At 64.9% G+C, this 51,018-nt stretch carries 50 protein-coding genes, 2 tRNA genes, 1 other RNA gene and 1 pseudogene (1 of these 54 cut by a window edge); 21 read left to right on the forward strand and 33 right to left on the reverse strand.

Annotated features, from left to right (window positions below; all coding sequences use genetic code 11):
• Nucleotides 1–220 carry the 3' portion of an MFS transporter gene (locus A3K89_RS06845; RefSeq protein WP_068423565.1) on the forward strand. Its footprint begins 1,301 nt before the window's first position, so 220 of the gene's 1,521 nt are visible here — the last part of the coding sequence; its start codon lies off the left edge, out of view; it ends in the stop codon at nt 218–220.
• 43 nt (nt 221–263) lie between these two features.
• Here the strand turns inward: A3K89_RS06845 and A3K89_RS06850 are convergent, their stop codons facing one another.
• Both A3K89_RS06850 and ffs read right to left on the reverse strand, forming a co-directional pair.
• Nucleotides 264–1,553 carry an aminotransferase class I/II-fold pyridoxal phosphate-dependent enzyme gene (locus A3K89_RS06850; protein WP_068423566.1) on the reverse strand — a complete coding sequence of 430 codons (1,290 nt, stop codon included), beginning with the start codon at nt 1,551–1,553 and terminating at the stop codon, nt 264–266.
• A 34-nt stretch (nt 1,554–1,587) separates the two neighbouring features.
• An RNA gene (gene ffs, locus A3K89_RS06855) (signal recognition particle sRNA small type) lies at nt 1,588–1,682 on the reverse strand.
• 84 nt (nt 1,683–1,766) lie between these two features.
• Between ffs and A3K89_RS06860 the strand changes: the two genes are divergently transcribed.
• A tRNA-Ser gene (locus A3K89_RS06860) sits at nt 1,767–1,854 on the forward strand.
• Nucleotides 1,855–1,899: 45 nt separating this feature from the next.
• Here A3K89_RS06860 and A3K89_RS06865 read toward each other — a convergent pair.
• Nucleotides 1,900–3,630 (reverse strand): hypothetical protein, encoded by a 1,731-nt coding sequence (locus A3K89_RS06865; RefSeq protein ID WP_068423568.1) that lies wholly within the window; start codon nt 3,628–3,630, stop codon nt 1,900–1,902.
• A gap of 124 nt (nt 3,631–3,754) precedes the next feature.
• On the opposite strand from A3K89_RS06865, the gene A3K89_RS06870 reads away from it, so the two are divergent.
• Entirely contained in the window at nt 3,755–4,315 is a 561-nt protein-coding gene (locus A3K89_RS06870) for a TIGR03086 family metal-binding protein (protein ID WP_068423571.1), read from the forward strand.
• Nucleotides 4,316–4,376: 61 nt separating this feature from the next.
• Here A3K89_RS06870 and A3K89_RS06875 read toward each other — a convergent pair whose 3' ends face one another.
• The gene (locus tag A3K89_RS06875) at nt 4,377–5,123 is read right to left on the reverse strand and encodes a 3-hydroxybutyrate dehydrogenase (RefSeq protein ID WP_068423572.1); all 747 of its coding nucleotides are present in this window, start codon (nt 5,121–5,123) and stop codon (nt 4,377–4,379) included.
• Complete coding sequence (locus tag A3K89_RS06880; RefSeq protein ID WP_068423573.1) at nt 5,120–6,514, reverse strand: MFS transporter; 1,395 nt, start codon at nt 6,512–6,514, stop codon at nt 5,120–5,122. Before A3K89_RS06880 ends, A3K89_RS06875 begins: the two co-directional genes overlap by 4 nt.
• Nucleotides 6,515–6,616: 102 nt before the next feature.
• Between A3K89_RS06880 and A3K89_RS06885 the strand changes: the two genes are divergently transcribed.
• On the forward strand, nt 6,617–7,570 hold the full coding sequence (locus A3K89_RS06885; protein WP_114330393.1) for a LysR family transcriptional regulator: 954 nt from the start codon (nt 6,617–6,619) through the stop codon (nt 7,568–7,570).
• A 1-nt stretch (nt 7,571) separates the two neighbouring features.
• On the opposite strand, the gene A3K89_RS06890 is transcribed toward A3K89_RS06885, so the two are convergent.
• The 8 genes from A3K89_RS06890 to A3K89_RS06920 all read right to left on the reverse strand — a co-directional run bounded on the left by A3K89_RS06890 (nt 7,572) and on the right by A3K89_RS06920 (nt 14,373).
• Nucleotides 7,572–8,366: a DNA-formamidopyrimidine glycosylase family protein gene (locus A3K89_RS06890; RefSeq protein WP_068423579.1), complete on the reverse strand. Its 795-nt coding sequence runs from the start codon at nt 8,364–8,366 to the stop codon at nt 7,572–7,574.
• Nucleotide 8,367: 1 nt separating this feature from the next.
• Nucleotides 8,368–9,450: a spore photoproduct lyase family protein gene (locus tag A3K89_RS06895; protein WP_068423581.1), complete on the reverse strand. Its 1,083-nt coding sequence runs from the start codon at nt 9,448–9,450 to the stop codon at nt 8,368–8,370.
• A 29-nt stretch (nt 9,451–9,479) separates the two neighbouring features.
• Nucleotides 9,480–9,836 carry an STAS domain-containing protein gene (locus A3K89_RS06900; protein ID WP_068423582.1) on the reverse strand — a complete coding sequence of 119 codons (357 nt, stop codon included), beginning with the start codon at nt 9,834–9,836 and terminating at the stop codon, nt 9,480–9,482.
• 215 nt (nt 9,837–10,051) lie between these two features.
• On the reverse strand, nt 10,052–10,435 hold the full coding sequence (locus A3K89_RS26685; protein WP_367946701.1) for a WhiB family transcriptional regulator: 384 nt from the start codon (nt 10,433–10,435) through the stop codon (nt 10,052–10,054).
• On the reverse strand, nt 10,353–11,678 hold the full coding sequence (locus tag A3K89_RS06905) for an MFS transporter (protein WP_084423634.1): 1,326 nt from the start codon (nt 11,676–11,678) through the stop codon (nt 10,353–10,355). The genes A3K89_RS26685 and A3K89_RS06905 overlap by 83 nt, the downstream gene beginning before the upstream one ends.
• Nucleotides 11,675–12,556 (reverse strand): fumarylacetoacetate hydrolase family protein, encoded by an 882-nt coding sequence (locus A3K89_RS06910; RefSeq protein WP_068423584.1) that lies wholly within the window; start codon nt 12,554–12,556, stop codon nt 11,675–11,677. The genes A3K89_RS06905 and A3K89_RS06910 overlap by 4 nt, the downstream gene beginning before the upstream one ends.
• Before the next feature lie 6 nt (nt 12,557–12,562).
• Nucleotides 12,563–13,318, reverse strand: coding sequence for a hypothetical protein (locus A3K89_RS06915; RefSeq protein ID WP_068423587.1), 756 nt, complete (start codon nt 13,316–13,318; stop codon nt 12,563–12,565).
• Entirely contained in the window at nt 13,318–14,373 is a 1,056-nt protein-coding gene (locus tag A3K89_RS06920) for an NAD-dependent epimerase/dehydratase family protein (protein WP_206031217.1), read from the reverse strand. Before A3K89_RS06920 ends, A3K89_RS06915 begins: the two co-directional genes overlap by 1 nt.
• Before the next feature lie 122 nt (nt 14,374–14,495).
• On the opposite strand from A3K89_RS06920, the gene A3K89_RS06925 reads away from it, so the two are divergent.
• Nucleotides 14,496–15,638, forward strand: a complete 1,143-nt coding sequence (locus A3K89_RS06925) for a PucR family transcriptional regulator (RefSeq protein WP_068423588.1) — start codon at nt 14,496–14,498, stop codon at nt 15,636–15,638.
• Nucleotides 15,639–15,640: 2 nt separating this feature from the next.
• Here the strand turns inward: A3K89_RS06925 and A3K89_RS06930 are convergent.
• Nucleotides 15,641–16,455: pseudogene (locus tag A3K89_RS06930) on the reverse strand (LysR family transcriptional regulator).
• 133 nt (nt 16,456–16,588) lie between these two features.
• Here A3K89_RS06930 and A3K89_RS06935 point away from each other — a divergent pair.
• From A3K89_RS06935 to A3K89_RS06955, 5 genes are all read left to right on the forward strand, one after another.
• A complete protein-coding gene (locus A3K89_RS06935) occupies nt 16,589–18,082 on the forward strand; it encodes a class I adenylate-forming enzyme family protein (protein ID WP_068423589.1) in 1,494 nt (497 codons plus the stop codon).
• A 10-nt stretch (nt 18,083–18,092) separates the two neighbouring features.
• Nucleotides 18,093–18,836, forward strand: coding sequence for an SDR family NAD(P)-dependent oxidoreductase (locus A3K89_RS06940; RefSeq protein ID WP_068423592.1), 744 nt, complete (start codon nt 18,093–18,095; stop codon nt 18,834–18,836).
• A gap of 65 nt (nt 18,837–18,901) precedes the next feature.
• Complete coding sequence (gene gluQRS / locus A3K89_RS06945; RefSeq protein WP_068423593.1) at nt 18,902–19,789, forward strand: tRNA glutamyl-Q(34) synthetase GluQRS; 888 nt, start codon at nt 18,902–18,904, stop codon at nt 19,787–19,789.
• Nucleotides 19,790–19,827: 38 nt separating this feature from the next.
• Nucleotides 19,828–20,577 carry a queuosine precursor transporter gene (locus A3K89_RS06950; protein ID WP_206031216.1) on the forward strand — a complete coding sequence of 250 codons (750 nt, stop codon included), beginning with the start codon at nt 19,828–19,830 and terminating at the stop codon, nt 20,575–20,577.
• Nucleotides 20,578–20,675: 98 nt separating this feature from the next.
• Entirely contained in the window at nt 20,676–21,899 is a 1,224-nt protein-coding gene (locus A3K89_RS06955; RefSeq protein WP_068423595.1) for a hypothetical protein, read from the forward strand.
• On the opposite strand, the gene tgt is transcribed toward A3K89_RS06955, so the two are convergent.
• The 6 genes from tgt to A3K89_RS06985 form a co-directional block, all read right to left on the reverse strand.
• Nucleotides 21,896–23,149, reverse strand: a complete 1,254-nt coding sequence (tgt, locus tag A3K89_RS06960; protein WP_068423597.1) for a tRNA guanosine(34) transglycosylase Tgt — start codon at nt 23,147–23,149, stop codon at nt 21,896–21,898. The genes A3K89_RS06955 and tgt overlap by 4 nt on opposite strands.
• Before the next feature lie 55 nt (nt 23,150–23,204).
• A complete protein-coding gene (locus A3K89_RS06965; RefSeq protein WP_068423600.1) occupies nt 23,205–25,154 on the reverse strand; it encodes an ABC transporter ATP-binding protein in 1,950 nt (649 codons plus the stop codon).
• Nucleotides 25,151–26,881: an ABC transporter ATP-binding protein gene (locus A3K89_RS06970; protein WP_068423601.1), complete on the reverse strand. Its 1,731-nt coding sequence runs from the start codon at nt 26,879–26,881 to the stop codon at nt 25,151–25,153. Before A3K89_RS06970 ends, A3K89_RS06965 begins: the two co-directional genes overlap by 4 nt.
• A gap of 81 nt (nt 26,882–26,962) precedes the next feature.
• On the reverse strand, nt 26,963–29,281 hold the full coding sequence (locus A3K89_RS06975) for an MMPL family transporter (protein ID WP_068423603.1): 2,319 nt from the start codon (nt 29,279–29,281) through the stop codon (nt 26,963–26,965).
• An 11-nt stretch (nt 29,282–29,292) separates the two neighbouring features.
• Nucleotides 29,293–29,916, reverse strand: coding sequence for a TetR/AcrR family transcriptional regulator (locus A3K89_RS06980; RefSeq protein WP_167678554.1), 624 nt, complete (start codon nt 29,914–29,916; stop codon nt 29,293–29,295).
• Between the two features lie 96 nt (nt 29,917–30,012).
• Nucleotides 30,013–30,468 (reverse strand): RrF2 family transcriptional regulator, encoded by a 456-nt coding sequence (locus tag A3K89_RS06985; protein ID WP_068423607.1) that lies wholly within the window; start codon nt 30,466–30,468, stop codon nt 30,013–30,015.
• A gap of 261 nt (nt 30,469–30,729) precedes the next feature.
• Here A3K89_RS06985 and A3K89_RS06990 point away from each other — a divergent pair, with 261 nt between their 5' ends.
• Nucleotides 30,730–31,638 (forward strand): sterol desaturase family protein, encoded by a 909-nt coding sequence (locus tag A3K89_RS06990; protein ID WP_068423608.1) that lies wholly within the window; start codon nt 30,730–30,732, stop codon nt 31,636–31,638.
• Here A3K89_RS06990 and A3K89_RS06995 read toward each other — a convergent pair.
• Nucleotides 31,619–32,305, reverse strand: a complete 687-nt coding sequence (locus A3K89_RS06995; protein WP_068423610.1) for a YceI family protein — start codon at nt 32,303–32,305, stop codon at nt 31,619–31,621. The two genes, A3K89_RS06990 and A3K89_RS06995, sit on opposite strands and share 20 nt — an antisense overlap.
• Nucleotides 32,306–32,410: 105 nt before the next feature.
• Here A3K89_RS06995 and A3K89_RS07000 point away from each other — a divergent pair, with 105 nt between their 5' ends.
• The 5 genes from A3K89_RS07000 to A3K89_RS07020 are packed head-to-tail and all read left to right on the forward strand — an operon-like array spanning nt 32,411 to nt 35,935.
• Nucleotides 32,411–33,049 carry a hypothetical protein gene (locus A3K89_RS07000; protein WP_068423611.1) on the forward strand — a complete coding sequence of 213 codons (639 nt, stop codon included), beginning with the start codon at nt 32,411–32,413 and terminating at the stop codon, nt 33,047–33,049.
• A gap of 20 nt (nt 33,050–33,069) precedes the next feature.
• Nucleotides 33,070–33,528 (forward strand): RDD family protein, encoded by a 459-nt coding sequence (locus A3K89_RS07005; RefSeq protein WP_068423669.1) that lies wholly within the window; start codon nt 33,070–33,072, stop codon nt 33,526–33,528.
• 4 nt (nt 33,529–33,532) lie between these two features.
• Nucleotides 33,533–34,540 carry a PHP domain-containing protein gene (locus A3K89_RS07010; protein ID WP_068423612.1) on the forward strand — a complete coding sequence of 336 codons (1,008 nt, stop codon included), beginning with the start codon at nt 33,533–33,535 and terminating at the stop codon, nt 34,538–34,540.
• Nucleotides 34,537–35,436: an alpha/beta hydrolase family protein gene (locus A3K89_RS07015; RefSeq protein ID WP_068423613.1), complete on the forward strand. Its 900-nt coding sequence runs from the start codon at nt 34,537–34,539 to the stop codon at nt 35,434–35,436. The genes A3K89_RS07010 and A3K89_RS07015 overlap by 4 nt, the downstream gene beginning before the upstream one ends.
• Before the next feature lie 22 nt (nt 35,437–35,458).
• Complete coding sequence (locus tag A3K89_RS07020; RefSeq protein WP_068423615.1) at nt 35,459–35,935, forward strand: hypothetical protein; 477 nt, start codon at nt 35,459–35,461, stop codon at nt 35,933–35,935.
• A 3-nt stretch (nt 35,936–35,938) separates the two neighbouring features.
• Here A3K89_RS07020 and A3K89_RS07025 read toward each other — a convergent pair whose 3' ends face one another.
• The 8 genes from A3K89_RS07025 to A3K89_RS07060 form a co-directional block, all read right to left on the reverse strand.
• Entirely contained in the window at nt 35,939–36,427 is a 489-nt protein-coding gene (locus A3K89_RS07025) for an FBP domain-containing protein (RefSeq protein ID WP_068423616.1), read from the reverse strand.
• Nucleotides 36,428–36,438: 11 nt separating this feature from the next.
• Nucleotides 36,439–37,011: a TetR/AcrR family transcriptional regulator gene (locus tag A3K89_RS07030; RefSeq protein ID WP_068423618.1), complete on the reverse strand. Its 573-nt coding sequence runs from the start codon at nt 37,009–37,011 to the stop codon at nt 36,439–36,441.
• A gap of 188 nt (nt 37,012–37,199) precedes the next feature.
• Nucleotides 37,200–37,916 carry a siderophore-interacting protein gene (locus tag A3K89_RS07035; protein WP_068423620.1) on the reverse strand — a complete coding sequence of 239 codons (717 nt, stop codon included), beginning with the start codon at nt 37,914–37,916 and terminating at the stop codon, nt 37,200–37,202.
• 14 nt (nt 37,917–37,930) lie between these two features.
• On the reverse strand, nt 37,931–38,377 hold the full coding sequence (locus A3K89_RS07040; RefSeq protein ID WP_068423622.1) for a GNAT family N-acetyltransferase: 447 nt from the start codon (nt 38,375–38,377) through the stop codon (nt 37,931–37,933).
• A gap of 225 nt (nt 38,378–38,602) precedes the next feature.
• Nucleotides 38,603–38,693 (reverse strand) — tRNA-Ser (locus A3K89_RS07045).
• Nucleotides 38,694–38,750: 57 nt separating this feature from the next.
• Nucleotides 38,751–38,948, reverse strand: a complete 198-nt coding sequence (locus A3K89_RS07050; RefSeq protein ID WP_068423671.1) for a CsbD family protein — start codon at nt 38,946–38,948, stop codon at nt 38,751–38,753.
• A gap of 89 nt (nt 38,949–39,037) precedes the next feature.
• Entirely contained in the window at nt 39,038–39,490 is a 453-nt protein-coding gene (locus A3K89_RS07055) for a nucleoside deaminase (RefSeq protein ID WP_068423624.1), read from the reverse strand.
• Complete coding sequence (locus A3K89_RS07060) at nt 39,487–40,047, reverse strand: tRNA adenosine deaminase-associated protein (protein ID WP_068423627.1); 561 nt, start codon at nt 40,045–40,047, stop codon at nt 39,487–39,489. The genes A3K89_RS07055 and A3K89_RS07060 overlap by 4 nt, the downstream gene beginning before the upstream one ends.
• An 83-nt stretch (nt 40,048–40,130) precedes the next feature.
• On the opposite strand from A3K89_RS07060, the gene A3K89_RS07065 reads away from it, so the two are divergent.
• On the forward strand, nt 40,131–41,087 hold the full coding sequence (locus A3K89_RS07065) for a prephenate dehydrogenase (RefSeq protein WP_068423628.1): 957 nt from the start codon (nt 40,131–40,133) through the stop codon (nt 41,085–41,087).
• Here the strand turns inward: A3K89_RS07065 and A3K89_RS07070 are convergent.
• Nucleotides 41,060–41,575, reverse strand: a complete 516-nt coding sequence (locus A3K89_RS07070; RefSeq protein ID WP_068423632.1) for a putative glycolipid-binding domain-containing protein — start codon at nt 41,573–41,575, stop codon at nt 41,060–41,062. The two genes, A3K89_RS07065 and A3K89_RS07070, sit on opposite strands and share 28 nt — an antisense overlap.
• Before the next feature lie 192 nt (nt 41,576–41,767).
• Between A3K89_RS07070 and A3K89_RS07075 the strand changes: the two genes are divergently transcribed.
• Entirely contained in the window at nt 41,768–42,091 is a 324-nt protein-coding gene (locus tag A3K89_RS07075; RefSeq protein WP_068423672.1) for a hypothetical protein, read from the forward strand.
• 80 nt (nt 42,092–42,171) lie between these two features.
• Here A3K89_RS07075 and A3K89_RS07080 read toward each other — a convergent pair whose 3' ends face one another.
• From A3K89_RS07080 to A3K89_RS07090, 3 genes are all read right to left on the reverse strand, one after another.
• The gene (locus A3K89_RS07080; RefSeq protein ID WP_367946702.1) at nt 42,172–44,274 is read right to left on the reverse strand and encodes an MMPL family transporter; all 2,103 of its coding nucleotides are present in this window, start codon (nt 44,272–44,274) and stop codon (nt 42,172–42,174) included.
• A gap of 88 nt (nt 44,275–44,362) precedes the next feature.
• Complete coding sequence (locus tag A3K89_RS07085) at nt 44,363–46,192, reverse strand: ABC transporter ATP-binding protein (RefSeq protein ID WP_068423634.1); 1,830 nt, start codon at nt 46,190–46,192, stop codon at nt 44,363–44,365.
• Nucleotides 46,185–47,975, reverse strand: a complete 1,791-nt coding sequence (locus A3K89_RS07090) for an ABC transporter ATP-binding protein (RefSeq protein WP_068423636.1) — start codon at nt 47,973–47,975, stop codon at nt 46,185–46,187. The genes A3K89_RS07085 and A3K89_RS07090 overlap by 8 nt, the downstream gene beginning before the upstream one ends.
• Nucleotides 47,976–48,190: 215 nt before the next feature.
• Between A3K89_RS07090 and A3K89_RS07095 the strand changes: the two genes are divergently transcribed.
• The 3 genes from A3K89_RS07095 (at nt 48,191) to A3K89_RS07105 (ending at nt 50,672) form a co-directional block, all read left to right on the forward strand.
• Entirely contained in the window at nt 48,191–49,339 is a 1,149-nt protein-coding gene (locus A3K89_RS07095; RefSeq protein WP_068423676.1) for a DNA cytosine methyltransferase, read from the forward strand.
• On the forward strand, nt 49,336–50,175 hold the full coding sequence (locus tag A3K89_RS07100; RefSeq protein WP_068423637.1) for a hypothetical protein: 840 nt from the start codon (nt 49,336–49,338) through the stop codon (nt 50,173–50,175). Before A3K89_RS07095 ends, A3K89_RS07100 begins: the two co-directional genes overlap by 4 nt.
• A gap of 80 nt (nt 50,176–50,255) precedes the next feature.
• Nucleotides 50,256–50,672 (forward strand): very short patch repair endonuclease, encoded by a 417-nt coding sequence (locus A3K89_RS07105; RefSeq protein ID WP_068423639.1) that lies wholly within the window; start codon nt 50,256–50,258, stop codon nt 50,670–50,672.
• Nucleotides 50,673–51,018: the final 346 nt, after the last annotated feature.

The following is a 51,018-nucleotide window of genomic DNA, read 5'->3' on the forward strand; positions in this document are numbered from 1 at the left end:
CACCATCGCAGCCAGCGCGGCGACCGCATACGTCACCGACAACATGGCAACCGCGACGGATCCGCTCGCGCTGCAGGCACACGCGGAGATCGCCAGCTACACCACGACGTTCTGGTGGGCCACCGGCATTTTCCTGCTCGGCGCGGTCATCTCGGCGATCGTCGTCAAGCCGGGCCTGCTACCCGCCGCGCCCGAGGGTGCGGTCGTCGTAGGCCACTGACCGGCCCGTGAGTGCGAATACGTAGCGGGCTATGTATTCGCACTCACGAGGTGTGCAGCAGCTTCTCGGCCGCAGCCAACAGAACACAGGTCGCGACGCCGTCCATGGCCTTCTCGAGTTCGTCCAACGACGGGAAACTCGGGGCGAGACGGATGTTGCGGTCCTCGGGATCCTTCTTGTACGGGAACGCGGAGCCGGCCGCGGTCAACGCGATACCGGCGTCCTTCGCCAGTGCGATCGCCCGAGCAGCCGTTCCTTCCAGCACGTCGAGCGAGATGAAGTACCCGCCCTTCGGCTCGGTCCAGGACGCGATCTTCGACGCACCGAGACGGTCCTCGAGAATCCGAAGAACGAGCGCGAACTTCGGCGCCAGGATGTCGCGATGCTTGGCCATGTGCGCCTTGACGCCCTCGGCGTCACCGAAGAAGCGCAGATGGCGCAGCTGATTCAGCTTGTCCGGTCCGATGCTCTTGATGCCGAGATACTTCTGGTACCAGGCGAGGTTCTCGTCGGAGCTGCCGAAGAAGCTGACGCCTGCCCCGGCGAACGTGATCTTCGACGTCGACGCGAACACGAACGGCCGATTCGGGTTGCCGGCGTCCGCTGCCCAGCCGAGGACGTCGTACGCAGGCGCGAATTCTTCCGCGATCGGGTGGACGGCGTACGCGTTGTCCCAGAACAACCGAAAGTCGGGTGCGGCCGTCGGCATCGACGCCAGCGTCCGGACGACTTCCTCGGAGTAGACCGCACCGGTCGGGTTGGCGTAGTTCGGAACGACCCACATGCCCTTGATCTGCGGGTCCGACGCGACCAGCCGTGAGATCTCGGCGACGTCCGGGCCGTCGTGCAGCATCGGAATCGGAATCATGTCGATGCCGAGCGATTCGGTGATCGCGAAATGGCGGTCGTAGCCCGGAGCCGGGCACAGGAACCGGATGTTCGGCTCGGCGGACCAGGGCCGCGGCGAATCGGGAAGACCGTGCAGCAGGGACCACACGACGAGGTCCTGCATGATTTCCAAGCTGGCGTTGTTGCCGGCCAGGAGGTTCCCGACGGGAATGTTCAGCAGTTCACCGAAGATCGCACGCAGCTCGGGCAGTCCGGTGAGGCCGCCGTAGTTGCGGCAGTCGGTTCCGTTGCCGTCACGAAAGTCGTCTCCGGGAAGCGTCAGCAATTCCGCGGACAGATCCAGCTGCTCGGGCGACGGCTTCCCGCGTGTCAGATCCAGGACGAGCTTCTCTGCCTTCAGCTGCTCGTACCTGGCGCTCTGCCGGTCGTGCTCGGAAACGAGCTCCTCATGGTTCATCAACCCGTACTGGGTCTGCGCTGACATGCGGAGCGGCCTTTCGCAGAAGCTGGTCCTCGAACAAAGGGGACCCCGCGCACCCGGCAGAGCCCGTTGACCCTTGCTGCCTTCCGGCCCTGGGGGAGTTCACAGGATGCGCGCCGCGCGGGATCCACCAGAGAGTGTAGCTGTCCCCGTCGCGGGGACACATCACCGCCCCGATTTGGGATCTGGAGGGGGTGACCCGGTATGCTTCCCCACGGAGGATTCGCCTAGTGGCCTATGGCGCTCGCCTGGAACGCGGGTTGGGTTAACGCCCTCAGGGGTTCAAATCCCCTATCCTCCGCCAACGGGCAAAGCCCCCTTGCATCACGCAAGGGGGCTTTTCTCGTCTTCAGCTGTTCGCCAGCATCACCACTCCGAGTGGGCCGCTTCCGATGCACACCTCACCGGTGGTCGATGCCGTCACCGCACTTCCGGCGCCGGTCAGCCGCACGTACACGGTGTTCAACCCGCTTCGCAGCGGCACCGACACCGCGTCCCCGGTATCAAGTTCGAGGTCGACGACGCTGTCACCGTCGGAGAAATAGTTGAGCTGTACCGTCCAGTCCCAGTTCGGAACTGCCGCGTCGAGCGGCATCCGGGTCCGGTCCCCGACGCGGTAGCCGCACCCCGCTTCCGGACCCTGAGTGATGCTGCGCGACGGGCTCACGACGGCGGGCACGACGTGACCGGAGTCGTCGAGGTACTGCAGCACGGGCGTCGACGACGCGAAGTTCGGGTCGAGACTGCCGAAGATCCTCGCAGCGGAGTTCTCGGGATACGCCAGTGGCGTCAGCACCCACGGTGACACGGCCTGGTCCAGCAAAGGAATGTCTCGATGGTCCGCGAGCGAGTGCTTCGCGGTGGCCAGGTAGTCGCCTGCGGGATCGTCCTGCCACGTCGACACGAAGGTGTACGACGACACGAGACTGCTGATCACGAAAACTGCGGCGCCGACGATCCATCCGCGGTGCACCGGCCCGCCGGCTCGCGACCTGAGCATCAACGCGGCGCCGACGGTGATGACGACGGAACTGTCGGCGACGTATCTAAGTGTCTGCGCCAGTTCGTTCGCGGTGTCGGGGCCGGAGCGCGACAGCACCATCACCGCGACGGACACGGCGACATAACCCACCACGGCCGCCCAGACCGACCAATGACGTCGAAGCGAAAAGACCACTGCGACAACGACTGCCACCCACGCCGCCACGACGAGCACGAGCGGCGGCGACGCCCACGGCCCCGCGGGTGGCCAGCGCTCCCACATCCAGGGCCCACCCACCAGTGTCGGCACCAATCCGAGCGATGTTCCGTGATGCACGAGTTCGGCTGTCGTTCGCCACCCGTGGAACGCGAGGCCGGCCCGGACGACGATCAGAAACAGAACGGCCCACACGGCCACGACGACACCGCACGAACACCACAGCGGTGCAGCACGTTTCCACGCCGCCCTGACTCCGAACACGAACGCGACGACACCGAACGCGAACAGCGGCACCACGACCGACTTCTCGAAGAACAGCAGCGATACGGCCGTGACGACCGCGCCCGTCACCACATATCGCCGACGCCTCGTCCTCACGTAGTCGAGCGCGTCACCTGCGACCCAGGCCAGCGCGAACTGCAGAGGGAGCGCGTTGAGCGCCGCGGCCCACCACGCGAACGACGGTAGCGTCAGCGGGGAGAACAGGTAGAACGTCAACGGCAACAACAGAATAGGAGTATCACCGAGGATCTTGCGCAGCAATCGAAGAACCGCGTACGACGCGGCCGCCTGCATGATCAGCGTCGTCGCGGCGGGCAGGAACCAGTCGAGCGGAGCGATTCTCGCCTGCAGGCCGGCGACGACGAATGCCGCAGGCATGAAGTGTCCGTCGTGGTCGTACAGCAGCAGGTCCGTCGAGAAGAGAGAGAAGGCGCTCCCGCGTCCGGTCAGGATCAGGTCGTCCCAGTAAAAATTCCCCGACGCCACCACGTACGCCCGGACGACCAGTTGAGCGGCGATCAGCACCAGCGCGATCGTCACCACCCGGTGCGTCGTCGTACGGACGGGCGCCTCGCGCGCCGCCGTGCTCACGGTCATGGTGGCCCTCCCCCGCCGGACAGTACGACGCCCGAGCGTAGACGACGAGCCGTTCTCGAACCCGATCACTCGATGTCGGGAATTTCCAATCCGTCGGCAACCTCGATGTCGGAGAATCGGCACCATGACTTCCACCGAAACGGTTGCCGACCGCTACCGTCGCCTCGCCGACATCCTCACCCGCCGCATCGACGCCGTGCCGTCGGAGAAGTGGGACACGCCGTCGACCTGCGAGGGGTGGACGGTCCGCGACGTCGTCCAGCACATCGTCGACACCGAGAAGGGTGCGCTCGAACCCGTCGGCCTGTCCATTGCCGACGGCCCGTCCGCCGCCGACGATCCCGTCGCGGCCTGGGTTCACACGCGTGACGCCATGCAGGAGATTCTCGACGACCCGTCCCGCGCGAACCGAGAGTACGAGGGCCACTTCGGCAAGACCGACCTCGCGTCGTCGATCGGGTCGTTCTACAGCTTCGACCTGATCGTGCATGCGTGGGACATCGCGCATTCCGTCGGCGTCGAGGACTCCATCGCCGACGAGGATCTCGATTTCGTCGAGGCGTTCATCGCGCAGATGGGCGACAACATCCGTATGGACGGGGTGTGCGGGCCTGCTGTGGACGTGCCGGAGTCGGCCGATCGACAGACGAAGGTGCTCGGGCAGCTCGGTCGCGACGTGCGCTGACGCACCCGTGCGTGCGTGGTTGCCCTATGGTCCGACCATGCACGCACGGGCGCGGAGCGCATTACCGCGCCGACCACCCACCATCCATCGTGTAGGACGCACCGGTGACCATGCCTGCGTCCTCGGACGCCAGCCACCCGACGAGCGATCCGACCTCCGCAGGTTCGACGAGCCGCTTGATCGCGCTCTCGGTCAACATGACCTTCTCGAGCACCTCGTCCTCGGCGATTCCGTGCGCTGCCGCCTGGTCCGCGATCTGCTTCTCCACCAACGGGGTTCGCACGTAACCGGGGTTCACGCAGTTGCTCGTGACGCCGTGCGCACCGCCCTCGAGTGCCGTCACCTTCGACATGCCTTCGAGTGCATGCTTGGCGGTGACGTAGGCGACCTTGTACTCCGATGCCCGCAAACCGTGCACCGACGAGACGTTCACGATACGACCGAACTCGCGAGAGTACATGCCGGGCAACGCAGCTCGAATCAGCAGGAACGGCGCCTCCACCATCAGCGTCTGAATCCCCCGGAACGCAGCGGGGTCGAACTCGACGATGGGAGCGACGGTTTGGATTCCCGCGTTGTTGACGAGGATGTCGACGTCGAGCTTCAGGGTCTCGAGCGCGGCGACGTCGAGCAGATCGACGGTCCACGCGTCGCCCTGCAGTTCCGACGCCAACTCCTTCGCAGCGACCTCGTCGACGTCGGCGATCGTGACTTTTGCACCGCGCGTTGCCAATTCACGCGCACACGCGGCGCCGATCCCGGACGCACCACCCGTGACGAGGGCGGTGCGACCGGTCAAGTCAATCACTTCAGACCCGCCTTGGAAAGCTCCGCCTCCGTCGCGAGGTTCTTCGCGTCGGCGATGTCGATGGACTCGAGAGCGAGGCCCTTCGTCTCGCGAGCCGCGATGACGGCGACGAGCGTCACGGCACAGGCCGCGGCGAGGTACCACGCGATCGGGACACCGGAGCCGAAGCGGTCCAGCAGCGCGACGGCGATGATCGGCGCGAGCGAGCCGGCGACGATCGACGTGACCTGGTAGCCGAGCGACACACCGGAGTAGCGCATACGCGTCGGGAACATCTCTGCCATGATCGCCGGCTGCGTCGCGTACATGAAGGCGTGGAACACGAGACCGATGATGATCGCCAACATGATCACGGCGTTGTGGCCGCTGTTGAACATCGGGAAGGCGAAGAAGCCCCATGTGCCCGCGGTGACGGCGCCGATCAGGTAGACCGGTCGACGGCCGATGCGGTCGGCGAGCTTGCCCACCAGCGGGATGACGCAGAAGTGCACGGCGTGCGCTGCGAGCATCCACCACAGGATGGTCTGAGTGTCTGTGCCGACCTCGACCTTGAGGTACGTGATGGTGAACGTGACGACGAGGTAGTACATGACGTTCTCACCGAAGCGCAGGCCCATGGCGGTGAAGACGCCACGCGGGTAGCGCTTGAGGACCTCGAAGACACCGTACGACGCGGCCTTGATGACCTCGGCCTGCTTCTGCGCCTCGACGAAGATCGGGGCGTCGGTGACCTTGGTACGGATGTAGTAGCCGACGAACACGATCACGGCGGAGAGCCAGAAGGCGACACGCCAGCCCCAGCTCAGGAACGCATCCTCGGACAGGACGGTCGTCAGGATCAGCAACACGACGGTCGCGAGGAGGTTACCGGCGGGCACACCCGCCTGCGGCCAGCTGGCCCAGAAGCCGCGGCTCTTGTTGGGGCTGTGTTCTGCGACGAGCAGAACCGCGCCTCCCCATTCGCCACCGACGGCGAAGCCCTGGATGAAGCGCAGCGTGACGAGCAGCGCTGGAGCCCAGTACCCGATCTGGTCGAACGTCGGCAGGCAGCCCATCAGGAACGTCGCGCCGCCGACGAGCACGAGGCTGAACTGCAGCAGCTTCTTACGTCCGTACTTGTCACCGAAGTGGCCGAACACGATGCCGCCGAGCGGGCGTGCGACGAAGCCGACGGCGTAGGTGACGAACGCGGCGAGGATGGCGTCGAGCTCGCTCGTTCCCGCGGCGAAGAAGATCTTCGAGAACACCAGTGTCGCGGCGGTTCCGTAGAGGAAGAACTCGTACCACTCGACGATGGTGCCTGCCATCGACGCGCCGACGACCTTTTTGAGGCCGCTCGGGGTGGCGTCCGGGTCCTTCCCGGACGGGTCTATGCGTTCTTCGACGCTCATTGCAACTCCTCATGTGAGACGGCATGCGAGGAAGCGGCAATTGTGACCGCTCCCACACATACTGGGTACGGCTGAGTATCGATGCAGAAAGTTGCGCCCGCAATGACCAAGCGTGCAACTGCGATCTGCAAGAATGCACATGTGCCACTCGGTCATCCCGATCACGGTCGGCTGCCCAGCGCGGACGACCTTCTGATCCTTCTCGCAGTCGGCCGGACCGGCAGATACAACACCGCAGCCGACGATCTGGGCGTCAACCACACCACCATCTCGAGGCGAATCGCCGCGCTGGAGGCGACGCTCGGAGGTCGCGTCCTGACCAAGTCGGGCAGCGGGTGGGAGCTCACCGCACGCGGCAGGGACGCGCTGGCCGCCGCCGAGAACATCGAGGCCGCAGTACGGTCCCTGATCGGACCCGACGACGAAGCGGAAGGCGTCGTCCGAATCTCCGCCACCGACGGGTTCAGCGCTTACGTCATCGCACCTGCAGTCGCGCAGGTGAGGCGTCGGCACCCGGGCATTGCCGTCGAGATCGTTGCGACCACGCGCCGGGCGTCGCAGCAGCGGTCGGGCATGGACGTCGAAATCGTCGTCGGCAAACCGCAGGTGCATCGCGCCGAGGCGATCAAACTCAGCGACTACCACCTCGGCCTGTACGCCTCACGCTCCTACCTGCACGAACACGGAGAACCGACCACTGTCGCCGATCTGCAGGCCCATCCGCTCGTCTACTTCATCGACTCGATGCTGCAGGTCGACGACCTGGACATCGCAGCTGGCTTCGCACCACTGATGCGCGAGTCCGTGACGTCGACCAACGTGTTCGTGCACGTCGAAGCCACCCGCGCCCACGCAGGCATCGGACTGCTGCCGTGCTTCATGGCCGACCGTCACGACGACCTGGTCCGCCTCCTGCCCGACGACGTCTCGATCCGACTCGACTACTGGCTGGTCTCCCGCGCCGAAACGTTGCGACGCCCCGAGGTGGCGCGTCTCGTCGACGCCCTCCGCACGTGCGTCACAGAACAACGGGATGCGCTTCTCGGCAAACGGTGAATCACTCGGGCTGGCACGACGGACACCACCACGTTCGACGACGGGCCGGGTCTCCCGAGACCTCGGCCACCACCTTCACGACGGTTCCGCAGCGCAGGCACGGTTTGCCCGCCCGCCCGGCGACCCAGTGCTGCCGACCGCGACGGGTGTCCCCGGTGGTGACCTGCATGGCTCCCCGAACGGTCGCCGAATGCGTCATCGCGCGATGCAACAGCGCAACCAGTGATGGCGCGTCGACCTCTCCCGCCGGTCGCCACGGCCACAGACCCCTGAGGAAGCACAGTTCGTTGGCCCAGAGATTGCCCGGACCGGCCACGACCCGCTGATCGAGCAGCGCGGAGATGATCGGCGTCCGGCCTTGCGCGACGATGTTGGTCGCGGCGAGGGTGGCGTCGAAGTCGGGGCGCAACGGATCCGGTCCGAGATGGGCGACGAGCTGGTCCATGTCACGGGTGGTGCCGTAGTCCACGACCGGCAGTGTCAGACCGTACGCGGTGGGACCGTCACGAACCCCCAGTTCGACGCGTACATCCGGCCGGACCCGGGCGGGCAGGTATCTGCCGGGACGTGTCACGGTCCACGAGCCGGTCATCAACAGGTGCGTGTGCAGCGTCGAACCGTCGTCGAAGTCGGTCAAGAGGTGCTTGCCGTGGGTCCGATGCCCCAGCACGGTTCGACCTGCCAAGTTCTCGGTCGCGTGCTTCGGGACGTTCAGCCGTCCTCTGCGTAACTGCGTGCCGTCGAGTGCCGCGCGCAGTCTGATCGCGAGACGGTAGACGGTGTCGCCTTCGGGCACGTCAGAACGCGTATCGGACGGTGAGCCAGGGCGTTTTCCGACCGATGAGGTCGGTCAGCTCGGCGACGGCCCGCGCTTTGACGGCATTGCGGTAGCGCACGTTCATACCGCCGCTCTGCGACCGCTTGGGCTGTTGGATTTCCGGCGTCCACAACACGCGTTCGGCGCGAGGATGCCAGCCGAGGTTGGTCTCGTGCAGGCCTTCGTTGTGGGTCAGCATGATGACCTCGACGGCAGCTTGCCGTTTGAAGGCGTCGCCGGTGGCGTCGTCGAGCAGGCCCAGGAGTTCGCTCCACCGGTCCTGCCATCCATCGGAGATGACGACGGGTGAGAAGTTGAGGTGCACTTCGTAGCCGGCGTCGACGAAGTCGTCTATCGCCGCGAGCCGTTCGTCGATCGACGACGTTCGGATGTCCAGCAACCGGGCCTCGGGTTTGGGCATGAGCGAGAACCGGATTCGTGTACCGCCGCGCGGATTCAGTTCGAGCAGTTCACGGTTGACGTACTTCGTCGCGAACGACGCCTTCGCGCCGTCCCACCCCGCGAAGGCATTGATCAGGTCGGCGACGTTGTCGCTGACGGTGGCGTCGACACTGCAGTCGCTGTTCTCGCCGATGTCGTACACCCAGTCGACCGGATCGCATTGATTGGCTTCGGGTTTGGGGCCCTGCCGCCGAATGTGACGACCGAGGTAGCCGACGATCTGGTCGATGTTGGTGAACACGGTGATGGGATTGGCGTACCCCTTACGCCGGGGAACGTAGCAATACGCGCACGCCATGGCGCATCCGTTCGCCGTGGACGGCCCGATCCAGTCGGCCGATCTGCCGTTCGGCCTGGCCGAGAGCGACTTCTTGACGCCCAGGACCAGATCCTCGGTCTTCACGCGCACCCAGCGGTCGATGTTGCCCTCGTTGCCGTGCAGCTCCGGAATCTGCCAATGCGACGCGACCTCGATGACCTCGGCGTCGGGAAACCGGGCGAGGACTTGCTGACCGCGCAGATCGGCGATGGCGTCGGGCTCGGCCCAGATGCGTTGGACCTGCAGCAAGGGTGCGTGAGGTCGTGGCGTCTCGATGGGCATCACTCGTGTCTATCAGGCCCCACCGACAATCAGTGGGTCAGCAGTTCGTCGACGAGGAGATCCTCGGCGTCGAGAGCCTGGAAGATCATCTTCACCGGTCGCGTCGTCGCCATGACCCGCAGGCGGCCGTCAGCACGTGCCGCGGCAGCGATGACGGCGTTGGCCGCACCCGAGTACATGAACGCCACCGCCGACAGATCCACGTCGACGACCACGCCGGGACGTACGAACCGGTCCAGCGTGGCCACCAGCTCGGAACGCGACGACATGTCCAGCTCGCCTGAAGCCCGGACCACCGCGTACTCGGCGGAGTACAACTCGACTTCGATTGTGTACGAGTACTTCTCACGGATGGATTCGATCACCGTGTCCAGATTCGACGACATTCCCGGGCCTTTCGTTGCTCCGACACAGAGAACTCTGTCAGCGCGAGATCTCCGATCAGCCGACGCATCCATCACGGATAGGACTCCATGAGATCACGGTTCGATAACGCAGCACGGGCGCCATCGGGGGTCCTACAACACCCCCGCTCGGTTAACAGGTGCGGGCGTTGTGAACGAGCGGAGCGGTTGTGAAAGTCGAATGTCCCCCGAACCCGTCACCGAGGCTTGAACCGTCTGCGTTCGGCTTCCGAAGTCCCGCCCCATACGCCGTGCCGCTCGGTGGCATCGAATGCGTGAGTCCTGCAGCATGTGGCGACTGGGCACTCTCTGCATATGGACTTTGCCATAGCTTCTCGCCTCAGCCGATCTCCCAGATTTTCGCCGTCCGGTCCGTAGAACAAGTACGCGAACCCACGGCATCGAGCACGCGCCCACCAGTGCCGTTCCACGACACTCCTTCCGAGACACCGCTGCCGCGGAGAGTCGCTCTCCGCGGCAGTGAACCAGAACCATTCGTCAGTCCGTGGTGGTGATGACCTTCCCGCGTGTCTCCGGCACAAGGAGGCACCCGAGCATTCCGACAATTGCGCCGGCCACACCGAAACCCATTGCCTTGTGGACGTTTCCGCCTGCCAACATGAGGGCGAACAGAGGGAACAGGCCCGAGCCGATCCCTCGGGCCACGTAATACGTTGCGCCGGAGCCGAATGCCCGGTAGCGGGTGGGATAGAACTCGGAAATCCAGGTTCCGATGACGCCGAATCCTGCGTAGCCGATTGCGGTACCCGCCAATGCAACCGTCGCGGCGGAAACGATCGTGCCAGACCCCGTCGCCGTTTCCGTATCCGAGCCGACCCACAGAAACAGGCCGAAGCCGACGACGCCGACTGCGCATGACCAGAACGTCGAACCACGACGCCCGATCTTGTCGGAGAGCGCACCGAACGTGATGTACGACGCGATGCCGAGGATCGTTCCAATGGTGAGCACCAACGTCGCCCAGCCGAGAGACAACCCCGCGTATTCACGTAGATAGGTCGGCCCGAACGTGATGTAACAGTAACTGGCAGCGAAGATTCCGGTCGTCGCGAGCGTCAGGAAGATCCCACCGACGATTGTGCGTCGACGCTCCTGCGGATCCATCGGTTCGCGGTCGGGCTTTTCGACCTCCGAATGGGCCACGACATCACGAGCGGCTCGCCACACTCTCGACTCCGGCAGCATCTTGAATGCAACAAGCCCCACGACGACACTCATGGCGCCGATGATGACGAACCCGATTCGCCAGCCCGATTCCGAACCGAGTGTCGTGATGGTCGAGAACAAAATCGCCTGCGTGATCAACGTTCCGCAGATGAACATGCCCTGCAGGACGCTGCCCATCAGACCGCGGTTCTTGGCCTTCCATGTCTCCGTGAACATCGCGAAGATGACACCGAAGGCACCGCCCATAGCGACGCCGGCGAGAATTCTTGTGACGGTGAACAGTTCGAAGTTCGTCAGGAACGCACCGAGAACTGCGAGGATTCCGTAGATCGATGTGAACGCCACGTACGTCGGGCGTCTGCCCCACCGATCTGCGATCCAGCCGAACACGAAGCCACCGGCGATCGAGGCGATGCTCTGCATCGTGATCACGCCGACGACGGCCTGGGTCGACACGGAGAACGAATCGGACAGGTCGCGCAGTGGGTAGCTCAACAGGTTGAGCTCCATGCTCTCGATGAGGGCACCGATGATCGCGAACGTCAGCACCACTTTTCGTTCACGCGGCGTATACGCGTTCTCGGCGTTGAGTTGCTTCGCTCCGACGGCGGTTCGGGCTGCATCGGGCGCGGTCATCGCGCACTCGCATGTTCGACCGGCCGCGCGGCGGGAACACCTGGAGCGGTGAACTTGTTCGTCATCGTTCCGATGCCCGAGATCTCGCTGGTGACGACGTCACCGTCGGCAAGATACCGCTGCGGCGTCCGACCGAGGCCGACGCCTGCCGGTGTACCCGTGAAGATCAGGTCACCGGGAAACAGCGTGACTTTCCTCGAGATGTAATCGATGAGTTGCGCGATCGAGAACACGAGATCCGACGACGTGCCATCCTGCATCAGTTCATCGCCGACCCAGCACTTGAGGGTCAGCGCGTCGGGGTCGTCGAACTCGTCGGGTGTGACGAGGACCGGGCCGATGGGAGCGAAGTTCGCGAACGACTTACCGAAGCTGAATTGAGCTGTGGCGCCATGCAACTGGACGTCCCGGTCGGACACGTCCTGCCCGATCGTGAGGCCGGCAACGTGGTCCCACGCATCGGCGGCAGGAACCTCGACGCACTCCCTGCCGATGACGACCACGAGCTCGACCTCCCAGTCGACACTCGGACCGGACAGTTCGATCTCCGTGTTCGGACCAGCTATGGCCGACGGGAACTTCGTGAACAGCAGCGGCACCGTCGGCAACGGCGACCCGGCTTCACGAGCATGGTCCACGTAGTTGAGCCCGACTCCGAAGATCTGACGGGGCCGCGGATTCACAGGTCCGACCGACGCGTTGCCCGTGGGATTCGTTGACCGTGCGTCGGGCGTTCGACTCCAAGCGATGAACTCGTCCCACCGGTCGTAAATTGCCTCGATACGGTGGTCGAAGCGCCCTGCGCTGGCGTCGGCGACATCGACGGCGCCGTTTCCGGTCAGGAGCGTCAGCCGGCCGTCATGATTTGCGATACGCATGTTTCTTCAGTCCTGTTCTGTGCTGACGGAACGGGGGGCGGCCTGTTCGCTGACCAACCGGTATGTCGACCAACGAACTGTTGCGCCGGTTCCCTCCACCGCCGTACGGAGAGTATGCACAGTAGGCGGCTGTACCGACCCGTGCTGGTCGACGATCAGGAATATCGTGCCGGGCGCGTCGTCGGTGAGACCCGGACTACCTGCAGCTCTTCCTTCTGCCGTGTTGTTCTTCGCAGACGCGGCGACCGCGTCTGTCTCGTACACCGCGACGCCTTCCGCAGATCCGTCGACGACGGCCGATGCGGCGATCTCGCAGATGCGACGGCTAAGTGCGGTTCGGTCTCGACCGTCGCACGTGATGCGGCCGAGAAGAACCTGACCGGTCCGTCCGATTCCGTTGCGATAACGCAAATTTCCGACGGTACGCTCGTTCTCACGGAAGAGCCCGACTGCCTGCGTGGTGCGAACAGTCGGCGAATCGAGAGCGGCGAGGTACTCCTCGCTGGTCAACACGTCCACCGAGTCGGTCACGTAGATCGAGAAGTATTCGACGAGATCGTTCCCGCGATCGGGGTGTTCGACGAACCGCCGCGCATTCCTGAATCCGGTGACCGACAATCGTTCCGGGAAATGTTCCCGCGAGTACCAATCGTCGAACTCGGAAACGTCGTCGCGATCGACGGCGATGACGTTCATCAGCGCGCCTTCCGCTACGGCAGTATCGACCGTGCCGTCGGCAACGCTCGGCGCGAACGTTGTCATCAGAACTGGCCCTGACGCTGTTGGAACTTGGTGGGCTTGCCGAGGAGAGCCCCGCCCTCGGCGACCCACGCTGCGACCGAGTCGATCATCGTGGACAGTGTCGTGGACGGAAAACCGAACTCGGACTGTATCGACGAACCGTCCATGACGTAGGACGTCCCGGTCTCGGAGCCGGTGAAACGTGGTTCCTTGCCGAGGATTTCACCGAACCTGTGCGCGAGCCAACGAATCGAGACGATCTCGGGCCCGGTGATATTGAGTCGACGCGGCGGCGAACTCGCCAACGTGAGCGAGCGGATGGCGTAGTCCGCGACGTCTCGCTGCCAGATGACGCTCGCGTGACCCATCTCCAGTGGAATCTCGGTCCCGTCCTTGACCGCCTGCGCGATCTCCTGCAGGACGCCGTACCGCGTCTCGATCGAATAGCCCAGCCGGAAGATCAGCAATGGCGTACCGAATTTCAGTGAGTGATGCTCGAATACGCGTTCGCGACCGACGCACGAGGCGGCGTACTCACCGATGGGCCCGACCGGGTCCGATTCACGGGAGCCACCGGTGGCGACGTCGGCAAGCGGATAGGCGACGAGCGTCGAGAATGCGACGATTCGACTGTCGCGGTAGCGGTTTGCGACACGCCCTGGCAGGTACGAATTCATGGCCCACGTGAACGACTCGTTGCCGGTGGTGCCGAACTTGTTGCCTGCCATGAAGATGACATTCGACGCGTCCGGCAGCGCCGACAGCTGGTCGTCGTCCGTCAAATCTGCGGCGACGCACTCGACTCCGTTGTTCTCGAGGAATTCGCGACTGTGCGGATCGCTGAAGCGTGCTACGCCGTAGATTCGCTTGTCTATTCCTGCAGCCTCCGCGGCACGCTTGGCCATGACGGCGACACTGGGTCCGACTTTGCCTCCCACCCCCAAGACGACGATGTCGCCGTCGATCGATGGCATCGCCTCGATCAGCCCCCGGGTCGGTTCGGCAAGTGCGTTCTCGATCGCATCGACGCCGTCGTACGACGCAGTCTGCTGGGGCGTGTCCTGCACGATGCTCACATCATGTCCTCTCGTTGTGACCTACGCCATACATCGTGATACACATTCGAGCGATGCAAAACCAGGCCATTCCCTAGCGATGCCAGCAGAATACTGTGTGATTCCCACAGTATGCTGTACGAATGGCCACCACGGAACGATCTGTCGACGACCTGGTCGACGAGGCCGTCCAGCTCATCTGGAACACCTATCGCGGCTACACGAGCAACGTGTTCGATCGGGTCGAGCTCGACCACTTCGTTCGAATGAATGTCGTCGTGGTCCTCGACTGCGTGCGACGACGTACGCCTCTGCGCCCGGACGAATTGGTGCACGCGCGTGAGTTGGGCGAGCAACGCGCACACCAAGGAGTGCCGCTGGAGTCGGTCATCCAGGCGTTCCGGTCCACAGAACGCGTCATGTTGCTGCACGTGCTGCGCACGCACCGGGACGGCTCGAGCGACACTCCTACGGAACTCGCGCTGTCATGTTTCGATGCTCTTACGAACGCGATGATCGACGCGTATCGCGAGGCGTCGTCGGCCATCGATGCCGTCAGTCGACGCGCAGAAACCGAATTGGCGACTGCTCTGACCAACGGGTGGGAGCTCGATCCCGCGGAGGCGGAACGCTGGACAGGCGTGCTGGGTGTCGATCAGGGTAGAGCACACACCTGCGTGGTGTTCACACTGTCGAAGCATTCCGAACCCCTTCTCGCGCAACGATTTCGGCGTCGTATGGTAACGAAACTGAGTGCTGCCCGAATCGAGCCCGTCCTCTGCTGGGAAGGCGACGGAAGTTTGATCGCTTTCGCTCCCGTCGACTCCGATTCGACATCCCGGTTCGACGCGTGCCTGACGACACTGCTCAACGACCCGAGCGGCGACTGCACCGGAATCTTCGTAGGGGATACGGCGCCCACGCTACGGGCCGGCCATCGCTCCTATCTTCAGGCGCGCGCCGTGCAGGACGTGGCATCACGGAAGCAAATGACCGGAAAGATGTTGCTTTACAACGATGTTCTGCTGGACGTATTGCTCGGCCATGACGTCCCGGCACGGGAGCGATTCGTCGCCGACAGACTCGGACCGATCGAGGACGCGACTCACCTGCTCGAGACGATAGCCGCACTGGCGAACTGCAACATGTCGCAGGCGAGAGCAGCCAAGCAGATGTACGTGCACGTCAACACCGTTGCGCTGCGCGCCAGAAAGATCCACGAATTGACCGGCCGCAATCCGCTCGTCTTCACCGATCTCGTCGAACTGTACCTCGCGACACGGTGAAACTACCCCACACTCCCCGTCGACGGATCGGTCATTTCCTCGGTCTTGGAACGCAATTCGTCGATGAGAGCCTTGACCGCCGGGCGACGCGTGGCGTCGGGGCGCGTGACGAGCCAGTAGTCTGGGCCATGAATGTCGGTAGGAGGCCGAGCCCCGCTCCCGCTTTCGTGGCCTGGACGTGCGCGAAGACGTTGGTGGACGTCACCGCGTCGCGCATCTCGGGAACGTAGCGCCGGCCCACGTCGAGTTCGTCGACCTGCAGCATCGACGGGATGAAGTAGACGAGGCCGTGCCGGGTCACTTCGTCGAGGGTGCGCGGCGTGCCCATGCGCTGGAGGTAGTCGACGGATCCGTACAGGCCGAGCGTGTACGCACCCAGCCGCGAGGCGTCGGCACGCAGGACCTTGGGTTCGCCGACGACGATTTCGATGTCCAGGCCGGACCGTTGCAGCGCAGCCCTTCTCGTCGCCGAGACGATCTCGACGGTCAACTCCGGATGCTTCACGCGTAGACGCGCCGCCGACGGCGCCGCGATGTAAGCGGTGAACGCGTCGGTCGCAGACATGCGCACGACGTCGCGAAGCACCGGCTCTGCGCCGGGTTCCTTCTGCAACTCGGCGAGCACGGCGTGCAACTTCTCGGCCGCCGCCAGCGCTCGGTGCCCCAACGCGGTCAGCTCCCAGCCGTCGGTCGCTCGAACCAGCACACGGCCGCCGAGCGAGACCTCGACCGCCTTGATGCGTCGGGAAATGGTGGTGTGGTTGAGCCCCAGCGTCTCGGCCGCACGCGTGAACCTGCCCGTGCGAGCCACTTCCATCAGCACCAACAGGTCGTCTGCACTGGTCGTCGACACACTGCATATTTTCGCACACCAATTCTGCCCAACTGGTCATTGCATGTCTGTTCACGCAGATCCAAGCTGGTGAGCACCAGCGAACGAGGAGACAAGGATGCGTACCTTCACCGAGGTCTGGAACGCCGCCGTGCGTGACCACCCCGACAACACGTTCCTCGTCTTCCGCGGCGACGACGGCAGGGTGACGGAGTGGAACTACCGCGACTTCGACGCCATCGTCGCCCGCGTGGCCGGGACCCTGGTCGAGTCCGGAGTTGAGCCGGGTTCGACGATTCATCTTGCACTGAGGAATTCCCCCGCCTTCATCGCCCTGTGGTTGGCGGCGGCTCGAATCGACGCGACGATGGTCCCCGTCGATCCGGCATCGGCTGCGCGGGACATCGCGAACCAGGTATCACGTGTGCGCCCCGTCGTCGGCGTCTGCGCCACAACACGTTCCGACGTCTATCGCGCCGGTGCGGACGAGTCGATTCCTGTCGTCTTCGACCTCGCCGAGGACGCGACCGACGTCTCCGGCGGCTCGCCGTTGCTCGGTGATGCCGTTCCTTCGGCCGCCCCGACTCCGGACCGGACGCTTGCCGTCATGTTCACCTCCGGCACCACCTCGACGCCGAAAGGCGTTGTGTTGACGCAAGCCTGCTACGCGAACGTCGCACAGCGCATGGCCGAGGCGTCGACACTCCAGGCCGGGCACCGCTGGTACGTGACGCTTCCGCTGTTCCACGCGAACGCCCAGTACTACTGCTTCGCTCCCGCGATTCACGTCGGCGCGAGCGTGGCTCTGACGCAGTCGTTCTCGGCATCTAAATGGGTCGATGTCGCCGCGGAACTGAACGTCACGCATGCCAGCCTCTTCGCTGCGCCGATTCGAATGATCCTGGCGCGCAACGACTCGCACCGGGCTCTGGGCCTGACGCATGTCTGGTTCGCACAGAGCCTCGGGGCCGAGCACTACGACGACTTCGCAACCCTGGTCGGAACGCGTCCCCGTCAGCTCTACGGAATGACGGAGACCGTCGCGATAGTCTGCTGCGACAGCGCCGAGAAACCGACACACGACGTCATCGGCCTGCCGATCCCCGGCCGGGAGGTGAGGATCGACGCAGAAGACGGTCAGCCCGGGCAACTGTCGGTCCGAGGCACGCCCGGCGTCGACTTGTTCGCGGGCTACCTCGACGACGAGGCGACGACGAACAAGTCCTTCCGCACCGAAGGCGACGAAACATGGTTCGCGACGGGCGATCTCGTCCGATCGGAAGACGGAGTTCTCCGCTTCGTCGGACGGGTCGACGACGTCATCAAGGTGGCGGGCGAGAACGTCAGCCTCACCGAGGTCGAAGCAGCCGTCGCACAAGCACCGGGCGTACTCGAGGCCGCCGTCGTCGCGAAGGACGATCCGATCAGGGACAAGGTTCCGGTGGCCTACGTCGTCCCGAAGGATGCGGCGCACGCACCGGAACTGTGCGACCTCGATCAGTGGGCCACGAAGAACCTTGCACCGGCGGCACGTCCCCGTGCGTGGCACATCATCGCCGAGCTTCCCAGAACGAGTGTCGGCAAAGTTCGACGCTTCCGCATCGCAGAGTAGAGGACCCGTCGTGACCACACCTGTAGCAATCGTCACCGGTGCAGCCCAGGGTATCGGCCGCAGCATCGCCACCCGCCTGATCTCAGACGGTTATTCCGTTGCGCTGCTCGATATTTCGGACGCAGTCGGCGACACCGCCCGCGACATCGCGGCCGCGGGAGCGAAGATCGTCGACGTGCGCGACATCGAAGGACTGCAGAAATCCATACGCGGCGTCGGCGACGACTTCGGTCGGCTGGACGTTCTCGTAAATTGCGCCGGCACGTGCGGGCGCGAGTCGTTCGAGAACCTGTCCGTCGACACGTGGCACCGCGACATCGACACCAACCTGACCGCAACGGCCTTTGCGTGCCAGGCAGCGGTGTTCCCCCACATGAAGACTGCGGGGTACGGCCGTCTCGTGAACATCGCGTCGGTGTCGGGCAAGGTGGGCGGCGTCGGGCCGGTGGATGCAGACGGCTCCGGCGGCCGGTCGGGTGCCGCATACGCGTCGGCGAAGGCGGGGACGATCAACCTGAGCAGGTGGATCGCCCGTCAGGTCGGGTCGTGGGGCATCACGTGCAACGTCGTCGCGCCCGGACCGATCGCGTCGCCGATGGCCGCGGGAGCCGAGTACGGGGTCGAGAACATTCCGATTCCGCGGATGGGCCGGCCGGAGGAGGTTGCGGCAGCGGTGTCGTACCTCGTCTCCGAGGGCTCGGATTACGTCACCGGAGTGACGATGCACGTCGACGGCGGCATGGTCCCTGCCTGAGGGTGGGCAGACAACGCTTCCGCGGTAGCAAGACTGGTACCTCATGCCCATCTAGAGTGGAGAAAATGAGCACAGGAGCCGGCCGATTCGCACCGAGCCCGTCGGGCGACCTGCATCTCGGCAACCTGCGCACCGCATTGCTCGCCTGGCTGTTCGCGCGATCCACCGACCGCGATTTCTTGATGCGCATCGAGGACCTGGACCGTGTCCGCGAGGGCGCCGAAGCCCGGCAGCTCGCTGACCTGCAGGCCATCGGCCTCGACTGGGACGGTCCCCTCACCAGGCAGTCCGAGCGCACGGCCCTCTACGACGACGCCATCGCCCGACTCACCGCATCCGGGATGACCTACGAGTGTTTCTGCACGCGTCGGGAAATTCTCGAGGCTGCATCCGCCCCGCACGCACCCGATGGCGCCTACCCCGGCACCTGCCGCACCCTGACGGCGGAGGAGAGGGCGTCGAAGACTCGTCCGCCTGCGTTGCGACTGCGCGCCGACGTGACCGATTTCTCGATCGACGACGTCGTGCTCGGGCGGTTCCACGGCCAGGTCGACGATTTCGTGCTGCGCCGCGTCGACGGCGTGGCCGCGTACAACCTGGCGGTCGTCGTCGACGACGGGGAGCAGGGAATCGACCAGGTGGTTCGCGGTGACGACCTGTTGACGTCGTCGCCACGTCAGGCGTATCTCGCGACGCTGCTCGAATTGCCAACGCCCACATACGCACATGTGCCACTCGCGCTGAATGCGCAGGGCAAGAGGCTCGCCAAACGCGACGGTGCCGTGACACTCGAGGACCAGGCTGCGATGGGGCTCGGGCCGTTCGATGTGCTCGCGCTGTTGGCTCAGTCGTTGGAGCTCGCGGAGCCGGGTGAGGCCGTCACCGTCGCGGACCTGCTGGCGCGCTGGGACCCGTCGAAGCTTCCCACGACGCCGTGGATATTCGAGACATAGAGGACAGCGATTCGGACCTGGGGATTTCCCGTGTTTGGATGAAGCACGTGACAGCTCAGAATTCCGAAGACAGACCCGACGCCGTAGCGCAGTTCGCGCACGTCAGCCGTGGTTACTATCCGACAATCGTGGCCCTCTTCGCGGCAACCCTGATCATCTCGAATGTGACGGCGAGCAAGGGCGTCGCCTTCTTCGGTGGGAGCGATTTCTTCATCGGCCCGTTCCAGGTCCTGCCGATCAACACCGACGGCGCATTCTTCCTGTTTCCGCTCGCCTACATTCTCGGCGACGTGCTCAGCGAGGTGTACGGCTTCAAGGCCACCAGGCGCGCCATCTACCTTGGCTTCGGTTCCATCTTCCTCGCGGCCCTGTGCTTCTGGATCGCGATCGAACTGCCTGCAGCGAGCTTCTACGAGAACCAGGAGGCGCTCGAGTCCGTCGTCGGTGTCGTGCCACGCCTGGTACTCGCAGGTCTGGCCGGCTACTTCGTCGGACAGATGCTCAACTCGCTCGTCCTCGTCGCCATCAAGGAGCGCACGAAGGAGAAGCACCTGTGGGCGCGTCTGATCGGCTCGACGATCGTCGGTGAATTCTTCGACACCCTGATCTTCTGCTCGATCGCCGCGGGCGTCATCGGTATCTCGACGTGGGAGGACTTCATCAACTACGTGATCGTCGGCTTCGTCTGGAAGACGCTCGTCGAGGTGCTCGTCATGCCCATCACCTACCGGGTCATCGCGTTCATCAAGAAGCGCGAGCCCACCTACCAGGAACCCGTTTCCGTCTAGATCTCTCGCGACGAAGCCCCGGCCCGATGGTCGGGGCTTTTTCGTGTCACCGCCATGTCGTGACCGCCTCCGGGATCGGTGCGACGTAGGTTTTCCCCATGGTGACTGCTCAGGACAGCCGAACTCCGGTCGCGACCGAACGCGTGGTGGCTACGGTGATCACGGTCTGTGCTGCGCTGGCGTTCGTTCTCCGGGGAGTACCGCGGATCCGAGATGCCGCTCTCTTCGCCGAGGACGGACAGATCTTCCTGGCCGACGCGCACAACGACGGACTCGGCGCCGTCGTCGCGCCGTACGCCGGCTACCTGCATGTCGTCCCCAGGATCGTCGCGGCGGTGTTCGAGCCACTCGACGTGACCGCCGCGCCCACCGCGTACGTCTGGGCGGCAATCGTGGTGCATCTGATGATGCTGTTGCCTGCGTTGTCAGTTCGGCTCGAGTGGCTCCTACCGTCGCCGATTCTGCGTGCAGGACTGTTCGCATCGCTGGCGTTGATGCCGCCGCTCTGGGAGCCGTACGGCAACATCGCCAACCTGATCTTCGTCGTGGGTATCTCGCTGTTGCTGCTGACCCTCTCCGCCGATCCCCGGAGTCGCTGGGGTCGCGTCGCCGAGTTTGTCGCCGTCGGGGTGATCGGGCTCAGCGGTCCCCTGATCGTTCTGTTCACACCGTTCTTCGTCTGGCGCTGGTGGAGAAACGGTCGAACCACGGCGTCGGCGGGCGTCGTGGCCGTCGCGGTCGTCGCCGCCGTAGTCCAGCTGTCGGTCTATCTCACGTCGAGCCGTTCGACGCCGGGCGGCGGAACTCTGGTTCTGCTGGTCAAGGCAGCAGGTGAAAAAGTCGGTGGGGGTTGGATCGCCGGCGACGCGAACGTGTTCGTGGGAACGCCGCACCCGTGGCTGACGGTGGCCGCGTATCTCTGGCTCGGCACTGTCGCGGTGCTGTCGATCGTGTGCATTCCGCGGACGGCCGTCGTCCTGTGGGTTCTGTTCGGCGTCCTGCTCTATTCGGCGGTGAACGCGTACGGGCCGTCTCTGGTCGGCTCGGCGACCGCATTCCAACGCCACGTCCTCGTCCCGACGGCCATCTGCATCACGCTGCTGTGGGCAGTACTCGGATCGCGCGGTCACCTGTTCGCGAAAGTCGTCGCGACGATCTGTCTGGTCGCAGGCGCAGTCGGCGTCGTGCACGATTTCACTCCCGCGCCCTACCCGCTGAGGCCGGACCTGTCGTCGGTGCAGGAGTGCCTCGACGCAGGCACACAGGTGTGCCACCAGGACATCTTCGACGACGGCTGGTCGATCGACCTCGACCCGGCCTAGTAGAAGCGGCCCAGAAATTCTTTCTTGAACTCCTCGAACCGACCCTGCTCGATCGATGCACGGATGTCGTCGACGAGTTTCACGGTGAATCGCTCGTTGTGGATGGTGCACAACGTCGACGCCAGCATCTCCTTCGCCTTGAAGAGGTGATGGATGTACGCCTTGGTGTAGTGGGCGCACGTGTAGCAATCGCAGTTCTCGTCGATCGGCGTGAAGTCACGCTTGAAGCGTGCGGTGTTGATGTTGAACCGTCCTGTCGGAACATAGATCGCCGCATTCCGAGCCACGCGTGAGGGATTGACGCAATCGAAGGTGTCGGCGCCGTTCTCGATGGCGGTGAAGAAGTCGTCGGGCTCGCTGATTCCGAGCATGTGACGCGGCTTGTGCTCGGGCAGTTCCTCGTTCACCCACCGAGTGATGGTGCCGAGGTTCTGCTTCTCGAGCGCGCCGCCGATGCCGTAGCCGTCGAATCCGCGTCCCGTCTCGCCCTCGATGGTCTCGAGCCCGCTGGCCGCCTTGCGTCGAAGATCCTCGTACTGCGCGCCCTGCACGACACCGAACAGAGCTTGATAAGGCTTCCCGACGCGTTCTGCCGTCAACCGTTCATGTTCGGCGACACACCTTTTCGCCCATTCGTGCGTGCGGTCCACCGACAGTTCCTGGTATCCACGGGTATTCATCAACGTGGTCAGTTCGTCGAAGGCGAACATGATGTCGGCACCCAGCTGATGCTGGATCTGCATCGACACCTCGGGAGTGAACCGGTGCCGGGACCCGTCGAGATGCGATTTGAAGGTGACGCCGTCGTCGTCGACATGCGCGAGACGTTCCTTGCCCTCGGCGATGACGTCGTCGGATTCGACGCGACTCGCATCCATCGAGATGACCTTCTTGAATCCGACGCCGAGCGACATGACCTGGAATCCGCCGCTGTCGGTGAACGTCGGGCCGTCCCAGTTCATGAACTTGCCGAGACCACCTGCTTCGTCGACGATGTCCGGGCCCGGCTGCAGATACAGGTGATACGCGTTGGCGAGTACGGCCTGCGCGCCGAGTTCCTTCATCGCCTCCGGCAGCACAGCTTTGACCGTCGCCTTGGTTCCGACGGCGATGAACGCGGGCGTCGCGATGTCACCGTGCGGCGTGTGGATGGTGCCCGTCCGGCCCAGACGATCCTCGATCCGGGTGCCGATGCTGAAGAAGGGGTCGTTCGGAGCGCTCACCGGCACAACCTTAGGCGCTACGCGCATGTGAGCAGAAATGTGTAGCGGGCTACACATTTCTGCTCACGTGCGGCGAAGCCGCCTAACTGAACTGCGACGCATACAACCGGTGGTACGCACCGCCTGCCGAGACGAGCGAATCGTGATCGCCCTGCTCGACGATGTGACCGTCCTCCATGACGACGATGAGGTCTGCATCGCGGATGGTCGAGAGTCGGTGAGCGATGACGAAACTCGTGCGGTCGTTGCGCAGCGCCGCGGTGGCCTGCTGCACGAGCAGCTCGGTGCGGGTGTCGACGGAACTGGTGGCCTCGTCGAGAATCAGGATCATCGGCTTCGCGAGGAACGCCCGCGCGATCGTGATGAGCTGCTTCTCACCGGCGCTGACGTTGTTGCCTTCTTCGTCGATGATCGTGTCGTACCCGTCGGGCAGCGAATGCACGAACTTGTCGACGTAGCTGACGCGGGCGGCCTCGAGAATTTCTTCCTCGGTGGCATCCGGATCGCCGTACGCGATGTTGTCCCGAATGGTGCCGCCGAACAGCCAGGTGTCCTGCAGCACCATGCCCGTGCGTTCGCGTAGTTCGTCGCGCGACATGTCTCGAGTATCGACGTGGTCGATGGTGATGCGTCCTGAGTCGATGTCGTAGAACCGCATGATCAGGTTCACGAGCGTCGTCTTGCCTGCGCCGGTGGGTCCGACGATCGCGACGAGATGGCCCGGCTGGGCCACCAGCGACAGGTTCTCGATGAGCGGCTGATCCTCGCGGTAGCGGAACGAGACGTTCTCGAACTCGACGCGTCCGCAGTTGGCGACGGGCACGATAGTCTTGGCCGGATCCGGCTCCTCGTCGTCGGCATCGAGCAGGTCGAATATCCGCTCGGCCGACGCGACGCCGGACTGCACGAGGTTCACCATCGACCCGATCTGCGTCAGCGGCTGAGTGAACTGACGCGAATACTGGATGAACGCCTGCACCTCACCGAGACTCAGCGTGCCCGACGCCACCCGCAGGCCACCGACGACGGCGATGATCACGTAGTTGACGTTCCCGAGAAACATGATGGTCGGCATGATCATTCCGGAGATGAACTGCGCCCGGAAGCTCGACTCGAAGAGGCTGTCGTTTCGTTCGCCGAACTCGCGCTCGACCTCGGCCTGACGTCCGAATGCCTTGACGATCTCGTGCCCGGTGTAGGTCTCCTCGATCTGCCCGTTGAGCCGTCCGGTGTGCTTCCACTGGTTGATGAAGTGTGGCTGCGACCTCTTGGCGATCATGGCGGTGACGACCAGCGACGCCGGAACCGTCAGTACCGCAACCAGAGCGAGCAGCGGCGAGATCCAGATCATCATGCCGAGAATTCCGAACACCGTCAGAACGCCGGTGACGAGCTGACTCAACGTCTGCTGAAGACTCGTCGAGACATTGTCGACGTCGTTGGTGACGCGGCTCAGCAACTCACCACGGGTACGCGAGTCGAAGTAGGACAACGGAAGTCGATGCACCTTGCGTTCGATCTCACCGCGAAGGCGTCGAATGGTCCTCTGCAGCGCGATGTTCAGAATGTACGCCTGCGCCCAGGCGAGCAGCGACGACAGCACATACAACCCGAGGACGAGCAACAGAACGTTTCCGACGGCCGAGAAGTCGATTCCGACGCCGGGGGTGACGTCCATTCCGGCGACCATGTCGGCGAAGGTGTTCTGACCGTCGGCGCGAAGACTGTCGACGGCTTGTTCTTTCGAAACACCCGGCGGCAGTTGATTCCCGACGACGCCGTTGAAGATCAAGTTCGTCGCATGGCCGAGGATGCTCGGTGCCGCGACCGAGAGAACCACGCTCGCGATGGCGAACAGCAACACGGCGACGAGTCGAACACGTTCGGGTGCGAGCTTCTTCAACAGCCGGACGAACGACGCCTTGAAGTGAAGCGCCCTGGTGCCGGGCGCGTTCCCCGCAGGTCTGCCCGCAGGGGCGGGGGCGGCCGGCGCGGCGGGAGCTTCCGACGGCTTGGTAGCGGGCTTGGTCATGACGCCGCCACCGCGTGCTGGGAGTCGACGATCTCGGCGTACGTCGGGCACGTCGCGAGCAGATGTTCGTGCGTCCCGAGTCCGACGGGTTTGCCGTCGTCGAGAACGAGAATCTGATCGGCGTCGACGATGGTCGAGACACGTTGGGCGACAACGATCATGCAGGCGTCGGCGATGACGGGTTTCAACGCCGCGCGAAGCTTCGAGTCGGTGGTCAGGTCGAGCGCGGAGAACGAGTCGTCGAACAGATAGATGCTGGGGCGCCGCACGAGAGCCCTGGCGATGGCCAGACGCTGGCGTTGACCACCGGACACTGTCGTACCTCCCTGCGAGACGGCCGTTTCCAGGCCTTCCGGCATCTTGCGGACGAAGTCGGCGGCCTGAGCGATCTCCAGCGCCTCCCACAGTTCGTCGTCGGTGGCGTCGGGTTTTCCGTAGCGCAGATTCGACGCGATGGTTCCGGAGAACAGATACGGTTTCTGCGGGATGAGCCCGATGTGGCTGCGCAGTTCGTCGACGTCCAGGTCTCGAATGTCGGTGCCCCCGACCAGGACCTGGCCCGCGGTGACGTCGATCAGACGCGGAATCAGATTGATCAGTGTCGACTTGCCCGATCCGGTGCCGCCGATGACGGCGGTCACCTTGCCCGGCTCGGCAACGAAGTCGACGCCGCACAGGACCGGGAATTCGGCGCCGGGGAAAGAGAACTCGGCATGCCGGAGTTCGACGAGGCCCGGCGTCGTCACGAACGGCTTGGGTGACGACGGCAGCACCACAGACGACTCGGTGGACAGCACCTCGCTGATACGGTCAGCGCACACCGACGCGCGCGGAACCATCATCGCGATGAACGACGCCATCATGACCGACATCAGAATCAGCATGATGTAGCTGAGAAGTGCGGTGAGCGAACCGATTTCCATCGTGCCGTTGTTTATCGCGTGGCCACCGAACCAGATCACGGCGACGCTGGTGACGTTGCTGATGAGCATGACCGTCGGGAACATCAACGCCATCAGGCGTCCGACCCGCAGAGCCGCCTGCGTCAGATCGTCGTTGGCAACTCCGAAGCGGTCGATCTCGAAGCGTTCGCGTACGAATGCACGGACGACGCGGATGCCGGTGATCTGTTCGCGCAGAACGCGGTTGACGGCGTCGATGCGCACCTGCATCGCACGGAAACCCGGCACCATGCGGACGATGATGAGACCCATGGAGAGTGCGAGGCCGGGGACTGCGACGAGCAGGACCCAGGACAGGCCCAGGTCTTCACGCAACGCCATCACGACGCCGCCGACACACATGATCGGGGCCATGACGACGATGGTGAATCCCATGACGATCAGCAGCTGCACCTGCTGCACGTCGTTGGTGTTCCGAGTGATCAGCGACGGCGCACCGAACTGGCCGACCTCGCGAGCCGAGAAGGTTCCGACGCGATGCAGAATCGCCTTGCGCAGATCGCGTCCGGCGCCCATCGCAGATTTCGCGCCGATCAGGACGGCGGAGACCGAGCAGACGATCTGCACGAGCGACACCACGAGCATCCATCCACCGGTGGAGAGGATGTAGTTGGTGTCGCCGCGCGTCACACCGTTGTCGATGATGTCGGCGTTGAGGCTCGGCAGATACAGCGCGGCCGCCGTGGCCACGAACTGCAGAGCGATCAATGCTGCGATCGCCCGCTTGTACGGAGCCAGATACGTCTTGAGCAGGGGGATCAGCATGATGGCCGAAGATTACTCGTACACATGTCAAACAGTCTCCACGTTTTCGCGGGTGAACGAGAATCTCCGGCCGTCTGCACGTCAGGCCCTGACCGTCTCTTCCTCGTCCCGCTTCGGTTCTGCCTTGGCGAGCTTCGCGCCTTCGATGTCGACGTCGGGCAGGATCTTGTCCAGCCACTTCGGCAGCCACCACGCCTTGTCGCCCATGAGCGCCATGACCGACGGGATGATGACCATACGCACGACGAACGCGTCGAAGAAGACAGCCGCCGCGAGGGCGAAACCGATCGACTTGATGAACGAGTCGGGTTCGGCCATGAACGCCGCGAAGACGGAGATCATGATGACCGCGGCCGACGTCACCACGCGGGCGCCGTACTTGAAACCGTTGACGACGGCCTCCTTCGCCGGCGTGCCGTGGACGTACTCCTCACGCATGCGCGAGACCAGGAAAACCTGGTAGTCCATCGCAAGTCCGAAGACGACACCGATCAGGAAGATCGGCATGAAGCTGACGATCGGCTGCGGATTGCTGATCAGACCCAATCCGCCTTCCTGGAAGATGAACACCGTCGCACCGAACGTGGCGAGCACGCTGAGCAGGAAGCCGAGAGTCGCCGTCAACGGAACCAGGATCGAGCGGAACACCAGCATCAGCAGCAGGAACGCGAGACCGACGACGACCGCAAGGTACGGCGCGAGAGCATCCTGCAGTCTCTCCGACACGTCGAGTTCGAGCGCGGTCTGACCCGTGACGCCGTACGACACGTTGTTCGCCTCGGCGAAACCGGATTCGGCATCGCGAAGGTTGGCGACGAGATTCTTGGTCGCGTCGCTGTTCGGCTCACTCGACGGTGTCACGAGGATCTGTGCGGTGTCCCCCGCCTCGTTGACCGCGATGATCTGCGCGTTGGTGACGTCGTCCTCGGCGGAGATCGACTCGACCAGCTTGGCGAAGCCTGCCGTCCGATCGGCTTCCGGCGCTTCGCTGCCGTCGGCGATGACGAGCAGTGGGCCGTTCTTGCCGGGACCGAAGCCTTCTTCGACGAGGTCGTAGGCCTTGCGGACCGACGTCGACGGGTCGGAGGTGGCGATGCTCGGCAGTGCGAGCGACAGGCCGGTGGTCGGACCCGCGATGACGGCGAGGAGAACAACGCCGCCGATGAGTCCGATCGCAGGACGCTTGACGAGTGCTCGGGCCCACCGGAGGCCGTTCGTGGCGGGAGCCTTCGGATCCTCGGGATCGGCGGTGTTGACGAACTTGATCTTGCCGCCGAACGCCTTGCCCTTGAACAGGCCGAGGAGTGCGGGCAGGAACGTCAGTGCGATGAGAACGGCGATGAACACCGCGAAGCCGGCCGCGTAACCCATCTGGGACAGGAACGGAATGCCGACGACGCGCAACGCGACGAGTGCGATGAGCACGGTCGCACCGGCGAAGACGACGGCCGAACCTGCCGTTCCCACCGAGCGTCCGACGGCTTCCTCGCGGTCGTCGGTGAGCGTCAGCTCGTGCCGGTATCGGGCGAGGATGAACAGCGAGTAGTCGATGGCGACGGCCAGGCCGATCATGATCGCGAGGATCGGCGTGAAGGTCGACAGATCCGCGAAACCGGACGCGGTCGTGATGGCGAGGCTGCTGATGCCGATACCGACGATCGCGGTGATGAGCGGCAGTGCTGCGGCGACGGCGGATCCGAACATGATGAGCAGTACGACGGCAGCGACGGCGAGGCCGACGAGTTCCGACGTCCCGCCCGGCGGCGACGCGTTCTGCGCGACGGTACCGCCGAGCTCGACGGTCAATCCGGCGTCGCGGGCGGGCTGGGCAGCTTCGTCGAGCTGGGTGCGCAGTTCGTCGGTGACGTCGGCCAGCTCGACCGAGATCGGGACGTCGAGCGTGCCGATCTGCCCGTTCGGGCTGAGCGGCGACAACGCTGCGGCATTGGCGGCCGCCACGTCGGGAGGGGTTCCGTCCTGCTGCGCGAGCTGGTTGTACTGCTCGACGATCCCCGTGTTGCCGACGACGGGGTTGACCAAAGGCTGCTGGCCACCGGGCTTCGCGGAGGCGTCGACGTCACCGATCTTGTCGATCTCCGCGATCGTCGCGTCCATGGCCGCGGTGTACTCGGGAGTGTCGAGCGACTGGCCGTCGGGAGCGCCGAAGACGTACTGGGCGGAGACGGCGCTCAGCGGATCCTCGACCTGTCCGAAGCGCTCGCTCTGCAGGTCGAGCGCCTCCTGAGCAGGTGTGCCCGGGATGTTGAACGAGTTGGCGGTGGGTCCGGACAACGTGCTCGCGCCGACGCCCGCGAGCACGAGAATCGCGAGCCACAGACCCAGGACGATGCCTTTTCGCCGGTAGGCGAACTTTCCGATTCGATAGAGATAGGTGGCCACGTGACGGCTCCTCAGTTGGTTTTCGGTTCGCGCGGGTCCGGGAGTCCGGCCTGCAGTTGGTCGAATGCGTCCTCGACTAGCTGTTGGGGCGACAGAGCTCCTGTGGGGTCGTTGGTCCAGATGGTCAGAGCTGCCGCGACGGCTCCACCTACCGACATTTGCACCAGGTTCGGATAGAGGTCGTGGTCGACGTCGGTGCCGGTGCGTTCGGCAATCGCTTCTCCGAGTACCCGGGTCAGCGAGCGATGAACTTCCAACTTGCGTGCCATGACGCTGGGGTTGGATTCGATGAGCTGTGCGACGGCGAAGGTCTCGGCCAGGTCTTTGTCCGGGTCGGTCACCATCGCGACGCCGACGTGCCGTAGCGAGTCCCAGAGCGGCTCGTCCGACGGCCGTGCACGCAGCATCTCGAACCATTCCAGCGCAGAAGCCTCGACGTGATGCAGAACGGCTTCTTCTTTGTTGGCGAAATAGTTGTGGAACGTACGCGTGGACACCCCCGCCTCGGCGGCGATGGCATCCGCGGTGACCGCATCCAGGCCTCGAACCTTGGCGAGGTTCAAGGCCGCGAGACCGAGAGCGTCTCTCGTGGCTGCCTTCTTCTGATCACGAAGGCCGGGGGGATGATTGGTCACGCATTCCAAAGTACGGAAAGTGCAGAGTTCTGCAATATTGCACGAACGTGCAGTTCTGTCGGGTGCGACACAGTGGGGTGAACACTGTGTCACCGGTCACCGTCGAGCCCACGCCCCCGGATCGCTGGTCAGGTCGTGAACGAAGGACGGAAGATGCTCGTCGACGATGTCGGCCAGCGACACTTCCTCCAGCACAGCACGCAGATTCGCCCGGACCGCAAGCCAGACAAGCCGCAGCGGCTCGGCAGGCCCGGGATATTCGACATCCTCCGGACGCTGACCGCGTACCGACGCGAGCGGACCCTCCACGGCCCGGACGACATCGGCGACGGAAATCTCTGCGGGTGGGCGGGCCAGCCAGTATCCGCCGTCGGGGCCGCGTCGGCTGCGGACGAGATCGGCTCGACGCAGATCCGACAGCACCGATTCCAGGAACTTGTGCGGAATGTTCTGCGCACCCGCCAGCGCCTCGGCCTTGCCGGGGGCGCCCTCGTTGGCCGCAAGCTCGAGCAGAGTGCGTACGGCATAGTCCGCCTTGGCGGTAATGTGCACGGCAATCTCCTTCGACGGGCTTTCGTTAATTCCTACCACTTTGGTAGGGAATAGGCCAATTTTGTTGCCCCTCCCCCTCCCCGGACCGACCGAATGTCACCTGTGGTCACTCAGAGTGACCGGAAAGCCACATTCGGTCCGGCCCGCCGCGCGCTCCGACCCGCGCCCCGACCCGAGCCCAGCCCAGCCCAGCCTATGGCCTAGCTCACAACAAAGCGTTACACTGAGACCCCAAGTGTTACGCAAGAGGGGTGCGGTCGGATGTTCGAGTGGATCAGTTCAGCATGGAACTCGTTACCCGAGCCGCTGCGTGACCCCGTCGCTCTGGCGATCCCCGCGTTCGTCGTGCTGCTGGCCATCGAATGGTTCGCGGCGGCCAAACTCGAGGAAGGCGAACGCGGCAGCTACAAGGGTTCGGACGCACGCGCCAGCGTCAGCATGGGTCTCGTGTCGATTGCCACGACGACTGGCTGGAAGACGCTCGCCCTCGTCGCATATTCGGCGCTGTACGCCTACGTCGCTCCGTGGCATCTGCCTGCCGACGCCTGGTACACGTGGGTGATTCTGATCGTCGGCGTCGACGTGCTGTTCTACACGTACCACCGCATCGCGCACCGAACCCGGATCATCTGGGCGACGCATCAAGCTCATCATTCGAGCGAATACTTCAACTTCAGTACTGCTCTGCGTCAGAAGTGGAACAACAGCGGCGAGATCGTCATGTGGCTTCCGTTGCCGCTCTTGGGAATTCCGCCGTGGATGGTGTTCGTCGGCTTTTCGATCAACCTGGTCTATCAGTTCTGGGTGCACACCGAGCGGATCGACAAGCTTCCGCGCGCAATCGAATTCGTCTTCAACACACCGTCGCATCACCGCGTGCATCACGGACGCGACCCGCAGTACCTCGACAAGAACTACGCCGGCATCTTCATCATCTGGGACCGGATGTTCGGGACGTACGCCGACGAGATCGAACGCCCCCACTACGGCCTGACGAAACCGGTGGACACGTACAACATCTGGACGCTCCAGACACACGAATACCGCTCCATCGCAAGGGATGTAGCGGCATCGCGGTCGTGGCGTGAACGGTTCGGTTTCGTCCTCGGCCCGCCGGGGTGGACTCCGAGCAGGCCGAGACGGAAGGAAACTAGTTCGAGTTCAGGTTGATCAGGAAGTCCACGGTTCCCGAATCCTCGACGGTGACGAATCCCAGTGATGGTGGCTGGATTCCGTAGTCGGCCCACGTCGTCGGAATGCTTCCCGACGCGATCAGCATGTCACCGGACTGCAGCACCTCGATATCGACGGACACCGGACGCGTCTGGTCCTTCAGCGTCAGGGTGCCGTCGGCCTTCACCGTCGTCACGGTGCCGTCCTTCGGAACCGACGACAGGTCGACCGGCGAGGTGAACGTGAACGTCGCCGTCGGGTACGTCGCGGTGTCGAAGATGTTGCCGCGGAACTGATTGTCCCGTCGGTCGCTGTCGGTGGTGATCGAGTTGGTCTGCACGACGACTTCACCCTCGGTCAACTCGTTGTCGGCGATGGTCACGTCACCGCTGACCTCGGTCGTCGAACCGACCACGGTCACGTCGGATCCGTTCAGAACCTCGTCGACGGTATAGCCCGCCGCTGTCGTGTTCGACGCGTCGCCGGGCACGATGGTCCATGATCCATTCAGATCGTCCGTCGTCGCCGCTTGCGCACCCGACGTGGAGACGGTCGCCGCAGGGGCGTCGTCACCCTGGAAGGACGCGTAGATCTTCGGTCCGAAAAACGCAGCGAGTGCGATCACGACGACCGCTGCGCCTGCTATCCACCATTTCTTCGTCATGGCCGCCAATGCTAGTTGCACCTTCAAGTCAAAGGGAGGGTCAACAGCTGTCAACTTCCTGAGAAAGCGTGCGGCTGCGCGGCGCCGCCGCACTAAGGTGAAACAGTGCCGGACGACGTCCATCTCGTGTCCCTGGCCGTGGGAACGGTGGCGGTGGCGGCCGACGCCACCCGCGGGGCCGTTCGCGCTCTCGGCCGACTGCCGGTGGTCGGCGCTCGCCTTCGGACGGTCTCGGCCCGCGGCGAGCGCACGGTCGTGGCCGCCACCGCCCTCGCCGACGCCGTTCTGCGGGCTGTCGTCGTCAAGGTCGTCGCCACTGCGCTCGAGGAGATCGATCTGACGCAGCTGATCCGCGACAACGTCGACATCGATGCCGTCATCGAAGGCGTCGACCTGGACAAGGCCGCCGCGCAGGTGGATCTCGACGCGGCAATCCGACGCGTCGACGTCGACGCCGTCATCGATCGGATAGATCTGGACGCCGTCGTCGACACCGTCGATCTGGATCGACAGGTTGCCCGCGTCGACCTCGACGGTGCCATTGCGCGCGTCGATCTGATCGCGCTCGCCAACTTCGTCATCGACGGAGTCGACCTGCCCGAGATCATGCGTGAGTCGACGGGCTCGCTGTCGGCAGAAGCTGTGCGAGGCGTCCGCAGCACCGGAATGCAGGCCGACGACGCGGTATCTCACTTCGTCGGCAAGCTCTTCGGTCGCGAGCCAGGGCGTGAGGTGACCACGTGACACTCCCGCGCGCCGAGGACATGCGTCCGGCCGGCGTCGTGACCCGCGGGGTGGCTGCCGTCGTCGATCTGGCCGTGGTCGCCGTGCTGATGGGGTCGGTGTACGTCGGAGCGGTGTTCGTGCAGTTGCTGTTCGATCCGCAATCGCTCAGTTTCAGATCGCCCGCCGTACTCATGTCGGTGACACTCTTCGTCTGCATCGCCATCGGATACCTGACGCTGTGCTGGGCGACGACGGGTCGCACGGTCGGAGCGACCATGATGGGGGTTCGGTTGATCAGCCGACGTCACGGCCTGCTGCGATGGCCCGCGGCCGCACTCCGTGCGTTCCTGTGCGTCGTCTTCGGCTTCGGCCTGCTGTGGGTGGCGGTGGACCGACGCCGACGCTCCCTGCAGGACATCGTGTTGCGCACATCGGTCGTCTACGACTGGCAACCGAACACCGGCATGGTCGATCCGCACACCGCTACTGGACAATAGAGACATGGACCCGATCGAAGCCCTCCGCGAGATCGCCTACTGGCTCGAACGCTCACGCGCGGACACGCATCGCGTCAAGGCATACCGGCGAGCGGCCGACGTCGTCGAAAACCTGAGTGCTGCACAACGTTCCGAGCGCGCGAAGTCCGATTCGTGGTCGGCGCTACCGGGCATCGGAGCCAAGACGTCCCTGATCATCAGGCAGGCGCTGGCGGGCGACGTTCCGGACTACCTGGCCGAGAAGCGCGCAGAGGCCGAGCCGATCGGCGAGAACAATCTGCGGGCGGCACTGAGGGGTGATCTGCACACACATTCGAACTGGTCCGACGGCGGCAGCCCGATCGACGAGATGATGCGCACGGCCAAGGAGCTCGGGCACGAATACTGTGCTCTCACAGACCATTCACCGCGGCTCACCGTCGCCAACGGACTCAGCGCCGAGCGACTCAGGGAACAGCTGGACGTCATCGCCGAACTGAACGAGCAACTCGCGCCGTTCCGGATACTGACCGGGATCGAGGTCGACATCCTCGACGACGGCAGTCTCGATCAGGACGAGGGCCTGCTCGCCGAGCTGGATATCGTTGTGGCGAGCGTGCATTCGAAGCTACGCGCGGACTCGGACACGATGACGCGACGGATGGTGAATGCCGTCGCGAATCCTCATGTCGACGTGCTCGGACACTGCACAGGCAGGCTCGTCACCGGTGGACGCGGTACGCGACCCGAATCGACATTCGACGCGGACGTGGTCTTCGAGGGCTGCAGGCAATATGGAACGGCCGTCGAGATCAATGCGCGGCCCGAGCGTCAGGACCCGCCGGAACGCCTCATCGATCTCGCGCTCGAGCGCGGTTGTCTGTTCTCCATCGACACCGATGCCCACGCCCCAGGCCAGCTCGATTGGCAGGGCTACGGCTGCGTCCGCGCCGAGGACAGAGGTGTGCCCGCTGACCGAATCGTCAACACGTGGCCCGTCGAGAAACTGCTCGAGTGGACAGGTGACCGTTGACGGCGCGAAAACTTCTCATTGCCCTCGTCGTTCTTGCCTCCGGCTGCGCGTCGCCCGCAGCACCGACGCCCACCCACACGCCCGCGCCCTCCCCCGCGCTCGTTCCGGCCGAGTCCGGTCCCGCGATGCGGCTGCTCTACGGACCGGACGCGGACAACGTCGGCGATCTCTACCTGCCGGACAACGATGCCGACTCGCTTCCCGTCGTCGTGATGGTGCACGGCGGCGGGTGGCAGAAGGCCTTGGGCTCGTCGTACTTCGCACCGATCTCGCAGGCCGTCGCCGATCAGGGAATTGCGGTGTGGAACATCGAATATCGGCGCGGAACCGGTAATTGGGCCGACACACTCGCCGACGTCGACAACGCCACCGAAGCATTGGCGACGACCGTCCAGGAGGCCGCAGGTGGCCGCCTCGATCTCGACCGAGTGCATGTCGCCGGTCATTCCGCGGGCGGTCAGCTGGCGGCGTGGCTCGCGGGTCGGCACACGCTTCCGGCGTCGGCTCCGGGAGCACAGCCACGCGTGACGCCGAAGAGCGCGACGATCATGGCAGGCGTGTACGACATGGCGCGCGCGGCGACCATCGGCGGCGACAGATTCGTGCCCGCGTTCCTCGGTGGCATGCCGGACCAGGTGCCCGATCGCTACCGCGTCGCGTCGCCTATCGACCATCTGCCCATCGACGTCCGCGTGTCCGCGCTGCACGGTGACAGCGACAAAACGGTGTCGGTGAACCAGAGCACGGTGTACGTCGATGCGGCCCGGGCCGCAGGCGACCCCGCCGAGCTGACGGTTCTGCCGGGCGTCGGTCACGACGACTTCGTGCATTCGGGGTCCGTTGCCTGGACGACGGCCGTCGACACCATCACCGAACACGCCGCGACGCTCGGTTGACCTGTCTGGTACACACGTCCGCATGAAGAGAGTGGTCTGGGTGGTCGCTGCCGCCGTCCTCGTGCTTGCCGGGTGTGGGCAGGAGACGACCGATTCCGGAGCCCAGCCATCCACCTCGGCGACTGCGGCCGCCGCGTCGACGACGACTGCGCAGCCGACCACGGCTGCCGAACCGTCGGCCGAGCTGCCGGATGCGTCTGAGGAGCCGGTCGATTCCGACCAGGCCGAGACGCTGCCGGTTCCCGTGCCCGCCCCGAAACTCCCCGCAGATCCCACGTCCGAAAACATGCCTCACGGCGAACAGCTCTATCTGGAGACGTGCGCGCGCTTCAAGACCGCCATCGACGCGGTTGCCCTCACCGGGGCCGCGTCGCGCGACCAGTCCGTCACCGGCCTGCGCGACAAGCTGCAGGAAGGACCGAACTGGTCGACGCTGTCCGCCGACGATCAGCAACAGATCCTGCGGGGACTCGACGCGGCCGGCCGCGGCACCTGCTGAGCGTCAGGTGTAGAGGCGTCCGATGAATGCGTCGACGTTCTCGCGCACCCGTGAGGTCCGCTCTTCCGGCGTCAAGTTCTCGCGGTACCTGTTGCCGAGTGCGGGCGTCTTCTTCCCGCGCGCATACAGCGAGCACAGCAGGTCGGTGCACATGTAGGTGCCGACGGAATTGCCCTTGCGCCCGGACTCGCCGATCTTGCGTGCCGTCATCAGTGACACGTAGCCGCGCGAATGCATCGTCATGCAGACGGTGCACATCTGGGCACGATCCGAGCCACCGGTTTCGTGCCGCAGTGCGACGCCCACGAGCCCGCCGGACTGCGGCACGACGATGTAACTGCGCCCGGCGTACGACGGGTCGGACCAACCGAGGAAATCGAGTTGCTCCCAATCCTTGTCGGCCAGATCGGCCGGAATGCCCATCCGTTTGGTGTCGCCCTTCGAACAGTTCACGAACGACGATCGAATCTCTTTCTCGTCGACAGGTTCCATCTCGGTTCTCCCTAGGTGTTGTTCGGCCAGTTCGCGAGGGCGTGGTGCAGCACGTCGAGCATCTGCACCCACGACTCTTCGGTCGGCCGTGGCGTGTGGCTGAATCCGCCCGCGGACTCCAAGGCGATGAAGCCGTGAAAGAAGCTGCCCAGCAACCGAACAGCATCGGTTTCCGCCGGCTCACCCAAGTCGTACGCGCGAAGCACCGCACGGGACATCTGCGAGTGCCGATGCGCGTCGCTCTTGGCCACCGCATCCGAGTCCAGCTCGAAATTCGTTGCCGCATAACGGCCCGGATGCTCCCGCGCATAGTCCCGATACGCACCGGCGAACGCGACGAGCGCGTCCTTGCCCGCACGCCCGGCCAAGGCGTCGGCAACCCGGTCTGCGAGTTCGGCCAACGACGCCACGGCGACGCGCTGTCGCAGATCCCGCAGATTCTTGATGTGCGAGTACAGGCTGGCGTCCTTGACGCCGAACGAGCGCGCCAACGCCAACACCGTCAAATTGTCGAAGCCGATGTCATCGGCCATCTCCGACGCCACCTCGACCAGACGCGTCGCGGTGATCCCTGCCCGTGCCATGCCGACCTCGCCTTGTTCCTAGCCGTTGTGGTCTATTTCCTAGCCTTCCTAGGAAGGGTACAGACACGGACGGACGAGTGCCAACCCATTTCCTCCGAAACGACGCCGCCCCCACGCAAATGCATATGCGTTTGCGTGGGGGCGGGTCCGCAAACGCGTATGCATTTGCGTGGTAATGGGCGGGACAACTACTTCCAGTACGCCTGCGCCTTGATGGACTCCTTGGCCAGGCCACGGTCCTTGAACGTCTTGACGATCGACCGGGTCGAGCGGGCATCACAGGCCACCCAGGCGAAAGTGCCCGGCGCCGGCGACAGCGACTCGGCCGCCTCCCGAAGCAGACGGCCGTCGTCGACGCGTTCCAGCCAGGTCACCTGATGCGCGTCGCCCGCGTGGACGGGAAGCGTCGTGTCCGACTCGAACTGCCACTCCAGCCACACCCTGGCCGGGGTGTCGCCGATGGCGTCGAGGATGGAGTTGATCGCGGGTAGCGACGCCGTGTCACCGAACAGGACGAACTCCTGCGGCATCGGATTCGGGATCGAGAAGTTCGACGACCCCGCACTCTTCCCGATCACGCTCGCGTCGAGGATGTCCCCGACTTGCGCATTCTCGGCCCACTTCGACGCAGGGCCGTAGTGCAGAGCGAACTCCACAGCGAAGGTGTCGGCCGCGGGATCCTGCCGAACGAGGGTGTACCCGCGTTGACGCTCCTTGCCGGTGCCGTCGTCGAACCAGAGGCGGATCCACTGCGTGGGATGAACCGGATGCGCGGCCAGAACGCCGTCGCCGGAGAACCCGATCCGGATGTACTTGTCCGTGACCGGTTCGACGTAGGTGACGGTGAGCTTGTAGTTCTCGGCCCGCCACGCCTTCATGATGATGCCCTCGACCCCTTTACTCATGAGGGCAGGGTAACCTAATAAGCGGCGTAGATGCGTTCCATCGGCCTGGTTCCGTCGGCCATGATCCAGCCGGCCGGCCTCCGGTCGACGAGCGACCATCCCGTGCGTTCGTACAGAGCAATGGCCGCACCGGAGTGCTCGATGACGTCGAGCATCAATGTCCGTCCGTCGGCATGGTCGCGTATCCGATTCAGCAGCGAGGTCCCGACGGCCGACCCTCGCCCCGATGGCCGCACGAACAGCCGAGACACCCACAGCGCGGCGTCGCGTCGTACCAGAAGGGCATGTCCCACAATGGAATTCGCGTCGTTCGCCACCCACGCCGCATCGGTCTCGGCCGGTGTCAGCCAGGCGTCGGGATCATCGGGCCACCGGTCGGGATAGCCGTCGGCCTCGTGGACCTCGCGTAGAGCGCGGACACACTCGGGAAGATCGGGGGTCTCTCGGGGCCGCACCTGCACCGAAACGACGGTACTGGGTCGCGCGGCCCGGACCGAATGTCACCTTCGCTCACTCAGAGAGACCGAAGGCCGCCCTCGCTAACTCAGGTGGACCGAAGGCCACCCTCGCTCACTCAGAGAGACCGAATGTCACCCTCGCTCACTCAGGTGGACCGAAAAGCCACATTCGGTCCATGACGGGCGCACAAAAAAACTCCCCACCTGCGCGGGGCAGGTGGGGAGCTTTGGCGGTGGCGGAGGGATTTGAACCCTCGGACGGGGGTTACCCGTCACACGCTTTCGAGGCGTGCTCCTTAGGCCGCTCGGACACGCCACCGCGGAAAACTGTACCGCAGTGACGCCCAGACGTTAAATCGCCTGGTCAGACCGGAAATCAGTGTCCGGTCAGCTTGTCCTTGACGGTGGAGGCTGCGTCCTTGATCTTCTCGCCGGCGTCCTTGATGGCAGACGACGCCTGGTCGCCCTTGCCTTCTGCTTCGAGGTCCCGGTCGCCGGTAGCCGATCCAGCTGCTTCCTTGGCCTTGCCGCCCAGATCCTCGGCCTTGTTCGAGATCTTGTCGTCGAGTCCCATGATGCCTCCCTGAGGATGTCGATTGCAGAACACGGTGTGTTCCTTGTCGACGGGCTTACCCCCGACCTGGCGCCCGAAACATAAGAGTTTCATGAGCGTCGGCCCTCGAAGAAGTCCAGCAGCAGGCGGGCGCATTCGGTTTCCAGAACTCCGCCCCGAACCTGTGGCCGATGAGTGAGCCGCTGATCACGCACCACATCCCACAGCGAGCCCACCGCGCCCGTCTTGGGTTCCCACGCCCCGAAGACGACCTTGGCGACGCGAGCGAGCACCAGAGCCCCCGCGCACATCGTGCACGGTTCCAACGTCACCGCGAGCGTGCAGCCTTCGAGCCGCCATCCGTCGCCGTGAACCTTCGCCGCGGCGCGCAGCGCGAGAATCTCGGCGTGCGCGGTCGGGTCACCCGTGCATTCCCGCTCGTTGGCTGCGCGCGCGAGTTCCCGCCCGTCGGCGTCGAAGACCACCGCGCCGATCGGGATGTCGAGTTCGGACGCCTGTTCCGCCGCCGACAGAGCGGCACGAACGTAGTCCTCGTCGGTCACCGAGGTAGCTTGTCCAGGACGGTCGAGAGCTCGTCGGAGAATCCGAGACGCTGCGCGATGGATCCGAGTTGCTCGTCCGGATACAGATCCGTCTCGGCGACGATGATGCCCAGCACCGGTTCCGGCAGCCCCAGATCCGCCAGAAGCGACAGATCACCCTCTTCCCAGGGTTCGATGTCGTCGAGCTCGTCCGGATCGATGTCGGGGATCTCGATGTTCAACGCATCGAGGACGTCGGCGGCGATGTCGTAGTCGATGGCAGCCGTCGCGTCGGAGACGAGCAACCGCGTTCCCGACGGCGCGGGCCGCAGAACGACGAAGAACTCGTCGTCGACGTCGAGTAGCCCGAAGATGGCTCCCGAGCTTCGCATCTCCCGCAGCTCCGTCTCGGCGACCGACAGGGACCCCAACGCCCGCGGGGACAACGGCGTCACCTTCCACTTGCCGTCCTCGCGGACGACGGCAACACCGAAGCCCTCCAGGTCGTCGTACGCGCTCGTCTCGGGACCGTCGAACTTCTTCGCCTTGGCGGAGTTGTTCCCGCGCTGTGCAGCCATGCGGGCAACGGTAGTCGCCGAGAGCCCCCGAAATGTAGTCCACCGCGAGAGAACAGGTCGTACCCGTATGCCAACCTGGTGGCGTGACTTCAGCTCCCGTGTGTGTGCTCGGCCTCGGACTCATCGGCGGATCGGTTCTGCAGGCAGCGGTTCGTGCTGGTCGTGACGCGTGGGGCTACAACCGATCGGCCGACGCCATCGCCGGCGCGGCGGAGGCTGGTTACGACGTCGGCACCGACCTGGTGGCCGCGCTGACCCGGGCGGCCGAGAGCGGCGCTCTCGTCGTCGTCGGAGTTCCGATGCCTGCCGTCGATTCGATCCTGGCTGCGGTGGCCGAGCATGCGCCGAGCAATCCCGTCACCGACGTCGTCAGCGTCAAGGCGGAGGTGGCCGCCGCCGTCGCGCGACACGGCCTCGCACGCAACTACGTGGGCGGTCATCCCATGGCAGGCACCAACGAGTCGGGATGGCAGGCGGCCGATCCGACTCTGTTCGCCGACGCGGTGTGGGTCGTCGGCGTGGACGACGACGCCGACCCGGACGTGTGGCGTCAGGTGGCGTCGCTGGCCCTGGATTGCGGATCGGTCGTCGTGCCGGTCGAGAGCACCGAGCACGACCGGGCCGTCGCCCGCATCTCCCATCTGCCGCACCTACTCGCCGAGACGTTGGCGCAAGCCGGGGCGTCGGGAGGCGCGCTGGCCTTGGGCCTGGCCGCCGGGTCGTTTCGCGACGGCACCAGGGTGGCCGCGTCGGCACCCGGTCTCGTGCGAGCCATGTGCGAAGGCAACGCGACGGCGCTCACCGACGTGCTCGACGAGGCGCTCGCGGTCCTCACCCGGGCACGTGCAGAGCTGGCCGACCACCGCTCGACGGAAGCACTGGTGACGGCAGGCCATGCCGCACGAACCGCCTACGAGCAGCACCGACGGTTCGACATCACCGACATCGAACCGGGTGACGACGGCTGGATCGAACGGCTGCGCGAGGCCGGCCGCAAGGGAGGCGTCGTACGTCAGATCCGCTCGGCGAGCCCGGGGTAGTCGAGTACGAATCCGTCTCCGTCGACGGTGACCGACGAGCTGGATACCGGTGAGAGCACGTGGATGCCGTCGGCGCCGCTGCTGTAGGTCAGGGCTGCTTCCTGGATGCTCAAGTCCAACAGGTTGACGTAGACGACCGGCACCTGCGCCTCGATCGAGTCGGTGCCGAGACCGAGCCGCCGGATGGGCAACGTGTTGAAGAACGGGCTGAAGACGACATCGACGTCGACCGCGCCGTTGTAGGTCGAACGCTGGTGATTCGCAGCGCCCTCGACCATCCAGTAGCCCTCGTTGTCGCGGCTGACCGACGCCTGCTTCTCACCGCCTGCCACGGCTGTGCGCAGAGAAAGCCTGCGGGTCACGCCGTGCTCGTCGGTCACCAGGTCGTACGACGCGCTGAACGCGGGATGATCCGAGCAGGCGCCTCCGATGATGCGACCGGACGCCTTGATGCGGTTACCGCTGAGCTGGACACGCACCGATTCCATGCGAGGCGCTTCGTGCGCTCGCCAAGTCAGGATCGCCGGCCAGGACTGCGTCGACGGTGCGGCCTCGGAATCAACGGTGGCGTCTTCTACACCCGATGTTGGAGTGGTCACTCGACTACGGTAAGCGACGAAGGTACCTCCATACCAAGCGGTGGTGACTTTTCTGGGCGTCCACTCACTAGTGTGGGCTTCGTGACATCCGGCGACTTCGACTTCGCGCACTCCGAGCAGGCCGCCAAGAGCCGACAGGACAAGGCGACGGCCCTCGCCCGGTACATCTGGGAGCGCGGGATCGGCAGCGCGGAACTCCTCGGCGTCGACGACGCGGTACGACGCAAACTGGCCCGCGCAGCCGGGCTGTCTCCCCCGAGCACGATGGAGACCTGGACCATCGCCGCGGACCTGCTCGACCGCAAGGACCGGTGGGCGGCACAGAATCCGACGCATCCCGCGGCGACGGCGTCGCACACGGACGAGAAGATCATGTGGGTGAAGCCGCCGATCACTCCCTGGTAGTGCGGCCTTCGGCGCCCGATCGGGGTCGTTCCTGCAGGCTCCACTCCCGCCCGTGCGCGGATAGTTGGCCCAGGGGCCGACTATTCGCGCACGGGCGGCGCAGCTGCACTCATCGGCCACCAGAACGCGCGTCCTTCCAGCGCAGACAGACTCGGCACGAGCAGTGGGGCCATCAACAGCGCAGCGATGCACACGCCGATCGCGACACCGAGACCGAGCTCGGCGAGGTTGGCCAGACCCGTCAACGTCAGCGACGCGAACGTCAGCGCCAGAATGATTCCCGACGCGGCCACGGTGGGTGCGTCGTTCACGACGGCCTCCCTCGCCGCACCGCGAGGTTCGTGACCGTTCTCGAACTCCTCGCGCAGGCGGGACGCGATCAGGATGTTGTAATCCGTGCCGATCGCGACGACGAACAGGTACAGCACGATGGGGATGGTGAAGTCGATACCGTCGTAGTCGAGGATCTTCAAGAACACCAGGACGACGGCACCCAGCGTCGCCGCGAACGTAAGCGCCACGCACACAAGCAGATTCAGTGGCGCGAGCACCGCCGTCAGCAACGCCCCGAGGATGATCGCGATGATGACGGCCGCGACCGAGAACACGGTTCGCGTGTCGGCCCGGAGTTGGTCTCGGACATCGACGAACGTCGACGTCTGACCCCCGACCAACACCTCGGTTCCGGGGATCGCTGCACTGTGGGCAGCGTCGCGCACCGGTCCTCGCACCAGATCGAGTGCGGCGTTCGAGTACGGATCCTCGTTCAACACAACGGATATCACTGCTGCCGTGCCGTCCTGACTGATTCGCGGCGGTGCCACCGAGGAGACGCCGTCGACTCCGGTGACGTCGGCAGCCACCGCAGCGAGCACCTGCTGCGAGACAGGACCGCTACCGGTCACGTAGATCTGCGTGGGACTCAGCGCGCCGGCCGGAAACGATTGTCCCAGTGTGTCGAACGCCTCTTGCGACGGGGTGTTGGAGGGTAGTTCACCGAGCGTGTCGTAGGTCGAGGTGTATCCGGACGAGAACACCGCGAGCACGACGAGTACGACACCCACAGCGCCGGCGACGACGGCGGGCCTGCGTGCGATGGTCGTGCCGACGGCCGCGAACGGTGTTGCGTCCCTGGTCTTTCCCGGCCCCCGGGGCCAGAAGAGATGACGCCCGAGCACGGTGAACAACGCCGGGACGAGCGTCAGCGCGGTCACGAGCATGACGGCAACCGCGATGATCAACCCGGGCGCGAGCGTGCTGAGCGACCCTAGCTTGGCGAGCAGCAGCGCCGCGAAGGCGCCGATCACGGTCAACGCCGACGACGCGACGACCTTGCCCACGACGGTCACGGCGAATCGCAATGCCTCTTCGTTCGTTTCACCGCTGCGCAGTCGTTCGCGGTAACGGAACAACAGGAACACCACATAGTCGGTGCCGATTCCGAACAGCACCACGACGAGGATCGATCCCAGCGTCGTGCTCACGTCGAAACCGAACAGGGCAGCGACGTCGGCGGTCAGCGCGGTGACAACCAGAAGCACGACTCCGATGACGAGCACAGGAATGACCGCGATGATCGGGCTTCGGAAGATCGCACCGAGCAACACGAGAATGACGACGACCGTCGCGACGGTGATGATGCGATCCGCACGGTCGTAGGCCGCCGTGGTGTCGACGCCGATCGCCGCGTTACCGGTCAAGCCGCTGACGAGGTCCGTTCCCTGCAGGGCAGTCGACGCGTTGTCACGGACGATCGGGACGGCCGCGTCGACCAGATCGTCGCCGGGCTGACCCGCGAACGACACCTGCAACGCCATGGCCGTGCCGTCCTGCGACAGCGACTGAGGCGTCGCCGTCACACCGACGACGCCCGGAATGTTCTCGCCCTGAAGCGTCGACGCGAGGCCCGACGCGGTCTGCTGGTCGCTCGGCGACAGGGCCGCGCCGTCCGATCGGGTGACGACGAGGCTGCCCGTGGCGCCCGCGACCGTCGGGAAGTACTCGTTTCCTGCCGCCTGCGCCTGAGACGATTCGAACGAACTCGGCAGGAATGTCTGCTGGTTACCCGTCGTGTAATCGCCGAGGCTCGGAGACAGCACGATCGCGGCGAACGCGAGGACAAGCCACACGACGATGACTTTCCACGGGTTCGCGACCACTGTTCTGGCGACGTAGGCGAACATGATTCCCCGCTTTGAGGAGAACACGACCGGCCTGTCCAGGGTAGTGCGGCGGCGCCACCCGTGTGAGCGTAATCGCCGCAGGTCGCGGTCACACCAGACTGTGTTCCCATGCGTCGTGCAGTTCGGCGAAACGCCCGTGTCCGGCGATGAGGTCGGCGGGAGGCCCGTCCTCGACGACGACACCGCCGTCCATGACCAGTACCCGGTCCGCGATCGCGACGGTCGACAACCGGTGCGCGATGATCAGCGCCGTCCGATCACGGAGGACGGTCTCGAGCGCCCGTTGGACGAGCCGTTCGCTGGGGATGTCGAGACTGGACGTTGCCTCGTCGAGCACGATCACCGCAGGTGCCGCCAGGAACACCCGCGCGAACGCGACGAGCTGACGCTGCCCCGCACTGAGCCTGCCGCCCCTCTTGCGCACGTCGGTGCCGAGGCCGTCCGGCAGAGTGTCGACGAACTCGGTCAGTCCGACGGCGTCGGCCGCGGCGGCCACCTCGGCGTCCGTCGCCGACGGCTTGCCGAGACGGATGTTGTCGGCGATGGTTCCGGAGAACAGGAACGACTCCTGCGTCACCATGACGACGTGTCGACGCAACGTCTCCTCGTCGAGGTTCCGCACGTCGACGCCGTCGAGCATGACGGTGCCTGCGGTCGGATCGTAGAAGCGCGCCAACAGCTTCGCGAGCGTCGACTTCCCGGCGCCGGTGGCACCGACCATCGCGACCACCTGACCCGCGGGCACGTGCAGCGAGAACGTCGGCAGCACGACGCGGCCGGCGTCGTAGGCGAAGTGGACGTCGTCGAAGTCGATCTTCCCCGCGGCCTCGTCGAGCTGCACCGGGTTCGTCGGCGCCTGCACCGACGGCTGTTCCTCGAGCACGCCCGAGATCTTCTCGAGCGCGGCAGCAGCGGACTGGTAGGCGTTGAACACCATGGCGAGTTCGTCCAGCGGCCCGTAGAACCGGCGAAGGTACAGCACGTACGCGGCGAGAACGCCGATGTCCATGTGCCCGTGGATGACTCGATAGCTACCGAACACCAGGATGATGGCCAGCGTGACGTTGCCGATCCATCGCACGATGCCGGTGTAGCTCGCCATGCCACGCAGCGCAGCCGTCGTCGCGTCGCGGTATTCGGTGTCTTCGGTTCTCAGGATCGCGTTGTTGCGCCCTTGGCGCCGAAACACTTGCACCGCACGGATTCCGCCCATCGACTCGACGAAGTGCACGACGACCTTCGCGATCGCCACCCGCGTGCGTCGGTAACCGGTGCGTTGCCGGCGTTGCGACCATCGCGTCACCCACACGAGCGGTACGAAGCCGGCGAGGACGATCAACCCCAGTGGCACATCGAGATACACGAGGATGATCGCGATGCTGACGATCGACAGGATGGCGGTCAACGCGTCGTTCAACGCACTTTCGAGCAGCGTCTGCAGCGACTCGACATCGCTCGTCAGTCGCGAGATCAAGCGTCCCGACGTGTACTTCTCGTGGAACGACAGGCTCAGCTTCTGGGCGTGGTCGAACACCCGCTTGCGCAGGTCGAACAGGATGGCCTGGCTGAGTCGACCCGACACCATCAGGAACGTGTAGGTCGTGATCGAGCCGAGAATTCCGAATGCGATGTATCCGAACACCGTCCACGCCAACGGGACCCAGTTTCCATCGGTCGCCGACGAGATCCCGTGGTCCAACGCGTAGGCGATGAACAGCGGCCCCGCAACGAACACGAGGTTGTCGACGAGGATGATCGCGATCGCCAGCAGCGCCTGCGTGCGGTACGGGCGCACGAGTGACATCAGCAGTCGCCGAGACCGTCCGGCCAGGATCAGGTTACCGGTGGAATCGACGTCGGAATCCTCGTTTCCTACTCCGCGCCAGTCCTTGTCGTCCGTAGCCTTCTGCTCAGCCATCGATCGACCCCATCACGTGGCGGTACTTCGACGACGTCGCCAGAAGGCGCTCGTGCGTACCCTGCTCCACGATTCTTCCGTTCTCCAGATGAAGCACTCGGTCCGCGAGTGCCGCGGTGGACGGCCGGTGTGCGACCAGCATCGTCGTCGAATGCGTCAGGACGCGTCGCAGATTCTCTTGCACCCGTTCCTCGGTCGAGACGTCGAGAGCCGACAGCGGATCGTCGAGCACCAGAATCCGAGGCCGGCCGAGCACCGCACGCGCCAGCGCCAGGCGCTGATGCTGTCCGCCGGACAGACTCATACCCTGTTCGCCGATGCGCGTGTCGAGGCCCCACGGCAACGTCTCGACGAAATCCCGTGCGTGCGCGACGGCCAACGCCTCCTCCACGTCCGCATCCGATGCATCCGGTCGACCCAGCGTGACGTTCTCGCGCACACTCGCCGAGAACAACACGGGCTCCTCGAACGCCACCGACACCACCGACCGCAGATCTGCCAAAGACAGTGCGCGGATGTCGATCCCGTCGATCGTCACCGCGCCGCCCGTGACATCGAACAAGCGCGGCACCAGGTTGGTCAGCGCTGTCTTGCCGCTGCCGGTCACGCCGACGAGCGCAACGGTCTCCCCCGGCTCGACGCGGAAATCGACACCCGACAGCAGTGGGGTCTGCGCGTCGGGGAACGTGAAATCGACGTCGTGGAAGGCGAGTTCACCGCGGAGCGGGCTCGGTAGCGTCGTCGGCGCGATCGGCTCCTGGATCGTCTCGGGAGTGTCCATGATCTCCCAGTACCGATCCGCGGCGGTGCGCGCATTGTTGAGCTCGGCCAGCAGGTATCCGAACGCTTCGATCGGCCACAGCAGGAACGCGACGATGGCCATGGCCGCGATCAGCGTCCCTGCCGTCATCGTGCCCTGTACGACGGAATACGTTCCGAAACCCAGCATCACGCCGATTCCGACCGGCGGCAGACCCACGATGAGCGACCACAGAATCGCGAGGTACCAGACCTTCTTCAACTCGGTGCCGCGCAGTGTGGTCGCCTCACGCAGAAACCGTCGACCCAGATGTGCGCTGCGGCCGAACGCTTTCAGGACACGGATGCCCTGAATGGATTCCTCCACGGTCGTCGTGACGTCGCCCGCCTGGTCCTGCGAATCACGCGCGGCGACGCGGTAGAGCGACTCGAAACGGGTGCAGATGATCATGAGCGGCACGGCCGTCACCAGCATGATGACGCCGAGTTGCCACGCTGCAGCGAAGAGAACACCGAGTCCGACGACGAGGGTGACCGCGTTGATGATGATGAACGGACCGACGAATGCCACGAATCGTCGCAACAGCGACAGGTCCGCGATGGCGCGCGACAGCAACTGTCCCGATTCCCACCCTTCGTGGGCCGATACCGAGAGGCGCTGCAGTTTCTCGAATACCGTTGCGCGAGCATCGATCTCGAATTGACTGGACGGACCCGAGACCAGGTACCGTCGCACCCAGATACCGACTGCGTCGATCGTTCCGAGCAGCAGGACGAGAGCCGCAGGCCACCAGACGCCGCCGAAGTCGCCGTCGGTGATCGGCCCGTCGATGACGGACTGCATCACGAGCGGGATAGCGAGGCCGGTCAGCGTCGCGATGAGGGACACCACGACCGACCCGACGTAGTACCACTTGAACGGGGCGATGAACGGGTAGAAGCGCGCCAGGGAGCTACGTTCGTTGTGCCGCGAGTTCGGCCGATCCACGATGGTCGTCTGCTCTTCGAGTACACCGGTGGACACGTCGATTCCCCTTACTGCTCGCCCGAAGAATGCTGTCACTCGGCGGCCTTGAAGCCAACCGATTTTCCGGCCGCCGCATTCCATCCTGGAACCTGAAGCAATGTCGAGGTCAAGGGCTCGTACCGTGTGTCGGCAAAACCTGTCGGAGTTCTCGAGTAACGTTCTCACCGAGTTTCGGGTGTTCTAGAGAAGGGTGCGGCGTGGGTTCGCGATCGATGGTCGGGCTGTTCGCCGGGATCGGCGGGCTCGAGTTGGGCCTCTCGGAGCAGGGCTGGTCGACGGAACTGCTGTGTGAGATCGATCCGGGCGCCGGCGCCGTACTCGGAGCACACTTCCCCGACGTTCCGCTACATCGTGACGTCACCAAGCTGCGCGCTCTCCCGTCGGGCACCGAACTGGTCGCAGCCGGTTTTCCGTGCCAGGACCTGTCGCAGGCCGGCCGCACGGCCGGCATCACCGGTGAGCGATCGGGACTCGTCGACGAGGTGTTCCGGCTCGTCAAGCGTCGTAACGGCCCGCGCTGGCTGCTCATCGAGAACGTTCCGTTCATGCTGCAACTCGGCCGCGGCGCCGCCATGCGCCACATCACCGACGCCCTGTCACAGCTCGGCTACATGTGGGCATATCGCGTCGTCGACGCACGGTCGTTCGGTCTGCCGCAGCGTCGTCAGCGGGTCATCATGCTGGCGTCCCGTACCGAGGATCCGCGCGGTGTCCTCTTCTCCCAGGACAAGGGCCCGATGCCGGAGGGCGATCCCAGCGAGCAACCATGTGGCTTCTACTGGACCGAGGGCACCCGCGGCCTGGGATGGGCGATCAACGCCGTTCCGACGCTCAAGGGCGGGTCGTCGCTCGGCATCGCGAGTCCCCCCGCGGTGCGTCTGCCGTCCGGCGAGATCGTCACGCCGGGCATCGTCGGCGCCGAGAGGTTGCAAGGGTTCGATCCCGACTGGACTGCGCCTGCTCTGAACTTGCCCGGGGTTCGCGCCGGACATCGATGGAAGCTCGTCGGCAACGCGGTGTCCGTGCGTATGGCGTCGTGGGTCGCCGCGCAGCTCGAGCATCCCCTGGGGCACGACGAGTCCGACGACCTCGAAATTCTTCCCGGCCAGGCCTGGCCAACGGCTGCCTGGGGGCGTGGCGGGTCGGCCTACCGCGTCGAGCGGTCCACGTGGCCGGTCCACGAGCCGTACGAGAACTTGAGCGAGTTCCTCGACGACTCGCAACTGCTGTCCGCACGCGCGACGGCCGGGTTCCTCAAACGCGCCCGCATGGGCAATCTGCGGTTCGTCCCGGGCTTTCTCGACGACGTCGAATCCCACCTCGACCGCATGGGCGGCTTCCCCAGCCCGCGAGCCGCATGACCGACCATCTGTTCCCCGATCCACCCGCACTGCTGCGGCCGTTGGCGTTGGCAGGCGACAAACCCGCGCCCGACGCCGACCGCAGCGACAAGAAGAACTACGCGCAGCGACTGTCGAACCACCTCGCGCAGACGGTCGCCGACGCGTTGCGGCCGCACTATCCGAACATCACGCCCGATGCGATGGGCGTCGGGCAGGAGGCGCAGGTCGACGTCGCCAAGGGGCGCAAGCGACTCGACGTCAAGGCGCTCGACCCGACGCTCGGTCTGATCCTGTGCGTGTCGATCAAGACGTACAGCTTCCGCGATTTCAGTCCTCGCACCGGCAAGTTCGGTCGCTGGACCAAGAACATCGTGCGCAACGATCACGAACTGCGTGGCGAGGCGATGGTGTTGCATCAGCGTCAGCCGTACAGCGTGCTCGTCGCCGTCATGTTCGAGCCGTTCGCCACGTGCGACGACGGCGACCCGTCGAAGGCCAGCGACATCGGCAAGTCGTCGTTCGCGCATCACGTGACGACGCTGTCCAAACGATCGGGCCGCGGTAAGCGTGCCGTCGTCGGCGGGACGAGTCGGATGTGGGTGGACCTGGGCGCCGAGGACACGCGATACGACCTGTTCGAGAAGGTGTTCGTGGGGTTGTACGAGACCGACGGCCCCGACCGCGGCGAGGTCCGCTTCTTCGACGTCGACGAATCACCTCCACGCAACGGACGGCCCACCGAGGCGCAGACACTGTCGTTCGACGAGTTCGTCGCCGTCGTGCACGGGGAGGTCGAGCGGCGGAACAAGTTCGCGCCCACCTGGTCCGAGCCGGAGGACAGTGAGGACGGCTAGCCCTTTCGGCATCGATGGACCATTAATACGAATAGATAGCTTGGGTGCGCCATTCATGCAGCGCCAGTAGGTTCGATGAGGTGTCCAAGCCGCTGACCGATGCCGCGACGTCCGCGCGCCTCAGCAAGCAGCGTCGACGCGACACGAAGCCGGAGATCGCGCTGCGTCGCGAACTGCACCGTCGCGGGCTGCGATATTTCGTCGACCGCGCACCGGTGAAAGGCATGAGGCGTCGGGCAGATGTGGTGTTTCCCCGTCGCAAGCTCGCGGTGTACGTCGACGGCTGCTTCTGGCACAGCTGCCCGGTGCACGCGACGAAGCCCCGCAACAATGCGCAGTGGTGGGCCGACAAATTGGCCACCAACGTCGCTCGCGACCGCAACACCGACGAGCGTCTCGACGCCGAGGGCTGGACGGTCGTGCGGGTGTGGGAGCACGAATCGGCCGTCGACGCGGCAGACAAGGTGGAGTCGGCGTTGCGGGATGGTGATTCCTGACGTGCGGCATCCGGGTTTTCGGACCGAAGGTGACATCCGGTCACTCTGAGTGAGCAAAGGACGCCCTCGGTCGGCCCGGGCGGCCCCCGGGCTTTCGGACCGAAGGTGACATCCAGTCACTCTGAGTGACCAAAGGGCGCCCTCGGTCGGTCCGGGCGCACCCGGCTTTCAGACCGAAGGTGACATCCAGTCACTCTGGGCGGTTTCAAGCGGTCGCTGCACCAATGAGCTCTGCGAACTTTTCCAACGGTGGTCTGTAGCCTAGCGTCGCCCTGGGGCGCTCGTTCAATTCCAGGGTGACGCGGCGCAGTTCCTCGGGTGAATGCACCGACAGGTCCGTTCCCTT

This window comes from Rhodococcoides kyotonense (assembly GCF_001645385.1).
GTDB classification, from domain to species: domain Bacteria; phylum Actinomycetota; class Actinomycetes; order Mycobacteriales; family Mycobacteriaceae; genus Rhodococcoides; species Rhodococcoides kyotonensis_B.

Coding starts and splice junctions, on each gene's coding strand:
- A3K89_RS07080 (WP_367946702.1), bottom strand. CDS start 44,274: ATGTTCGCCTACGTCGCCAGAACAGTGGTCGCGAACCCGTGGAAAGTC.
- A3K89_RS06885 (WP_114330393.1), top strand. CDS start 6,617: ATGACCAAGCGTGCAACTGCGATCTGCAAGAATGCACATGTGCCACTC.
- A3K89_RS06910 (WP_068423584.1), bottom strand. CDS start 12,556: ATGCGTATCGCAAATCATGACGGCCGGCTGACGCTCCTGACCGGAAAC.
- A3K89_RS06965 (WP_068423600.1), bottom strand. CDS start 25,154: ATGACCAAGCCCGCTACCAAGCCGTCGGAAGCTCCCGCCGCGCCGGCC.
- A3K89_RS07025 (WP_068423616.1), bottom strand. CDS start 36,427: ATGGAACCTGTCGACGAGAAAGAGATTCGATCGTCGTTCGTGAACTGT.
- tgt (WP_068423597.1), bottom strand. CDS start 23,149: ATGCGCGTAGCGCCTAAGGTTGTGCCGGTGAGCGCTCCGAACGACCCC.
- A3K89_RS06955 (WP_068423595.1), top strand. CDS start 20,676: ATGGTGACTGCTCAGGACAGCCGAACTCCGGTCGCGACCGAACGCGTG.
- A3K89_RS06905 (WP_084423634.1), bottom strand. CDS start 11,678: ATGACCGCGCCCGATGCAGCCCGAACCGCCGTCGGAGCGAAGCAACTC.
- A3K89_RS07035 (WP_068423620.1), bottom strand. CDS start 37,916: ATGAGTAAAGGGGTCGAGGGCATCATCATGAAGGCGTGGCGGGCCGAG.
- A3K89_RS06935 (WP_068423589.1), top strand. CDS start 16,589: ATGCGTACCTTCACCGAGGTCTGGAACGCCGCCGTGCGTGACCACCCC.
- A3K89_RS06850 (WP_068423566.1), bottom strand. CDS start 1,553: ATGTCAGCGCAGACCCAGTACGGGTTGATGAACCATGAGGAGCTCGTT.
- A3K89_RS07005 (WP_068423669.1), top strand. CDS start 33,070: ATGCGTCCGGCCGGCGTCGTGACCCGCGGGGTGGCTGCCGTCGTCGAT.
- A3K89_RS06990 (WP_068423608.1), top strand. CDS start 30,730: ATGTTCGAGTGGATCAGTTCAGCATGGAACTCGTTACCCGAGCCGCTG.
- A3K89_RS07010 (WP_068423612.1), top strand. CDS start 33,533: ATGGACCCGATCGAAGCCCTCCGCGAGATCGCCTACTGGCTCGAACGC.
- A3K89_RS06865 (WP_068423568.1), bottom strand. CDS start 3,630: ATGACCGTGAGCACGGCGGCGCGCGAGGCGCCCGTCCGTACGACGACG.
- A3K89_RS06970 (WP_068423601.1), bottom strand. CDS start 26,881: ATGCTGATCCCCCTGCTCAAGACGTATCTGGCTCCGTACAAGCGGGCG.
- A3K89_RS07020 (WP_068423615.1), top strand. CDS start 35,459: ATGAAGAGAGTGGTCTGGGTGGTCGCTGCCGCCGTCCTCGTGCTTGCC.
- A3K89_RS06870 (WP_068423571.1), top strand. CDS start 3,755: ATGACTTCCACCGAAACGGTTGCCGACCGCTACCGTCGCCTCGCCGAC.
- A3K89_RS06925 (WP_068423588.1), top strand. CDS start 14,496: ATGGCCACCACGGAACGATCTGTCGACGACCTGGTCGACGAGGCCGTC.
- A3K89_RS07095 (WP_068423676.1), top strand. CDS start 48,191: ATGGTCGGGCTGTTCGCCGGGATCGGCGGGCTCGAGTTGGGCCTCTCG.
- A3K89_RS07070 (WP_068423632.1), bottom strand. CDS start 41,575: ATGGAATCGGTGCGTGTCCAGCTCAGCGGTAACCGCATCAAGGCGTCC.
- A3K89_RS07085 (WP_068423634.1), bottom strand. CDS start 46,192: ATGGCTGAGCAGAAGGCTACGGACGACAAGGACTGGCGCGGAGTAGGA.
- A3K89_RS07050 (WP_068423671.1), bottom strand. CDS start 38,948: ATGGGACTCGACGACAAGATCTCGAACAAGGCCGAGGATCTGGGCGGC.
- A3K89_RS06895 (WP_068423581.1), bottom strand. CDS start 9,450: ATGCCCATCGAGACGCCACGACCTCACGCACCCTTGCTGCAGGTCCAA.
- A3K89_RS06915 (WP_068423587.1), bottom strand. CDS start 13,318: ATGACAACGTTCGCGCCGAGCGTTGCCGACGGCACGGTCGATACTGCC.
- gluQRS (WP_068423593.1), top strand. CDS start 18,902: ATGAGCACAGGAGCCGGCCGATTCGCACCGAGCCCGTCGGGCGACCTG.
- A3K89_RS06880 (WP_068423573.1), bottom strand. CDS start 6,514: ATGAGCGTCGAAGAACGCATAGACCCGTCCGGGAAGGACCCGGACGCC.
- A3K89_RS06950 (WP_206031216.1), top strand. CDS start 19,828: ATGAAGCACGTGACAGCTCAGAATTCCGAAGACAGACCCGACGCCGTA.
- A3K89_RS06900 (WP_068423582.1), bottom strand. CDS start 9,836: ATGTCGTCGAATCTGGACACGGTGATCGAATCCATCCGTGAGAAGTAC.
- A3K89_RS06995 (WP_068423610.1), bottom strand. CDS start 32,305: ATGACGAAGAAATGGTGGATAGCAGGCGCAGCGGTCGTCGTGATCGCA.
- A3K89_RS07060 (WP_068423627.1), bottom strand. CDS start 40,047: ATGGCTGCACAGCGCGGGAACAACTCCGCCAAGGCGAAGAAGTTCGAC.
- A3K89_RS07030 (WP_068423618.1), bottom strand. CDS start 37,011: ATGGCACGGGCAGGGATCACCGCGACGCGTCTGGTCGAGGTGGCGTCG.
- A3K89_RS07100 (WP_068423637.1), top strand. CDS start 49,336: ATGACCGACCATCTGTTCCCCGATCCACCCGCACTGCTGCGGCCGTTG.